A 55,951-nucleotide genomic window follows, 5' to 3' on the forward strand; every position below is an offset into this window, starting at 1 on the left:
CCCGTCCGTGGAGATGACCGGCAAGGACACCCCGGCCCTGGAGCAGGCGGCCTTCGCCCCCGGCACCCGCGTCAACATCACCCACCTGGCGACGGAGACCCTGGACGCGCGCGTCGAGGCCGCGCGGGCGGCGAGGGACCTGGGCCTGGTCCCCGTCCCGCACCTGTCCGCCCGCCGTCTGCGCTCGGCGTCCGAACTCGCCGAGACGCTGGCCGCGTTCGCCTCCGTCGGTGCCGCCGCGCACGTCTTCGTCGTCGCCGGCGACCCCACGACCCCGCACGGGCCCTACCCCGACGCCCTGTCCGTCGTCCGCTCGGGTCTGCTCGGGCAGCACGGTGTGCGGGAGGTCGGGGTCGCCGGGTACCCGGAGGGGCACCCGGTGATCGGCACCCCGGCGCTGTGGTCGGCGCTGGAGGCGAAGACGGCCGCGCTGCGGGAACAGGGCCTGGCCGGCGGCGTGATCACCCAGTTCGGCTTCGCGGTCGACCCGGTGCTGACGTGGCTCGCGGAGGCCCGGCGCCGGGGTGTGGACCTGCCCGTGCGCGTCGGCGTCCCCGGCCCGGCCGGCGTGCGCCGCCTCCTGTCGTACGCCCGCCGCTTCGGCGTCACCACCAGCGCCGGCATAGCCCGCAAGTACGGCTTCTCGCTGACGCACCTGATGGGGACGGCGGGCCCGGACCGCTTCCTGCGGGCGCTCGCGGCGGACCTCTCCCCGCAGGCGCACGGCGAAGTCGCCCTGCACCTCTACACGTTCGGCGGGCTTGCGGCGACGTCGCACTGGCTCACCTCCCTCGGCCTCACCGCAGCAGCAGCTGAAGTCCCCCCAACACCGTCGCCGCGATCACCAGCTGCTCGAACAACCGCTGGTTGATCCGGTCCACCGCCCACCTCCCGAGCAGCGCCCCCGGCACCACGAACACCACCAGCGCCGCGTCCAGCAGCAACGACGCCCCGTCGATGAGCCCGAGCCCGGCACTGAAGGGCACCTTCGTCACGTTGACGATGAGGAAGAAGAACGCCGACGTCCCCAGGAACCCCAGTTTCCGGAACCCCGCGGACAGCAGGTACATCGACATGACCGGCCCCCCGGCGTTCGCGACCATCGTCGTGAACCCCCCGAGCACCCCGTACGAGCGCGCCTTCAGCCGCCCGGACCGGGTGGCGACCGCGTCGGGGTCCTCCGGCGCCTGAGCCTGCCGTCTGCGCCAGACCGTCACCGCCGCCATCAGCAGCAGGATCGCCCCGATGGAGGTCCGCACGGCCTCGTCGCCGGCCCACAGCAGGAACACCGTCCCGACGACCACCCCCGCCGCGACGGCCGGGAACAGCCGCCACAGGGTCGGCCAGTGGGCGTGCCTGCGGTAGGTGACGACCGCCAGGACGTCCCCAGCGATCAGGATCGGCAGCAGCACCCCCGTCGAGGCGCGGGCCGGGAGGACCGCCGCGAAGACTGCGAGGCTGACGGTGTTCGCACCGCTCACGGCCGTCTTGGAGAAGCCGACGAGGAGGGCGGCGAAGGCGAGGGCGGCGAACTCCCAGCCGGTGATGTGCCACAGAGTCATCGTGTTCATTGCGTTGACCGATGCTATGCCCACGCAACCTGGGTAGGTAAGGACCGTCTCGCCGCTCGGATCGACCTTCGGAGGAATCGTGGCCGACATCCGCCACCTGCCCGGCGTCCACGGCCGTATCGCCGTCCACGAGTGGCCGCACCCCGCACCCCGGTACATCGCGCTGCTGGTCCACGGCTACGGCGAGCACCTGGGCCGGTACGCGGAACTCGCCGGGGTGCTGCACGCGCACGGCGCGACCGTCCTCGGCCCCGACCACGCCGGGCACGGCCTCTCGGACGGGGAGCGGGTTCTCGTCGAGGACTTCGAGGACGTCGTCACGGACGTCGAGCAGGTCGCCGCGCTCGCCCGCGCGGCGCATCCGGGGCTGCCGCTGGTCGTCGTCGGCCACTCCATGGGCGGTCTGATCTCCGCCCGCCTCGCCCAGCGCCAGGGCGACCGGCTCGCCGCGCTGGTCCTGTCCGGGCCTGTCATCGGCGACTGGGCGACGCCGGGCCGGCTCCTCGCCTACGACGAGATTCCGGACGTCCCCATCAGCCCGGCCGCGCTCTCCCGGGACCCGGCGGTCGGGGCCGCCTACGCGACCGACCCCCTGGTGTGGCACGGGGCGATGAAGCGGCCCACGCTGGAGGCGTTCACCACGACCCTCAAGACGGTCGCCCAGGGCGGCGACGTGAGCCGCCTGCCCGTGCTGTGGCTGCACGGCGACGGCGACCGCCTCGTCCCCCTCACCGAGAGCCGGCCGGGTGTGGAAGCCCTGAGCGGCGGCGCGCTGACCTCGCACGTCTACGCGGGCGCACGGCACGAGGTGTTCGCGGAGACCAACCGGGAGGAGGTCTTCGGGGACCTGCTGCGGTTCCTGGACGGCGTCACGGGGGCCTGAGCGCGGGAGCCGGCGGGCCGGGAGGACGGGCACGTACGCCGGGGTCGAGGGCGTCGCCGCCCCGCACGCCGCCGCCCCGCACGCCGGGGTCAGGTACGCCGGGGCCGCTTGCCCGGCGCCGTAGGGCACCCCCTCGGGCGCGAGCACCCCGCTCATCCTCCCCTCACCTCCGCCCCGCCGCCCGTCCGCGCCTTCGCCTCCGTCGGGAACTCCGCCCGTACCTCCCAGCCCTCCCCCTGCCTGGGTCCCGCCGTCAGTTCGCCGCCGAGTGCGGTGACGCGTTCCTTGAGGCTGACGAGGCCGAAGCCGCCGCCGTGGGCCTCGGCGGGGAACCAGACACCGCCGTGCCCGTCGTCCTGGACGATGACGACGAGCCGGTCACCGAGGGGGAAGAGGGTCACCAGGATCTCGGTGGCGTCGGCCGCGTGCCGGCGGACGTTGGTGAGGGATTCCTGGACGACGCGGTAGGCGGCGGCCTGCACCTCGTGCGGCAGTCCGGGCGCCAGCTCCGGATCACGGTGGAGGATCGCCCGCTGACCGGGGACGGCGAAGCGGTCGACGAGGTCGAAGATCCCGTCGAGGTCCCCGACGGGCCGCCGTTCGACGGCCTCGGGCCCCACGTCCCGCAGGACGCCGACCGTACGCCGCATGGAGGCGAGGGCTTCGGTCGCGGCCCGTTCGATCCCGGCGAGGACGGAGTCGAGTTCGCGCTGGGGAGCGTCGGCCATCATCCGGGCGACCTGGGTCTGTACGAGGATCCCGGTGACACGGTGCGCCACGAAGTCGTGGAGGTCGGCGGCGATGGCCACCCGCTCGGCCCGCCGCGTCTCCCCGACGGCGACCACCCGCCGGTAGTCCAGCGTCCGCAGATACCCGGCGAGCCCGGCGACGATCCCCGCGAGCAGCAGCCCGGACACGAGCGACGCGAGCACGTCGTCGTCGCGCAGGGAGTAGGACTGGAGGTAGCGCACCGGCAGCCCGAACAGCGCGAGTGTGTCGACCACCGCGCACACCACGGCCCATGGCCCCGGCGCGTGCCGCACCGCGAGGAACAGCAGACAGAGCAGGATCAGCACCTCGCCGGGCCCGAAGATCGCGGACTCGCCGCGCTCCAGCATCACGGCCGTGTACAGAAGGGAGAGCAGCGCCGGAACGGCTGTTCTCACCTGCTCCGTGAGCCAGCGGGGCCGGCGGTCGGCGGGCCGGAGCACGGCGGCGGTACCGACGGCGAGCACGGCTCCCACCGCCCAGAGGTGTTCTCCGTAGGACTTGGCGTTCATGAGGTCGATGACCGAGGCGGCGGGCACGGTGCCGACAGCCAGACCCCGTGCACAGCCCCGGACTCGTCCGGCGACTGATGACATGCCGATCACGGTAGCTCCGCCGACGGCCCCGGCGGATCGGCCGAACGGCCGAGGGCGAGTGGGTGAAAGAGCCCGGGAACCTGGCCGGACGGCCGAGGCGGAGGAGGCCGGAGAAAGGCGAGAGTGGAGACACGGAGCGGATCGGTCGCTCCGCCTCTCCCCTTTTCTTTTACCTGCTCGCGGTTCGGAGGCATGTCATGCAGCGCGGCAAGTTCGTGACCGGTGTGGTGGGCGGCGTCACCGCCCTCGTCGCCGTGGGTTCGGTGGGTACTCACCTGTTGTCGGGCACGGAATCGACGACGGGACTGGACGCCGGGTCCACGGTGAAGGTGAACGGTTACCCGGCCCTGTCCAAGGACATCGCCCAGGGCCGGATCCAGAGCAGGTACCACCCGCTGCCCTGGGTCGGCGACAAGATCGAGGGCGTCAGCTGCCCGACCGGCCTGAAGGCGGTGGCGGGCGCGACGCTCACCTGCCGGGGCCGAAAGAGCGACGGGAAGAGCGTCGACATACCGGTCAGCGTCGTCAAGGCGACGCCCTCCTCCGTCACCTGGAAGTTCGAACGCTGAGCACCCTGCTCGGCCCCGGACACCGATCCACCCCCGTCCATGCCCCACCCCGAAAGGCACTCCCCTTCTCATGAACCCCGTTCTGGCCGGTCTCGGCCTCGTCAAGAAGTACGGCGCGACCGTCGCCCTCGACGGTGTGGACGTCCAGGTCCAGGAGCGCGACTCCCTCGCCATCATGGGCCCGTCCGGCTCCGGCAAGTCGACGCTGTTGCACACCCTGGCCGGCGTCGTCCGCCCCGACTCCGGTTCGGTGCTGCTGCGCGGCGAGAGCATCGAACGCCTCGGGGAGAACAAGCTGAGCGCGCTGCGCCGCAAGCGGTTCGGCTTCGTCTTCCAGTTCGGCCAGCTCCTGCCCGAGCTGCCGGCCGAGGAGAACGTGGCGTTGCCGCTGATGCTGGAGGGTGTGCCGCGCAAGCAGGCGGTGGAGCGGGCCCGCCGCTGGTTCGCGCCGCTCGGCCTCGAAGGTCTTGAGGGCCGCCGCCCCGGTGCCCTCTCCGGCGGTCAGGCCCAGCGGGTGGCGATCGCCCGCGCCCTCGTCATAGAACCGAACGTCGTCTTCGCCGACGAGCCGACCGGCGCTCTCGACCAGCGCACCAGCAACGAGGTCGTCACCCTCCTCACCTCGGTGACCCGCGCCCAGGGAGCCGCCCTGGTCATGGTCACCCACGATCCCGACGTCGCCGCCCACTGCGACCGCATCCTCCAGGTCCGCGACGGCCGCATCACCGGCCACACCCAGTACACGGTGGCCTGATTGCACCGGCCACCGGCACGGCACGGCCCAGCCCCGGACACCACGAGCCGCACCAGCCACACCCCGCGGCCCGGCGGAAACACCCCGCGCGGACCCCACCCCTCAGGCCCGTACGGAGGCAGACCACCACGCGGACCACACGACACGAGACCCTGACCGGCACATCCCGCAGCGCGCACGGGGCGAGGTCACGAGGCGAAGTTCTGCCTCAGCGGCACACCCGGCGGCCCTGGCCTCAAGCCCGCACAAGACCGGACCGCACGGACCGGACCGGACCGCCCGAGCCTGCCACGGCCCACCCGACCATCCCCGCCGACGGCCACCGCCCGACACCGGACACCCCAGCCCCCCGCCTCCCCAAACCACCCCACCGATCCGCCACCCGCCACCCACCAACCGCCCGCCACCGAACACCCCACCGACCGCCGTCCCGCCGACCACCCCACCCCGCCCCGACCCCCACCGTCCCCACCCACCCCGTGAGGCATGATCGGTCCATGACCGCCCCCGCACCGGCCCCGATGCCGGCCCCCGCCACCCCGATCAGGGTGCTGATCGCCGACGACCAGGAGATGGTCCGCACGGGCTTCCGGTTCTTCCTGGACGCGCAGCCGGACATGACGGTGGTCGCGGAGGCGGCGGACGGGGAGGAGGCGGTGACGCTGGCCCGGCAGGTCCGGCCGGACGTCTGCCTGCTGGACATCCGGATGCCGAGGCTGGACGGCCTGGAGGCGACGCGGCTCCTGGCGGGCCCCGGCGTGGAGGACCCGCTGAGGGTCGTCGTGGTGACGACCTTCGACCTCGACGAATACGTGTACGGGGCGCTGCGCGGCGGGGCGTGCGGGTTCCTGCTGAAGGACTCGGGGCCGACGCTGCTCGCGGAGGCCGTGCGGGCGGCCGCGGCGGGCGACTCGCTGGTGTCCCCGTCGGTCACGGTCCGCCTGCTGAAGCACCTCACGGAGAAGGAGGAGACCCACACCAGGAGAACCGCCGCCGCGCCCTCACTGGCCGACCCCCTCACCGACCGTGAACTGGAGGTCGTCCGGCTGGTGGCACTGGGGCGGACCAACGCGGAGATCGCGACGGAGCTGTTCGTGTCGCTGTCCACGGTGAAGACGCACCTGTCGAGCGTGCAGGTGAAGCTGGGGACCCGCAACCGGGTGGAGATCGCGGCGTGGGCATGGCAGCACGGCCAGGTGAACCCCGCCTAGCGGGCCGCCTCGGCGGCGGGGTCCAGGCCGGGGTCCGGGTCCAGGCCGAGGTCGAGGCCCAGGACGCGGGCGACGGTGCGCAGGACGCCGTTGTCGTTGTTGGACGGCGCGAGGTGGCGGGCCCGGCGGATCACCTCGGGGTGCGCGCCCGTCATCGCAAAGGACCACTCCGCCGCGTCCAGCATCTCCAGGTCGTTGAGGTAGTCGCCGAAGACCATGGTCTGGGCCGGGGTGATGCCCAGCTCCCGCTGGAGCCGGCGCAGCGCGGCGCCCTTGTTGGCGGTGGCGTTCATGATGTCGACCCAGTGCTCGCCGGAGACGACGACCTGGTGGGTCGCGGTGAACGCGGCGAGCGCGGGCGCGACGGTCCGCTCGGCGGAGCCGAAGGAGTAGAGGGCGACCTTGATGATGTCGTCGTCGACGGCGGTGACGTCCTCGACGACCTCGTTGAGCAGGTAGTACCCGCGGACCTCGGCGAGGAACGCGTCGTCGGTCTGCTCGACGTACGCGGACCGCTTGCCGCACACGACGACCCCGACGTCGGCCCCGCCCGCGGCGAGCCGCCGCACGGTGTGGACGACCTCGGCGGCGACGTCGGGATCCAGCGGGTCGGAGCTGAGCTCACGGCCGTCGCGGACGACGTACGTGCCGTTCTCGGCGATGAAGACCATGCCGTCGGCGAGGCCGGTGAAGTCCCGGGCCAGGGTGGCGTACTGGCGTCCGCTGGCCGGGCTGAAGAGGATGCCGCGCTCGCGCAGCACGCCCAGCGCGTCCGCGAGGCCCGCCGGTGGCCGTTTCTCGTCGTCGAGGAGCGTGCCGTCCATGTCGGTGACTATCAGCCGGATGTCGGCGGGGGTGCCGGCGGGGGCTGCGGAGTCGGACAGCTCGCCCGGGGCGAGGTGCGGGGCGTGCTGGGGCGCGGCGGAGTAGGGCATGTCCTGCTTTCTGTACGGGTGCGGGCCGATCGTCAGATTACCGGGGCACCTGACGACCGACCGGACCGTCTCACGACACACACGGCCCACACCTCTCACCACCCCGCCCCGACCCCCCGGACGTGAAACCCTGCCCGAACAGCCCGACTTGCCCGAGGAGGACCCGTGACGACCGCCCTCTCCGACCCCGTCCCCGGCGGCAGGCCGGGTGACGTGGAGCGCGCGAAGACCCTCGCCGGCACCCTGTCCGCCCGCAAAGTGCACGGCGTCGTCCTGGCCTACGTGGACACGGCCGGCGTCCACCGCGTCAAGACGGTCCCCACGGCGAAGCTCCCCTCGGCCGCCGCCTGGGGCGTGGGCATGTCCCCGGTGTTCGACACGTTCCTCGCGAACGACCACATCGTCACGACGGACGTCCTCGGCTCCCCGGACGGCGACCTGCGCCTCTACCCGGACCTGGACCGGCTGACCGTGCTGGCCGCGCAGCCGGGCTGGGCGTGGGCGCCGGTCGACCGGATCACGCAGGACGGCGACCCGCACCCCGCCTGCACGCGCACGGCACTGCGCAGGACCGTCGAGCGCGCCGCCCACGACCACGGCCTGACCTTCCGCGCGGCGATCGAGATCGAGTGGATGCTCGGCCTCGACACGGCCCCGCCCAGTCTCGGCACGGCCCCACCCAGTCTCGACACGGCCCCGCCCGGCACCTTCGTGCCGGCGACAAGCGCCCCGGCATACGGGGCAACGCGCCAGGTAGAGCTGAGCGCGTTCCTCGCGGATCTCCTGGCGGCGTGCGCGGCGCAGGAGTTGGACGTCGACCAGGTCCACCCCGAGTACGCGGCGGGCCAGTTCGAGATCTCGGTGGGCGCGGCGGACCCGGTCGCGGCGGCCGACGTCAGCATCCTCACCCGGCAGACGATCCGCGCGATCGCCGGGCAGCACGGCCTGCGCGTCTCGTTCGCCCCGGCGGTGACCGCGACGGGCGTCGGCAACGGCGGCCACGTCCACCTCTCGGCGTGGCGCGACGGCCGCAACCTGCACACCGGCGGCGACCGCAGGCACGGCCTCACCCCGGACGCGGAGTCGTTCACGGCCGGCGTCCTCGCCCACCTGCCCGCGCTGACGGCCGTCACCGCCCCGAGCCCGGCCAGCTATCTGCGTCTGAAGCCCTCGCAGTGGGCCGGGGTGTTCACCGCGTGGGGCCTGGAGACCCGCGAGGCGGCCGTCCGCCTGGTCCCCGGCACCAGGGGCCACCGCGCCGAACAGGCGAACCTGGAGGTCAAGCCGGTCGACCTCGCCGCGAACCCGTACGCGGCCCTGACCTGCCTGATCGCCGCCGGCCTCGACGGGCTGGCCGAGCGGCGAAGCCTCCCGGAGGAGACGAAGGGCGACCCCGCGGCCCTGACCTCCGAGGAGGCCGCGCGCAGAGCGGTGCGCCGCCTGCCGGTCTCCCTCGCCGAAGCGCTCGCCGAGTTCCGCGGGGACCGGACCCTGCGCGCCGCGCTCGGCCCGGTCCTCGCGGACGCGGTGGCCGCGGTGCGCGAGGGCGAACTCGCCGCCGTGGCGGGCCTGGACGACGAGCAGATCGCCGCCGCCTACCGCTGGGTGTACTGAGATGCGGGTCCACGAGGCGCTGGCCGAACTGGAGTTGGTCGACCACCACTGTCACGGCGTGGTCCCCCACGACCTGGACCGCCCCGCCTTCGAGTCGCTGCTCACCGAGGGCGGCGTCACCCCCTTCGACACCCCGACGGGCATCGCCGTGCGCCGCCACTGCGCCCCCGTCCTCGACCTCGCCCCGCACGCCCACCCGGACGAATACCTCGCCCGGCGCGCGGAGTTGGGCGCGCGGGAGGTCAACCGCCGCTTCCTGCACGCCGCGCGGACCGGAACGTTCTGCGTCGACACCGGCCACACCCCGCTCCCCCTCACGACGCCCGCCGAACTCGCGGACGCGGCACGGGCAACGGCGTACGAGGTGGTCCGACTGGAGTCGGTCGCCGAGCGGTTGAAGGCGGGCGGTGTCGAACCGGACGCGTACGCCGAGGAGTTCACGCGTGCGGTGCACGAGGCGGTGCGGGCTCCCGGGGTCGTCGGCGTCAAGTCGGTCGCCGCCTACCGCACCGGCTTCGGCCTCGACCCGGCGCGTCCGGCGCCGGAGGAGGTGACGCGGGCCGCCCGGACGTGGCTCGCGCACGCGGGGCGCCTCGACGACGCCGTCCTCGTCCGCCACCTGCTGTGGACGGCCGTCGATGTCGGGATGCCGCTTCAGCTGCACACCGGTTTCGGGGACCGGGACATCCGGCTGCACCGGGCCGATCCGAGCCTGCTGACCGACTGGCTGGACGCGGTCCCGGACAGGGTGCCGGTGCTGTTGCTGCACTGCTGGCCGTACCAGCGGCAGGCGGCGTATCTGGCGTCGGTGTTCGGTCAGGTGTACCTGGACGTGGGGCTGACGCTGCACCATGTCGGGCCGGCGCGGGCGGGGGCGGTGCTGGCGGAAGCGTTGGAGATCACACCGTTCGGCAAACTTCTGTACAGCTCGGACGCCTATGGTGTGGCGGAGTTCTACACGCTCGGCGCGCTGGCGTTCCGCCGTGGTCTCGGGGACCTTCTCCAGGGCCGGGTGGACGCGGGTGAGCTGAGTCCGCCCGACGCGGTGCGCCTCGCGCGGTGGGCGGGCGCGGAGAACGCACGCCGGATCTACCGGCTGTCCGACCGGTTCTGAAAGTATGATCAAGCAATGTCTGACATGACCGAGACCACACCCGGTTGGCTGAGCCAGGACGAGCTCGAACTGGCCCGCGCCCGGATGCCGATCCTGTACGTCGAGGCCGTGCCCGTCCGCGTGGACGACCGGGGCGAGATCACCAGCATCGGCCTGCTCCTGCGCATCGGACCGGACGGCGATGTCAGCCGGACCCTGGTCTCGGGCCGGGTCCTGCACCACGAGCGCGTGCGCGACGCCTTGCTGCGGCACCTGGAGAAGGACCTCGGGCCGGTGGCGCTGCCCCGGCTGCCGGCCGCGCTCCAGCCGTTCACCGTGGCGGAGTACTTCCCCACGCAGGGGGTCACGCCGTACCACGACCCGCGTCAGCACGCGGTGTCGCTCGCGTACATCGTGCCGGTGACCGGTGACTGCCAGCCGCGCCAGGACGCGCTCGACCTCGTGTGGTTCGAGCCGCAGGAGGCCGCCTCGCCGGCCGTCCAGAGCGAGATGCCCGGCGGGCACGGCTTCCTGCTGCGCCAGGCCCTCGCCCACGTCGGCCTCTCCGCGTCCTGATGCCGCTTCCCTTCCAGCGCGCCGTCCCCTGCACCCTGGTGGTGTGCAGGGGCTGCTGCTGCGGTGACCGCCGCAAGCACCCCGGCTTCGACCACGCCTGGCAGCTCGACCGCATCCAGGCCGCCGCGGCGGCCTCCGGCGGCGCGTTCGCCGTCCGCACCACCGACTGCCTCGGCCCCTGCGACCAGGCCAACGTCATCGTCGTCCAGCCCTCCACCCCCGCCCGTCTCGCCGGTGCCCGCACGGTCTGGATCGGCTTCGCCACGGACGACGACGCGACGGAAGAACTCATCACCTGGGCCGAGGCGGGCGGCCCCGGCGTGGCCGACCCGCCGGCGGCCCTGGAGATGCAGTTCATCAAGACGCCGAAGGGAAGCAGGGCGCGGTCGCGGCGGTGAGGGGTTTCCACCTGCGCCCCTCCCCTACGCGCGCACCTCCGAATCGGCCGTGTCGTCCAGGAACCCTCCCGACTGGTGCTGCCACAGCCGCGCGTACGCCCCCTCCGCCGCGAGGAGCTCGCTGTGGCTCCCCTGTTCGACGATCCGCCCCCGGTCGAGGACGACGAGCCGGTCCATGCCGGCGACGGTGGACAGCCGGTGCGCGACGACGAGCGTCGTGCGCCCCTCCATGAGCCGCCACAGCGCGTCCTGGACCAGGATCTCGCTCTCGGAGTCGAGCGCGCTGGTCGCCTCGTCGAGGAGGAGGATCGGCGCGTCGCGCAGGATCGCGCGGGCGAGGGCGACGCGCTGGCGCTGGCCGCCGGAGAGCTTGATGCCGCGTTCACCGACCATCGTGTCGAAGCCGTCCGGCAGCGCGTCGGCGAACTCCGTGACGTGGGCGGCCTCGGCGGCGCTGCGGATCTCCGCGTCGGTCGCGCCGGGCCGGGCGAAGGCGATGTTGTCGCGCAGGCTGCGGTGGAACATGGCGGGTTCCTGCGGGACGTACGCGATGAGGCTGCGCAGGTCGGCCTGGCGCAGCCGGCTGATGTCCTGTCCGCCGACGAGGATGCGCCCGCCGTCGATGTCGGTCATCCGCAGCAGCAGCCGCGTCAGGGTCGTCTTGCCGCCGCCGGACCGTCCGACCAGCCCGATCTTCGTCCCGCTCGGGACGTCGAGGTCCAGTTTCTCGAACAGCGGGTCGCCGCCGTCGTGCGCGAAGGTGACCTGCTCGAAGCGGACGTCGGCGGCGCGGGGGCCGAGCGGTTCGGGCGTCGCCGGGTCGACGACGGTCGGCGGCGTGTGCAGCAGCTCGGTGAACTGGGCCGCCTCGGTCATGGAACTCTCCATGCGCCGATAGATCTGATTAAATTCGAACATAATACGAGTAGCATTCATAAAGTACGTGAATGCCACGATGATCGCCTCCACGCTGTGCCCGCCTCCGGCCAGCATGACGGCGAGCAGCAGACCGAGTGCGTTGGTGAGGACGGACATCGGCGCGACGAACGTGTCGATGCGCAGGTTCCCGTAGTCCCACGACCGCAGCATCAGCCGCTTCGACTCCGCGACCCGCACCCGGTGTTCGGCGGCCTCCCGCTCCTCGGCGGCGAAGGCGCGCACGGTGTCCATGTTCATGAGGCTGTCGGCGACGTGTCCGGAGACCCGGGCGATGGCCTCCTCCCGTTCGTCGACGAGCCGTTGCCGGCGCCGGATCAGCGGCGTCGCCCCGGCGGCCGTCACCACGATCATCGTCAACAGGCAGACGACGAGCCAGGGTTCGTAACTCCACAGCACCACCGAGCCGAAGACCAGCGGCACCAGACTCCCCACCACCTGGAACGCCAGCGTGTCCGCGAACTCCTCGAACCGCGCGGCGAAGCTCAGCACCCGTTTGGTCAGTGACCCGGCGAAGTTGTCGTGGAAGAACGCCGCGTCCTTGGCGAAGAGTTCGTCCATGCCGACGACATACAGATTCTCGACCCCCTGGGCGTCGACCCGGTTGAGGCAGTGGATCCCGACCCGCCACAACGCCTCCGACCCCAGCATCACCGCCGCGAACGCGGCGACGTACGGCCATGTCGTGCCGATCGTCGCCGTCCCGTCCTCGGCGATCCGCCCCACCAGTTTCGCCACGACCAGCGGTGCGACGTAGCTGATCCCCGCGTTCCCCAGCGCGGGCAGCAGCATCGCCGGCACCGCCAGCCGTTTGAGCCGGGTGAGTTCCCGTCCGTAGTACCGCAGGGCCAGCATCACCGAGCCCTTGCGTGAGTGCGCCGTATCCATCCCGTCCCTAGATCGTTCGGGCCCCGGGCGCGCGAAAGGGCACGCAAGCGGGGACAATTGGAGGAAGAGCGGGCAGTGTCCCGCGCGGGCGGCGGCGCCGTCCAAGCGTTTTTCACGGACCGTCCACGACTCGTCACACACCGGGTCATGCGGTGCGGGACCGGCACTTCGGCGAAATCGGCCGCTCCCGCCGCCTGTTAGCGTGACCGCATGGCTTTGCGGAACGCGGTGATGGCGGCACTTCTCGCAGGTGAGGCGTCCGGCTACGACCTGGCGAAGGGGTTCGACGCGACGGTCGCCAACTTCTGGATGTCGACGCCGCAGCAGCTCTACCGGGAGCTGGACCGCATGGAGGCCGAGGGTCTGGTCACGGCCCGCCTCGTCGAACAGGAACGCCGCCCCAACAAACGGCTGTTCTCCCTCACGGACGCCGGCCGCGCGGCCGTCCGCGCCTACACCGCCGAGCCGCCGGGCAGGCCCGCGGTGATCCGCGACGAACTGATGGTCAAGGTCCAGTCCCTCGACGCCGGCGACATCGGGGCGGTCCGCACGGCCATCGCCGACCACATCAAACAGGCCGAGACCAAACTCGCCCACTACGAAAAACTCCGCCAACGCCTCCTCGCCGGCCGCTCCGAGGACGCCTACTTCACCGAGTCCCCCCGCATCGGCCCCTACCTCACCCTCCTGCGCGGCATGTCCCTCGAACGGGAGAACATCCAGTGGGCGGAGATGGCGGTACGGAGGCTGGAGCAGCGGATGCGGGTGGCTGAACAGCCGGGGGCGTGAGGGCCGGCGTATGCAAAAAGGCCGCCCTTCCCATTGAGGAAGAACGGCCTCCGACCCGCGAGAAAAGCTGGTCGGGACGACAGGATTTGAACCTGCGACCCCTTGACCCCCAGTCAAGTGCGCTACCAAGCTGCGCCACGTCCCGTTGCCCGTCTGACCTGGGGTTTCCCTTGGCCTGGCGTGCACGGAAAATATACCGCACTCGGATCAGTGGTCGCGCATCACTTTCGCGGGCGGGGCGGACGGGCGGGGTGGATTTGACCTCAAGCTTGGTTGAGGTAGCACGATCGGTGACATGACGATCACCGAAGAACTCGGCAGGACGTACGGCTACGACGATCTGGCGTGGCTGATGGGACGGATGACGGGCGACGAGAAGCACGGACCGGCGGCGACGTCGACGCTGGACGTGGTGTGGGTGCTGTACGACCGGGTGCTGAGGGGCGGGCCGGAGCGGATCGGGGATCCGGGGCGGGACCGGTTCCTGTTGTCCAAGGGGCACGGGCCGATGGCCTACTACGCGGTCCTCGCGGCGAAGGGCTTCCTGCCGGTGGAGTGGCTGGACGGCTTCGGGTCCTACGCCTCCCCCCTCGGCCACCACCCCGACCGCACGCTCATCCCCGGCGTGGAGATCGGCAGCGGCTCGCTGGGCCACGGGCTGCCGCTGGCCGTCGGCACCGCGCTGGGTCTGCGGGCGCAGGGCCTCGACGATCCCGCCGTCTGGGTCCTGGTCGGGGACGCCGAGCTGGACGAGGGCAGCAACCACGAGGCCATCGCCTTCGCCGGGCCCGCCGGGCTCGACCGGCTGCACACCGTCGTCGTCGACAACTCCTCCGCGACGCACTCCCGGCCCGGCGGGATCGCCGCACGGTTCGAGGTGGCCGGGTGGTCGACGGCGACGGTCGACGGGCGCGACCACGAGGCGCTGTACGAGGCGTTCACCGCCCCGCACCCCGGCCGCCCGCACGCGGTCGTGGCCCGCGTCGAGCCGAAGAACCCGTGACCGCCGGACGCCCGAACGGACACGCCGGTCCCGGCTGGGCCGGGGAGCGCATCGATCCCGGCCGGCGTGGAGAAGACGCCGACCTTGGACGTCACAGAGAAGACGCCGCCCCCGGACGACGCAAAGAGCGCGTCGGCCCCCGCTCGGCCGGCGAGCGTTCGAGCCCTGCCCGGCCCGACGAGCGTTGGAGCCCTGCCCGGCCAGGCGAGCGCCTGGCCCCCGGCCCATCCGGCATCCCCTCAGCCTCACCCACCCTCACCCCCCGCTTGACAGGAGCCCCCCATGGACACCATGCGTGACCGTTTCGCCCCCACTCTCACCCGCATCCTCGACGAGGACCCCCGCGTCGCCGTCGTCCTCGCCGTCATCGGTGCGGACGCCTTCGGCGAGGCGCGCCGGCGGCACCCCGGGCGGGTGATCGACGTCGGGATCCGTGAGCAGTTGCTGATCGGCGCGGGCGCGGGGCTCGCGCTGACCGGGATGCGCCCCGTGGTGCACACGTTCGCGAGCTTCCTCGTCGAGCGCCCCTTCGAGCAGGTGAAGCTGGACCTCGGGCACCAGGACGCGGGCGCGGTGCTGGTGAGCGCGGCGGCGTCGTACGACTGGCCGGCCGGCGGTTTCACCCACATGGCGCCCGGCGACGTCGCCCTGATGGACACGCTGGACGGCTGGACCGTGCACGTCCCCGGCCATCCCGACGAGGCCGAGACCCTGCTGCGGCACGCGGTGGCCGCCGGGGACGACAAGGTGTACGTCCGCCTGTCGACGCAGTCGAACACGCGGGCCCTGCCGGTCGACGGCCACGGCTTCCTGACCGTCCGTGAGGGCCGGCGCGGGGTCGTCGTCGCCGTCGGGACGACGCTGGACGCGGTGCTCACGGCGACGGAGCACCTGGACGTGACCGTCCTGTACGCGACGACCGTCCGCCCCTTCGACGCGGAGTCCCTGCGCCGGGCCACCGACTCGGCCGGGACGGACGTCGTCCTCGTCGAGCCCTATCTCGCGGGGACCTCCACGCCCGCCGCGAGCGAGGCCCTGTCCGACCGCCCGCACCGTGTCCTCGCCCTCGGTGTCGGCCGACGCGAGCTGCGCCGCTACGGCACGGTGGAGGAGCACACCGCCGCGCACGGTCTGGACCCGGCGTCCCTGAGGGAGCGGATCGGGGCGTTCCTGGGTCGCAGGACGGCGGCGGCCTGACGCCGGCTGCGTGGAAGGGGCCGGAAGGGCGGGCCGGCCCTACACCCCCGTCACCCCCAGCTCCGGGTACGCCTCCAGCAGCCTCCCCGGCGCCGCCTGTCTCCACGAGTCCGCGAGGATCGCCCGCAGTTCGTCCTCGTCGTCCACGGCGGACAGGCGGGCGCGGACCCAGGCGAACTGGGACTCGTGGTCGGCGATCCAGAACTTCCCGGGTTCGGCGAGGACGAGTTCGTCGCGCTCCTCCTTGGGGCAGCGGACGGCGAGGGAGGTCTCGTCCTCGGGGAGGGTGGCGAACATCTTCCCCGCGACGCGGAACGTCGGCATGCTCCAGGCGATCTTCTCCGTGGTGTCGGGCAGGGACAGGGCGATTCGGCGTACGTCTTCGGCGTCCGGCATGCTTCGCACCGTACCGGCCACCACTGACAGTCACCCTCCGGAGCCCGGCGGGCCGATGCGCTTGTAGTACAAAGTCGTCGGCCGCAGCGTCCCGCCCGGATCCGCCGCGTAGTCCGGAATCACCCCGGCCCGCGTCCACCCCGCCCCCTGGTACAGCCGCTCGGCGGGACTGTCCGTCTCCGTGTCGAGGTGCAGCAGCGTCACCCCGTCCGCGACGGCCGCCTCCTCGGCGGCGTCGAGCAGCCGCCGTCCGAGCCCCCGCCCGCGCGCGTCCCGCGCGACCATCAGCTTGACCAGCTCCGCGCGGTGACGGCTGTTGGGCTTGTCCGGGAAGGCGAGGCTGACCGTGCCGACGACGCGCGGGCCCTCGTGGGCGACCCAGACCGTCAGCCGGGGGTCGGCGGCGCGCTCCTTCCACCAGGCGAGGGCGTCCGCGTGGTCGAGGGGTGCGAGGAAGCCGACGGAGGCGCCCGCGTCGACGACCTCGACGAGGAGGTCCGCGAGGCCGTCGAGGGCGGTGGGATCGAGCGCGGTGATCATGTCACCGGACTGTAGTACCGGGACGCGGCGTCCGGGCTACACCCCGCTCACCTCGGCCAGCGCCGCGAGGACGGGCCGGATCAGCGGATGCGTCTCCGCGCCGCGCCTTATCGCCGCGAAGACCCGCCGCGTGGGCGCGACCCCGTCGACGGGCCGCACCGAGACCCCGGCGAGGTCCATGCCGCGCAGCGCCGAACGCGGGACGAGGGCGACGCCCGCGCCGACGGCGACCAGCGCGACGACCGCGCGGAAGTCGTCCGAGGCGTGCTCCACGCGCGGCTGGAACCCGGCGTTCTCGCAGGCCAGGACGGCGACGTCATGACAGGGGTTGCCGGGGTAGGGCCCGACCCAGACGTCCTTGGCCAGCTCGGCGAGCGGCACCTCGGCGGCGTCCGCGAGCCGGTGGTGCGCGGGGACGACCGCGTCGAAGGGCTCGGCGTAGAGGGGGACGTGGGTGAGGCGGGGGTCGTCGGCGGGCGGGGCGCCGCGGTACTCGACGGCGACGGCGACGTCCACCTGCCGGTCGAGGACCATCGGCAGGCTCGCGTCACCCTCCGCGTCCTGGACGCGCAGCCGGATGCCGGGCGCGGTGCGGGCAAGGCGGGTCATCGCGGGGGCGACGACGAGCGCGATGCCGGTGGCGAACGCGGCGACGGTGACCGTGCCGGCCTCGCCGTTGCTGTACGCCGCCAACTCGGCTTCCGCGCGCTCCAGTTGGGCGAGGACGGCGTTGGTGTGGCCGAGCAGGATCTCGCCGGCCGGGGTGAGGCGTACGCCCTTGGCGCCGCGTTCGACGAGGCGGTGGCCGGTCTCCTGTTCCAGCGCGGCGAGCTGCTGGGAGACGGCGGAGGGGGTGAGGTAGAGCGCGGCGGCAGCCGCGGTGACCGTACGGTGGTCGGCCACCGCACGGAGGATGTGGAGCCGCCGGGCTTCGATCATGGGTCCGATTATCGCAAGGTACTCAAAACTGACCTAATCGCTCCTCACGCGTCCAGTTGCTCGCGCGCCGACACGAACGCGTCCACCGCCCGGTTCACGTCCGCCGTCGAGTGCGCCGCCGACAGCTGGACCCTGATACGCGCCTGCCCCTGCGGAACGACCGGGTACGAGAAGCCGATCACGTACACGCCCCGCTCAAGGAGCAGTTCCGCGAGGCGCCCCGCCCTCGCCGCGTCCCCGATCATCACCGGGGCGATGGGGTGCTCGCCAGGGAGGATGTCGAACCCCTCCTCGGTCATCCGGCGCCGGAACAGCGCCGTGTTCTCGGCGAGGCGCGCGCGCAGGTCACCGGCGGACTCCAGCAGGTCGAGGACCTTGAGGGAGGCCGCGGCGATGACCGGCGCGAGGGTGTTGGAGAAGAGGTAGGGGCGGGAGCGCTGGCGCAGCAGGGCGACGATCTCGGCGCGCGCGGCGACGTACCCGCCGGACGCGCCGCCGAGGGCCTTGCCGAGGGTGCCGGTGACGATGTCGACGCGGTCCATGACGCCGTGCAGTTCGGGTGTGCCGCGTCCGCCGGGGCCGGTGAAGCCGACGGCGTGGGAGTCGTCGACCATGACCATCGCGTCGTACCGGTCGGCGAGGTCGCAGATCTCGCGCAGGGGGGCGACGTAGCCGTCCATGGAGAAGACGCCGTCGGTGACGACCAGGCGGCGCCGGGCCGACTGCGCTTCCTTCAACTGGCGTTCCAGGTCGGCGAGATCGCGGTTGGCGTAGCGCAGGCGGCGGGCCTTGGACAGGCGGATGCCGTCGATGATGGAGGCGTGGTTGAGGGCGTCGGAGATCACCGCGTCCTCCTCGCCGAGCAGGGTCTCGAAGACGCCGCCGTTCGCGTCGAAGCAGGACGAGTAGAGGATCGTGTCCTCCTGTCCGAGGAACCGCGACAGCCGCGCCTCCAGTTCCTTGTGCACCTCCTGCGTCCCGCAGATGAAGCGGACGGAGGCCATGCCGTAGCCCCAGCGGTCGAGTGCGTGGTGCGCGGCGTCGATCACCTCGGGGTGGTCGGCGAGGCCGAGGTAGTTGTTCGCACAGAAGTTCAGCACCTCGCCGGGGCGCCCGCCGGAGCTGACGTTGACGGTCGCCGACTGCGGTGTGTCGATGACGCGTTCGGGCTTGTGGAGCCCGGCGGCGCGGATGTCGTCGAGGGTGGCGCGCAGGTCGTCGCGCACGGAGTCGAACATCGTGGATCCTTCAGCTCGTCCAGTCGAGGATGACCTTGCCGCCCCTGCCGCTCGCGGCGTCGGCGAACGCGGCCTCGTGGTCGCGGTGGTCGTAGCGGCCGGTGATGACGGGGGCGAGGTCGAGGCCGCCCTCCAGGAGGACGGACATGGCGTACCAGGTCTCGAACATCTCGCGGCCGTAGATGCCCTTGAGGGTGATCATCGAGGTGACGATCCGGACCCAGTCGACGGGGAACTCCTCGGCCGGCAGCCCCAGCATGGCGATCTTGCCGCCGTGCGTCATGTTGGCGATCATGTCGCGCAGCGCCTCGGGCCGGCCGGACATCTCAAGCCCGACGTCGAAGCCCTCCCGCAGCCCCAACTCCCGCTGCCCGTCGACGATCTGACGCTCCGACACGTTCAGCGCGAGGCTGGCGCCGATCTTGCGTGCGAGGTCGAGGCGTTCCTCGCTGACGTCGGTGACGACGACGTTGCGCGCGCCCGCGTGCCGGGCGACGGCCGCCGCCATGAGGCCGATGGGCCCCGCGCCGGTGACGAGGACGTCCTCGCCGACGAGGGGGAACGACAGCGCCGTGTGGACGGCGTTGCCGAACGGGTCGAAGATCGCGGCGACGTCGAGGTCGACGGGGACCCGGTGCACCCACACGTTGGACGCGGGCAGCGCGACGTACTCCGCGAACGCCCCGTCCCGGCCGACGCCGAGCCCGACCGTCGCCCGGCACAGGTGCCGCCGGCCGGCGAGGCAGTTGCGGCACTTCCCGCACACGAGGTGCCCCTCGCCGCTGACCCGGTCGCCGATCGCGACGTCCGTGACGCCGGCGCCCAGTTCGACGACCTCGCCGACGAACTCGTGCCCCACGACCAGCGGGGCGGTGATCGACCGGCTGGCCCAGCCGTCCCACGCGCGGATGTGCAGGTCGGTGCCGCAGATCCCGGTGCGGGCCACCTTGATCAGCACGTCACCGGCGCCGACCGCCGGCTCCGGTACGTCCCTGAGCCACAGTCCAGGCTCCGCCTTCTCCTTGACCAGCGCCTTCAACGCAGCGGCTCCTGAGGTGAGTTGTCCGGTCGCGGGCACGGCTGGGCGGCCCGGGTCCGGGGAGGGGGAACGGATACGACCAGCAATCTGCCGCACCGGTGGTGCCCCGGTCCATCGAGCTTTTCTTAAGCGCCGCCGCAGTTGCGCTTCACGCCCTCTCCTCCAGCCGCACGACCAGTTCGGCGGCGGTCGCCTTGACGGTCTCAAGGCCCGTCGTCCCCCAGGTGCGCGGCGTCAGGTCGGCGACACAGACCGTGCCGAGGACCATGCCGGTGCTGTCGAGCAGGGGCGCCCCGAGGTAGGAGCGGACGCCGTACTCGTCGACGATCGGATTGCCGGCGAACCGCGGGTAGTCGCCGACGTCCTCCAGGGCCAACGCCCGCCGCCGGACGACGACATGGGGGCAGTAGCCGTGGTCGCGGGGCAGCGTGCGCCCCAACTCCCCCTTGCCGCCCGGCGCGACGTACAGGCCGGCGAAGAACTGCCGTTGCTCGCCGACGAAGTTGACCATCCCGTAGGGCGCGCGGGTGAGTTCCGCGAGGCGCTGCGCGAGCCGGTCCAGCATGGGCTCCGCGCGCTCCCCGAGGCCGAGTCGGCTCAGCCTCCGGGCCCGCGCGGGGGCCTCCCGGTCCTCCGGGGTCACCAGCAGCCGCCCCACCGGCCGCGGCGGTCCGTAGCTCATCTCAGGGCTCCTCTCGTGGAGTTGCGGGATCACGCTCGGGCGTTCTCGGCGGGGGTGTGCGCGATGAGGTGCTTGACGAGGGTCAGCAGGGTCTGGACGCCGGACGCGGAGATCCGGGCGTCGCAGCGGACCACCGGGATCGCCGGGTTGAGGTCCAGAGCGGCCCGGACCTCCTCCGGGTGGTACCGGTGTCCGCCGTCGAACTCGTTGACGGCGACGATGAATCCGAGGCCGCGCTCCTCGAAGAAGTCGACGGCCGCGAAGCAGTCCTGGAGGCGGCGCGTGTCGGCGAGGATCACCGCGCCGAGGGCGCCCTCGCACAACTCGTCCCACATGAACCAGAACCGCTGCTGGCCGGGGGTGCCGAACAGGTACAGGACGTGGTCCTGGTCCAGGGTGATCCGGCCGAAGTCCATCGCGACGGTCGTCTCCACCTTGTTCTCGACGCCGTCGAGACTGTCGGTGCCGGCGCTGACGGTGGTGAGCAGTTCCTCCGTGCACAGCGGCGCGATCTCGCTGACCGCGCCGACGAAGGTGGTCTTGCCGACGCCGAAGCCGCCCGCGATCAGCACCTTCAGCGCGGTCGGGAAGGGAGCCTGGCCGTCGTCCGGGTCGTACGGGTCATCCGGGTCGTCGGGGTCATCGGGGTCGTAGGGGTCGTACGGGGCGCGGACGCCGTACTCGTCGCGCGCGCCGTACTCAGAGCTGTCGTCGTAGTCCATCGAGCACCGCCTCCAGTAGGGCCCGGTCGGTGGGGTTGTGGTGGAACTCCGGGGGTTTGGTGGTGAGTGCCCCGCAGTCCACGAGGTCCGACAGCAGCACCTTGGTGACCGCGGCCGGCAGCTTCAGGTGGGCGGCCACCTCGGCGACCGGGACGGGAGCGCGGCACAGGTCGAGGGCCTGCGCGTGCTCGGGTCCCAGGTAGCCGAGGGGGCTCGTCCCGGTGGCCCGCACCTGCGACATCAGATCCAGGGCGACGGTGGGCCTGGTGCGCCCGTTGCTCACGGTGAAGGGGCGCACCAGCCGGCCGGCCGCGTCGTCGAGCCAGGGCTCGTCGCCGGCCGCCATCACGCTCAAGACCTCATCGCCGGGGGTTCGACGGGGTGCTGCCGGGGCGCGGTCACGAGGTACGGCCGCACGCTCTTGACCAGCATCGCCATCTCGTAACCCAGCACCGCGGCGTCGGCCTCGCGGCCGGCCATCACGGCGAGGCACGTGCCGGAGCCCGCGGTCGTCACGAACAGCAGCGCGGAGTCCAGTTCGACCACCACCTGCCGTACGTCCCCGCCGTCCGCGAACCGCACGCCCGCGCTGCGGCCCAGCGAGTACAGGCCCGAGGCCAGCGCCGCCATGTGGTCCGCGCTGTCGTGGTCCATGCCGTGCACGGACTTCACCAGTCCGTCGCACGACAGCAGCACCGCACTCGTCGTATGCGGCACCCGCTGCACGAGGCCGCTCATCAGCCAGTCGAGATCGGATACCTGGCCGGTCGTCGGCGCATCGCTCGCCATGGTGGATCGACTCCTTGAGGGGGTTGCGGAGGTCAGCGGTGGGGGTGGGAAGGCTTGGGGACATCGACGTCCGCGGCGGCCACCGGGACGGTTCGCCGGGGGCGCCTGCCCGTGGGGCGGGGGCTCGGGGCGGACGCCGGGGTGGAGCGGGGGTGCGTCCGTCCCGGGGTGAGGGCGGACGGCGTCGGCGGGGCGGGGGTGTCCGGTGCCGAGGGCGCCTCGGCGGGCGTCGGGGGCGGGAGGGGGTGCGTGTCGTGTGGGTGCTCGGTCATCCGGCCGGGGCCGTTCCGTCGTGGTGGGTGTGGGTCGCGAGGGTGGGGGTGGGGTCCGGTTCCAGGCCGAGCTGGGTCTCCGCGAGGCCGATGCCTCGCTGGAACGCGGCCATCAGGCCCGGGTCGTGGCCGCCGGGGTCCTCGCCGCCGGGACGGGGCGCCGGGCCGCCGCGCAGTTGCGGCGCCAGGTGTTCCTGCGCGCGCCGCCTTGGCAGCCGGGGCTTCTCCATCGTCCCCCGCACGGCCCCCGCTCTCGGCACGGGCGCCTGCCCCTGCACCTCCTCGACGGCGGCCCGGTCCTCGGCCCGGATCCCGGGCACGGCCTCGGCGGGGGTGGGGCGGTCGGCGCGGGGGGTGCGGACGGGGAGGGGAGCGGGGCGGGTTGCGCCGCCGGGGCGGGCGACGCCGTCGGGGTGAGCGGCGTCGGCGAGGTGAGCGGCGTCGCCGGGGTGAGCGGTGTCGGCGGGGTGGGGTACGCCGCCGGGGTGTGGGGCGTCGGGGTGGACGGCGTCGGCGAGTTGGGTGGCGTCGGCGGCGGGGGTGCCCGCGTACGTGTCTCCCGGCGCGGGACCGTCCGCGGCGACGCCTGGGTACGCGCCGTCGGGAAGCGGCGTCCCCCCGAGGGCGGAACCGCCGGGAGCGGAGTGGCCGAGGGTGGGGTCGCCGAGGGCGGAGTCGCCGGGGTACGTCCCTCCCGTGGCCTGACCGCCGGAGCCGTGCGTCCCCGGACGAGCGTCCCCGGCGAGGTACGCGTCTCCCGGTGCCGCCCCGTCGAGACCGGCACGCGTGCCGGCGTCCACCCGCCGCGCGCCGCCGAGCCGATGCGCGCCGCCGCCCGGACGTCCGCGCCCGGACGCCGGGTCACCGGAGCCGTGGCCTCCCGGACGGGCTCCCCCGACGGGCGCCGCGCCGGAACCGTACGCCTGCTCGGACACCGCCCCGCCGGGACCGTGGGTCCCCTCCGGCACCGGTCCGCGGGGACCGCGTGTGCCCTCGGGAACCGCGCTGCCTGGGCGCGTCCCGTTCAGCCGGTGGGTCCCCCCGGAACCCTGGCCGGTGCCCGGCGTGCCGTTCCGCCCCGCGTGCCGGGGTGTCGGGCGCTGGGGCGGGGGCGGGGTCGCCTGCCCGGCCGGGGACGTGCCGGGGGCGTTCGGGGAGGGCGGGGCCGGCGTGGGCGTGCCGGGTGCGGCGGTGGTCGTCGCGGAGGGTGCCGCCGTCCTCGTCCCCGAAGTCCCGGGCATGCCCGAGGAACCCAGCAGTTCCTGCGGGACGACCAGTACCGCTTGGACCCCGCCGTAGATGTTGCTCTGGAGCCGCACCCGGATGCCGTGGCGGCGGGCGAGCTGGGAGACGACGAAGAGGCCGATGCGGCCGTCGGCGAGGAGGCGGCCGACGTTGACCTGGTCGGGGTCGGCGAGGAGGGCGTTCATGCGGGCCTGTTCGTCGGGCGGCATCCCGAGCCCCCGGTCCTCGACCTCGACGGCGAGCCCGGAGGTGACGAGGTTGGCGCGCAGCAGGACCTGCGTGTGGGGCGCCGAGAAGACCGTCGCGTTCTCGACCAGCTCCGCGAGGAGGTGGATGACGTCGGCGACGGCGTGCCCGCGCAGATCCCCGTCGACCGGCGGCACCAGCTTGACCCGCGAGTACTGCTCGACCTCGGCGATGGCGGAGCGCAGCACCTCGGTCATGGCGACGGGGTGGCTCCACTGCCGACGCGAGACGGCGCCCCCGAGCACGGCCAGGTTCTCGGCGTGCCGGCGCACGCGCGTGGCGAGGTGGTCGACGTGGAAGAGCCCCTTGAGCAGGTCGGGGTCCTCGATCTCGTTCTCCAGCTCGTCGAGCAGCAGGATCTCCCGGTGCACGAGCGACTGGAGCCGCCGCGCGAGGTTGAGGAAGACCTCCAGCTTCTGCTCGCTGCCGGTCCGGCTGGACAGCTGGGTCGCCTGGACGACCGCGGTGACCGCCCCGTCGTGCGTGCGCGCCAGATCCGCCGCGAGCAGTTCGAACTCGTCGGCGTCGGCGGGCGGCAGCCCGCGCGTGCGGCGCTGCGGGGGCGTCTCCCCGCGGCGTAACGCCTCGACGAGCGCCCGCAGGTCGGCCTCGGAGCGCGCGGTGGCCCGGCGCAGCGCGTCGAGCCGGTCGGTGACGGACCGCGCGGTGCGCCCGGCGGCGATCGCGGCGACGGTGATCCCGAGTCCGGTCACGGCGGCGGCCGAGGCGAGGACGGCCCACAGTGTCGGCCCGAGCCGCGCCCCGGTCGCGCGCACGGTGAACAGCACGACCGCGCACGCGCCGAGGGCGACGGCGGTGGGCGGCAGCACCGCGAGCCGTGTCAGGTGCGGCCGTATGTGGGTCTCGGCCGCTGCGGTGCGGGCGACCGGTCGTCCGTGCCGTCCGCCCTCACGGCGGTCTGCGCGTGCGGCGGGTGCGCGGAGGTGCGACATCCGTGTCCTCGTCCTGGTCCGTCGGGCCCCGGTTTCGGCGCGCGCGTGGGTGCGCGCTCAAGGGGTGGGCCTTGCCTGTGCGGCGACTCACAGTAGTTGCCAACGCACCGCCTCCGGCGGGCAGTTGGCGAACTCCTGCGGCAATCGTCCCGCTCTGGTATGAGCCCTCGCACACCTGCCCGATAAGGCTCCGCGCGTGGGTGTCACGAAAGGAAAAGGACTGATCAGAGGCGGTCCGAACCGATCCCGGACGGAAGCCTGGACACCCCTTCGACCGACGGTCACTCAGCGTGCATGCTCTGGCCATACAAAACGCCGGGGCGAGGTCTTTCCGACCTCGCCCCGGCGTCCGCGTTCGCGACGGCCCTCAGCCCTCGCCGACGAGCCCCAGGTCCTCGCGCGACACCTGCGGCACCGGCCACTCCCGCTCCAGCGGCGCCGACACCTCGCGCCACCACGCGCGCGCCGGGATCTCCCCGCCGGGCTCGAAGGGCGCCCCCGCGACGGGGACGGCGACGGCCTGGCCGACGGCCTCCCCGGCGGCCAGCGACCACTCGCCGGGCTCGGCCCACGCGTGCGGGGCGAGGTTGAAGGTGGCCCAGTGGATCGGCAGCATGACGCCGGACGGGGCTCCGCCCTGGAGGTCGAGGTGGGCGCGCATGCCCTCCTCGGGCGTCATGTGGATGTCGGGCCAGAACTCCGAGTACGCGCCGATCTGGATCATCGTCACGTCGAACGGGCCGTGGGCCGCGCCGATGTCCTTGAAGCCCTCGAAGTAGCCGGTGTCGCCGCTGTGGTAGATCCGGTGCTCGCTCCCGGCGACGGCCCAGGACGCCCACAGCGTGTGCTGCGTGTTGCGCAGGCCCCGGCCGCAGAAGTGGCGGGCCGGCGTGGCGGTCAACGTGAGGCCGCCGACCTTCGTCTCCTCGTGCCAGTCCAGTTCCCGCAGACGGTCCGCCGGAACGCCCCAGCGCTCCAGGTGCGCGCCGACGCCGAGCGGGACGGCGAACAGGGTGCCCGTGCCGGTCAGCGCCTTGATCGTGGGCAGGTCGAGGTGGTCGTAGTGGTCGTGCGAGATGACGACGACGTCGACGGGGCCGAGGGCGGCCAGCGGCACGGGGGCGGGGTGCAGGCGCTTGGGGCCGGCGAAGGGGAACGGGGAGCAGCGCTCGCCCCAGACCGGGTCGAACAGCACGCGGTGGCCGTCGATCTCCGCGAGGACGCTGGAGTGGCCCATCCAGGTCACGCGCAGGCCGGTGACCGGGGGTTTCGCGAGGTCCGCGAGGGTCGTCGCGTGGACCGGGATCGTGCCCGAGGGGGCCCTGCGCAGCCTGGTCTCCTTGTCGAAGAACGTCTTCGCGAGGTGCGCCGCCGCGCCTGCGGGACGGGGGCTGCCCGCGCCGCCGGGGTTCTGGAAAACACCGTCCTTGAAGTGAGGGGATCTACGGATCCGCGCCATGCGCTCACCGCTCGGGTCCGCGCCGAACGCCTCGGGCGTCAGCGAACTCAGGGAACGGGAACCGGCCACGGTGCCTCCAGGTGAAACGGCTGAGGATTCCATTATGGTCGGCCCCTGTGACAATCCCGTGACGGGCCCTCGACCTGCGGATATCCGCACCCGAGGCTCCGCGGGCCACCCTCAGGCAGGTACCGGCCGAGCACTCCGCCGGGCCTTCCCCGAGTCCCGGCCGGGCCTCCCGCTGGCCGCCGCCTGTGGGCACCCCGCCGCCCCCTTCCCAGGCCCGCGCAAGCCGCCCACCGGCCTTCCCCGCGTCCCGCGCGGGCTTCCTGCCGACCAGTGCCGGTGGACACCCCGCCGGTCCCTGCCCCGGGCCCGCGCGAGCCGACCTCCGATCGGTGCCAAGCGGGCCGGTAGGCCGGTGAGGCCGGTAGGCCGGTAGGCCGGTGAGGCCGGTAGGCCGTGAGGCGGGTGAGGCGGCAAGTACACCCCGCCGCCCTCTCCAACCCCGCGCGGGTGCCCGTAGGCCCGCGCTGGTCGAAACCCCGCCAGCCCCTCCAGCCCCGCGCGGGTGCCCGTCAGCAGGCGCTGGCCGCACACCCCGCCGCCCCCTCCAGTTCCGCGTGGATACCCGTCGGCCCACGCCGGTCGGGCGGCGGCGTCTTCCTCAGGCCCACGAGGGGCACCCACGCTGTTCCTCGGCGCCATCGCCTTCGGCGTCGCCTTGCTCGGGCCCACGCAGGCGACCCGTCGGGTTTTCCGGTGCCGCTGATGTGAGGTGGGCTGTCATACCGAACCCGCGCGGGCCGACCGGACGGCCCGCGCGCGGGCGCCGGTCAGTCCAGCTCGTACACCGCCGTCACCGACGAGGTCGCCTTGATCTCGCCGGGCGCGAGCGGCACGGAACCGAGGCCGCCGGGCGGCATGTCGGCGGCCATCGGCGGCGCCGGGGTCACGTAGCCCGTGCCGCCCTCGCTGAGGGTCACCAGGCGCCCGAGCGTACGGCCGCTGAGCGCGGCGTACTGCTCGGCCTTGCTGCGCGCGTCCGCGAAGGCGGCCTTGCGGGCGGCGCGCTGGAGGGGTTCGCGGTCGGCGAGGTCGAAGACGACCGAGTTGATGCGCCCCGCGTCGCCGGTCGCGTCGGTGACGGCCTGGAGGACGGCGCCGGTCTTCCCGATCTCGCGGACCTTCACCACGAACGACTGCGCGGCCCGGTACCCGGTCAGCACCGAGGTGCCGTCCTGGTAGTCGTACACCGGGCTCAGGGACACGCTGTCGGTACGGACGTCCTTGTCGGCGATCCCCTGCTGCGCGACGGCCTTCAGCAGCGCGTCCGCCGCCTTGTTCTGCGCGGCCAGCGCCTCCTTCGCGGTCTTGGCGGTCGCTTCCACACCGACGCCCACCACCGCGAGGTCCGGCTCGGCGGTGGCACTGCCGTCGCCGGTCACCGTGACGGTCGTCGGCGCTGGCTCGGCGCGCGCGACCACGGGCGCGGACTCGTACCCGCCGTCCAACGCCGCGGCACCGGGCGCGGCGACCGCCGGCAGCCCCAGCGCGAGAAGACTCACCGCGAACGCGGCGGTGGCACGTGACCTACGGGAGCGGTTCATCCGCCGACCCTCCACAAGTTCGGGAACAGTACGCGCCGCCCAGACACCCCCAGCCGACGCCCGGCCATCCCAACACCCACCCCCGTTCCCCCACCCACACCACACCCGTACGATCACCTCACTGGCGGAGCGCACACACGGGCCACCGCCACAGCCCGATCCTCCCCACCGCGCCGACGCGACACGTCGGGACGGTGCAGCGGGACGCCGGAACGCCATCCACCGAGGCAACGCCCCGCGTGGGCGCTGAGCTCCAGCTGCCACCGGCGACTCACCGCACCGCGCCCCACCGCTCCGGGCCACGGAGAGGTAGGCCGTCGGGCGGTGCAGCCATGCGGGCCCGTCCGGCCTCCGCCCGGAGCCGAAGCGACGGCTGCCGCCCTGCCGGGCCACCGGCTCCGCGCCGCCGCACCACCCACCGGGACGTGACCGTCCGCCCCCGGAGTGGCATCACGGGCCAGACCCGCACGCCGACGGCCCAGCAACCGGCCGGACGCCGCACCGCAATGCCCCGCGCGCGGGGCTACGTGGGTGTTCGGGTGGCATCCCGCCCAGTGGTGCAGGGCCCTCCGGACCGCGCTCGTCCGAGTGCCCTGCGATCGCCGGCTCGGCCGAAGCCCATCCTGCTGCGTGAGCCGGTCAGAGCGGCGGGGGGCGGCAGCCCTGGGCCGACGGGCGGAACCCGGCCACGACCTGCGAAGCCGTGACAGCCGAGCGGCTACACCACTTGGCGGCACGCCACCGGTGTCCGCTCACAGCGGCCTCCCCGGGGCACTACGCGAGCCCCAAGCCACGCGCCCGCGTACGGCACCCCGGTTGCAGGCGACCGCGTCAGCCGCCCCGTCCAGGAACACCCGCGTGAAACGGCACCCCGCTCCGGCCCGCCGCCTCACGCCACGCGCGCGGCATCGCCCACCACCCCGGCCCACCCCGCCACGCGCGCGGGCACGCCCCGAACCGGCCCAGAAGGCTCGGCCCCTCGCGCGTGCCCGTGCGCGGGCGTGCAGAAAGCTCAGCCACTCGCGCGTGCGCGTGCGTGCGGAGGTCACCCGCGCCGGTCACCCCGCGCGAGCCCCCTGCACCGGCCCCGCGGCCCTCGACCCCGGGCCCCCGCCCCCGCCTCACGCCACCGCAGAGATCCGCATCTTGATGTCATCCGGAGACAGCGCCCCCTTGGGGGTGATGTGGTCGCCGGAGGATTCGCCGCGCAGGCGGCGGCCGATCCAGGGGACGAGGTATTCGCGGGCCCAGTGGACATCGTCGCGGCGGACTTCGAGCGCGGCGCGGGGCGGCAGCTCGGGCCAAGGCTGTTCGGGGTCGGCGGGGACGTCGAGGCCGAGGGCCTGGCCGGCGCGGAGCGCGACGCGGGTGTGGCCCTCGGGCGAGAGGTGGAGGCGGTCGTCGTCCCAGGCCCGCCGGTCCTGGACGGAGCGCAGGGACCAGAGGTCGAGGACGGGACACCCGTACCGGTCGGCGATGGCGCGGACATGCCCGTTGTACGTCGCGATCTTGCCGCGGAGGTGTTTGAGGACCGGCATCTGCCGGGTGTCGAACCCGGTCGTCACCATCACCGTGCCCGCCACCGACGCGAGCTGCGCGACGGCGAGCTCGAACCGTTCCGCGACCTCGTCGGGGTCGGTGCCGGGCCGCAGGATGTCGTTGCCGCCCGCGCACAGCGACACCAGGTCGGGCGCGAGTGCCACGGCCTGCGGAAGCTGGTCGGCCACCACTTGGTCGAGCAGCTTCCCCCGCACCGCGAGGTTCGTGTACGAGAAGTCGCCCTCGGGCCGCCGGTCCGCGAGGAGTACCGCGAACCGGTCGGCCCAGCCGACGAACGCCCCGTCGGGGCCGGGGTCGCCGACGCCTTCGGTGAAGCTGTCCCCCACCGCCACGTACGACCCGATCATCACTGTCTTGCTGTCACTCTTCGAATCGTCTGCCACAGCAGCCCATGATTCACCTTCGAATGTGACCTACGCGACCGTAAGAAAGGGTTGACGGACGGTGAGATAAGCCACCTTTAAAGACTTGACCAATCCGGGAATAAGCCCGTGCCTCAACGGCGTCCGTGGTGTAGCGACCACACCCGGAACCCCTCGATCCGGAAGTGGCTCCAGGTCGTGCGGAACGCGAAGTGCCCGGCGGTGTACGGCGCGGGGTCGGCGTAGTCGAAGACGAGCCGCCCGTTGTCCCACCACCGCACCGTCGACCCGTCGGAGACGATCCGCACCCGGTTCGGCTCGTTCGCGACGAGCAGCGGCTCGGTGTAGTCGTAGATCAGCGGCCGCACCCCCGCCTCGCCGACGTACCGGCGCAGCCGGGTCGTGGTGTTGTAGTTCGCGCCGTACCCGGAGTAGTAGGTCTTCAGGTAGTCGTACTCCGCGAGTGCTCCCCCGCGCGCGGTCGCGAAGAGGTCGTCCGGGGAGCGCACGTCGACGGCGTTCCAGAAGTTGTTGAGGTCGGAGACCCGGTCGTTGACCCCGCCCGCCCGCACCGGCGTCGCCGTGTACTCGATGACGTACGGCCCCTGGAGCGACTGCCGGAACCAGACCGTCGCCCCGGCGGGCACATCGACCTCCAGGACACCCCGGGAGGCGCTGACGGTCCCGCCCTTCTCCAGCTCGACGGCCCACTTGCCGAGCCCATGGCAGAAGTCGTCATGGGCGAGAAGCCGGCCCCTCCGCGGGGCGGCAGTCGCTTGGGCAGTGGGGGCGAGGGCCGCCAGTGCGGCGCCCGCGGCAAGGGCTCCGAACGCTCTACGCGTGGTCGTCACGGCAAGATGCTCCTTCGATGTTCGGCACGCGGTGATCAACTGTCCCCGCGAGGATCCACTCACACCACTCACCGATCAAGCCCTCCCGGACATCAGGCCGATCAGCCGCTGGGCCACCTTGCGATGCCCCCGCACATTGGGATGGACGGCGTCATTGAGGTCCCCGGCCTCGGCAGACACCCACCCCGTCGTGTCCACGAACTCGATACGCGGATCGGCGAGTTCGGCGACCACCGCCGAAACGTCCGCCGCATGGGCCCCGTTGAGCGGACGCATCGCCAACACGCGGGCATGCGGGGCGGCTTGCCGCAGCCGGATCAGGTAGGCGCGATAGGCGGCCCGGAACTCCTCGCCCCCGTACGCCACGTCGTTCGCCCCTTGGTTGACGACGACGACATCGGCCCGCCGGTCCGAACTCGCCGGTGAGCCCGCGTAGTTCCACCCGTACGCGGCCCCGGCGTCGGGCACTCCCCCGTTCCCGGTCTGGATCACCCCCTGCCGCCCGAACCCGACCTGCGTGAGCCGCGCGTGCAGCGCGTCGGCGACCAGCGTCGGATAGGCGGCCGTGGCGTCGGCGCAGTCGGAGGTGGAGTTGTCGCCGCACAGGGCGTTGACGCCTTGGGTGATGGAGTCGCCGTAGAAGACGAACCGCCGCTCGGGCAACGGCCGTTGAGGGACGATCCGCCCCTTGAGCCCCGTCAGCGTCACCCCCGTCGCCAGCGGCGGCACCCAGCGGTTCGCCCGCGAGAACACGTCCTTCACCGACAGCTCGACGGTGTGCGGACCGTGCCCGCGCGCGGTGATCGCAAGGTCCGTCCGGTCGATCGCGTGCCGCTGCCGGGGCCCGCCGTCGACGGAGACGTACACCTGCGCGGGAACGGTGACCGAGCCGACGTCGAAGAGGGCGTGCACGGTGGTCCCGGTGAAGCGGAACCGCAGCCGGGAACCGGAGTTGACGGTCACGGCGGCCTCGCCGTCACGGCTCCAGTGCCCCTCGAAGGCGAGGCGCCGGTCGTCGGGGCGGACCGTTCCGGCGGCGGAGGTCCCGTACCCGAGAGCCGGGGTGGGCGCGAGGATCAGCAGGCTGCCACAGGCCGCGAGCAGAAGCCGTCTCACACCGGAATTCATGCCGGAGTTCTTGCCTGATTTCACGTCGGTATCCGATCGCCGAGGAGTTGGTGGAGATCCAGGGGATCTCCCTTACCGTGCGCAGGACTTGGGGCGGGGAAACCGTGACTCGGGAGCAGTCGCCGGAGGGGAAGTAGGTGTCGTTGCCGGTGAAGAAATCCTTCGCGGTGATGCGACACGTTGACGGCGGTGCTCGACGTGACCGCGAACTTCCCGGTGTCCGCGTCGAGCAGACCGGTTCCGGTGAAGAAGCCGTGAGGCTGGGCGGCGATCGTCCGCAGGGAGTTGACCAGTTTCGCGCGCGCCTGTTCCGCCTTGGGGGCGTGCCGGTCACCGGGGAGGTAGCCGTCGGTGCGGACCTTGCGCTGCGGGTCGACGGCGAGGAACGTCCGTTCCACGTCGGCGAGTTCGCGCAGCAGGTCACCGGTGCGCTCGTCGCCGGTGAGGTAGTGGAAGAAGCGCCGGTTGGCGGTGGCCGAGATGCGGACCTGTTTGGCGCTGTCCGCGTAGTGCCGGGTACCGAGCAGGTAGCGGTCGGCCTTCGGGGCGTCCGGGGCGATCGCGTGGGCCGTCCGCTTCACCGAGCCGTCGGGCCGGTAGGCGGTGGGCCAGGTCCGGACGGGGACGTCGGTGCCGTCGACGGTGGTCAGTCCGAGCGGCTGCTCCGGGTGGCGGGTGCCGCGCGCCCACGGCACGCCCCAGGTGGCGCCCGCGTGGGCGTCGGGGGCGCCTTCCAGCCAGCGCAGTTCGGTGCGGGCGCCGGAGGTCGCGGCGGCCGGGCGGGACCGGGCCCAGGAGACCGAGGTGGCGGCGGCCGCGACGGCGGCGCCCTTGATGACGGTGCGTCGGTGGGCGCCGGACACGGGACCTCCAGGGAAGGAGCTTGCGGGAGGGGGCGGAGATCACTGTCTCCCCGCCCTCTTCCGGCTGTCGACGCTTCCGGCCCTCCTGCCACACGACCGCAATGAAACGATCATGAACGCGCAGAATCCGACATCCGCGCGCCCCCTGAAGGCACCCGGAACGCCCCGAAGGCCGGACCCGGGGATCGGGGTCCGGCCTTCGGAGGCGTGTCAGATGAGGCGGAGTCTCAGGTGAGGCGAGGTGTCAGACGGAGACGCCGTGCGAGCGGAGGAACGCCAGCGGGTCGATGTCCGAGCCGTAGTTCGCGGTGGTCCGCATCTCGAAGTGCAGGTGCGGCCCGGTCACGTTGCCCGTGGAGCCCGAGTAGCCGATCACCTCGCCCGCGCTGACGGTCTCGCCGACCGAGACGGTGATCGACGACATGTGCGCGTACTGCGCGTAGTAGCCGTCCGCGAGCCGGATGACGACCTGGTTGCCGTACGCCCCGGCCCAGCCGGCCGAGACGACCGTCCCGGCGCCGACGGCCCGCAGGGCGGTGCCGGTCGGCACGACGAAGTCGACGCCCGTGTGATAGCCGCTGGACCACATGCTGCCCGAGACGCGGTACCCGGTCCCGACGACCGCGCCCTTGACCGGCAGCGCGAACCCGGAGGACGACACACTCCCACCGGACCCCTTCGAGGAGCCGCCCGAGGAGGAGCTGCCGGACGAAGAGCCGCGGGAAGAGGACCGCGTCGACGCCTGCGAGTCCCGCGAGCTGTCCGACTTCTGGGACGACCGCTGCGAGGACTGCGACCCCGAAGAGCCCGACGACCCGGATGAGCCGGACGAGGACTGCGAACCGCTCTCCGTGCTCCCGGAGCCGCCACGCGCCGCCTTCGCGCCGAGCGACAGCCGCAGCCCGGGATGGATCAGCGACGGGTCGGAGCCGACGGCCTCCCGGTTGTCCTCGTAGAGCCGCTGCCAGCCCCCTCGGACGTTCTGCTCCTGGGCGATCTTCGACAGGTAGTCGCCGGACCGGACGGTGTAGACGGACGTCTTGCGGGTGCCCGACGGAGTCGACGTCGCGGACGCCGCACTGGCCGGCGTAGCGGTCCGCGCGGCCGGCACGCTCCGGGCGGCCTGGTCGCCGACGGACGCGACCGACGCGGCGGCCGCGGAGGTGTTCGCGGAGGACGCCGTCTGCGCGTGCGCCCCGGTGGCCCCGATGAGCGGTATCGCGAGCGCCGCGCCACCGGTTCCGGCGGCGGCCAGCGAACGGGAGAAACGGGGCGGCTTAGGGCGGCGGTGCTTACCCCTGGCGGACATGGAATTCCTCTCCTGCGCCTGCGAGGTGAGCTGTCGGGTGCGAGCAGGAGATGCCCGGCCGCAGCGAGGTGCGGCTTTACCCCTAGCCTCTTCCGGAGACCGGAACAGGCGGTGATTCCTGTGGGTCCCCCGCTCCTGCCGTTTCCTGTGGTCGGGTGCGGCCCCGGGCGGTGGCAGGATTCGGCGTCCGCCCGGATTGCTGGTGAACGTAGGCGACGCGGACACGCGATCACAAGCAGAATCCGCCTGTGAATTCTCCGCGCGTTGACGCGCCGTGGGCTTTCCCGGTCACCCCGCGTGCGGACACAACCGGCCCGCATGCCCAATCTCCCTTGAAAAGCGCCCCTATTACGTGAACATGACGCGTGACCCAGGGCCAGGAATATGACCCTGGTCACACGTCCGATGTAGGGCTTTCCTTATCCCGGAGCGAGCCGGAATGAAATCTGCGAATACGGACAGAAAGCTCAGATGCGGCGCAGTCGGAATACTCCCGCGTCCAGGTCACCACTCAGTCCGGTCCGCAATCCGTGATGCAGCAGCACCGCACCCCGATGAATTTCGCCCGTTTCGAGGCATTCGTACGACGCCGTCGCGTCGAGCCCCCGCAGCCGCACCGCCGGCACCGGCTCCCCGTAGTGCTGCGCCTGGAGCCAGGCGAGGACGACCGTCTCGTCCCCGCGCACGTACTGCACGGCGCTCAGCCCGCCCTGCGGCGCCCTGAGCCGGTACAGGTCGCCCTGCTGGACGACGGGCCGGATCTCCTTGTAGAGCTCCACCCACTCGCGCGCCTCGGCGAGTTCCGCGTCGGTCCACTCGGAGAGGTCGCCGCCGACGCCGAGCACCCCGGCGAAGGAGCTGACGAACCGGAACTTCAGCGAGCTGACCCGGTTGTTCAGCTGGGTGTTGGGGCTGTCGGTGACCCAGGCGGCCATCACGCGCGCGGGATGGATCTGGCTGAAGCCGTGCTGGATGGCGAGCCGGTCCAGCGGGTCGGTGTTGTCGGAGGTCCACACCTGGTCCGTGCGGCTGAGGATGCCGAGGTCGATCCGGCCGCCGCCGCCCGAGCAGGACTCGAAGGCGACGCCGGGGTGCGCCGCGCGCAGCCGGTCGAGCAGGGCGTACAGCGCGCGCACGTGGTCGACCCACAGGCGCTGCGGGTAGGGGTCGCCGGGCCAGCCCGCGTCGGTGAAGCAGCGGTTGAAGTCCCACTTCACGTAGTCGATCGGGGCGCTGGACAGCAGGCCGTCCAACTGCTCCCACAGGTACTCCTGGACGTCCTCGCGCGCGAGGTTGAGCATCAGCTGGTTGCGGGACTCCGTGCGCGTGCGGCCCTCCTGGAACTGCACCCAGTCGGGGTGGGCGCGGTAGAGGTCGCTGTCCGGGTTGACCATCTCGGGCTCGACCCAGATGCCGAACTGCATGCCGAGGCCGTGCACCTGGTCCGCGAGGGGCTTGAGGCCCTGCGGGAAGCGGTCGGGGTTGGGCGCCCAGTCACCGAGGCCCGCACGGTCGCTGGTGCGCGCGCCGAACCAGCCGTCGTCGACGACGAACAGCTCGACGCCGATGTCGGCCGCCTTGCGCGCGAGGACGAGCTGCTGCTCCTCGGAGATGTCGAAGTTGGTCGCCTCCCAGGAGTTGAACAGCACCGGGCGGTCCTGCCCGGCGTCCGGGATCACGTGCTCGCGCTGGTAGGCGTGCCAGGCGCGGCTGGCGCCGCCGAAGCCGCCGGCGGACCACAGGGCCGCGAAGACGGGCGTCGTGAAGGAGTCGCCGTCGGCGAGGAGCAGGAGGCCCGACTCGTCGTGTCCGGCGCCGCCGGTGATCTGCACGCGCGCGTCGGGAAGCTGGGCGACGGCGATCCGCCAGGAGCCGGACCAGCCGAGGGCGGCGGTGAAGACCTCGCCGGTCTCCTCGGTCGCGTCGGTGTCGAGGGCGACCCAGGGCAGGTGCGGGTGCCCGGTGTGGCCGCGCCGGCTGCCGATGACCTTCTCGCCGTAGGTCAGGCGCGTCTGCGTGAGGCGGGACTCCGCCGCCCAGCGGCCGTGCAGCTGGGACAGGCGCCAGCCCTCGCGGTGCGGGAGCGTCCAGGTCGCGGAGTCGGCGCGCAGCAGCTCCAGAGGCTCGGCGCCGTCGTTGCCGAGGACCGCCCAGCGCTCGACGACGTCCCCGCGCATGCGGTAGTGCAGGGCGACGGTCAGTCCGCCGTCGCGGAACGTGATCCGCAGTTCGTCACCCTGCGCGTCGTACGACTCGAAAGCCCACTCGGTGCCCCGGCGCGCGGGCGTGCGCACGGAGAGCGCGGGGCGCGTGAAGCGGGGGCCGCCCTCGACCGGGTACTCCTCGCGCCCGTCCAGCGGGGACTCGAACGACGAGCAGTGCGGGAGCGGGATCGCGGCCAGGGCCTCGGCGTCGGCCAGGGCGATCACCGGTCCCCAGTGCAGGTGCAGCAGTTCGCCGCGCTCGGTGAGGTGGAGGGCGTAACTGCTCGTGGGGCCCGACAGGACCCACGTACGCCCGTTCTCAGCGGTTTCCAGCATCAGACCCTCACACGATCGAAAAGCAGATTAAACACATACGAACAGGTACGACCAGACAGGAACATCATCGGGGGTGGCGGGCCCAACCGGCAACGCCTGTGGACAAGCCATTGGCTGTCACACCCATGTCGTATCGTCGACAACGTGTCCCACCGGCCATTTCTGAGCCGCGCCGGGCGGGACCGACTGGGAGGGAGACCCCGTGACGCAGCAGATCCCCTCGACCGAACCCGAGCTGGCAGGCGTACGCAACTTCCGTGACGTGGGCGGCCTGCCGACGACTGACGGGCGCCGGGTGCGCCACGGCCTGCTGTACCGCAGCGGCCACCTGGCGCACGCGACCGAGGAGGACGCCGCGTTCCTGGCCTCCCTGGGGCTGCACACGGTCTTCGACTTCCGCAACGCGGCCGACCAGAAGCTGGAGGGCCCCGACGTCGAGCTGCCGGGCACGCGCAACGTGAACCTGCCGCTGTCGGACCCGGCGGACGGCGCGGAGTTCTGGAAGATGGTCCGCGACGGCCGGATCGAGGAGCTGCGCGAGATCCTGGGCGACGGCAGGGCGGCGGGCCGGATGACGGCCTCGTACCGGACGATCATCCGCACCCGCACCGGCGAGCACACCCAGGTGCTGGCCGCCCTCGCCGACGACAGCGTCCCCGCGCTCATGCACTGCGCGGCCGGCAAGGACCGCGCGGGCCTGTCCATAGCCGTGACGCTCCTCGCCCTGGGCGTCGAGCGCGAGGCGATCGTCGCGGACTACCTGGAGTCCAACGCGACGCACCGCCGCTACCGGCTGCGCGGCGCCGACGGCTCCGCCCCGCCCGAGCGCTCCCCCGAGATCACCGCACTGCTCAGCCCTCTCTTCGAGGCTCGCGTGGAATACCTCCAGGCGGCGTTCGACACGATCGACGAGAACTGGGGATCGGTGGACGCCTACCTGGAGCACGGCCTCGGCGCCGGCCCGCAACTACGCGCGCGCCTGCGGGACCGCTTCCTGGAGTGAGCCCCCGCCCCCTGCCGCTACTGCTTGGCCCCCAGCTCGAACAGCAGCCACAGGAACCCGGCGAACAGATGCCCGCCGACGACGTAGATGAGCAGCCGCACCCACAGCCCGCGCGGGAACCGCTCCTCGCGTTGTTCGGTCATCGCGTCTCTCCAGGGGTCGGGCCCAGGCACAGGGCGGCCGTGGGGCTCTGCAGCAGGGTGTGGACGAAGAGCAGGTCGACGCCGGGCTCGTCGCGCGCGGCGATGCGGTGCGGGGTCAGCGAGTCGAAGTGCGCGCTGTCCCCGGGGTCGAGGAGGTGCGTGGAGTCGCCGAGGGTCAGCCGCAACCGCCCCTTGAGGACGTACAGCCACTCCTCCCCGGGGTGCACGCGCACGATGTCGCCCTGGGCCCCGTGCGGGACGCGCACCCTCAGCGCCTGCATCCCGCGCCCGGCGGCCCCGGCCTGGACGTACGTCCACCCGCCCGCCTCGGTGGGCTCCATGTCCCCGGCGCGCACGACGGCGTCCCGGGTCGGTGCCCCCTCTCCCAGCAGCTCCGAGACCGTCGTACCGTAGACCCTGGCGAGCGCCAGCAGCATCGGCAGCGACGGCTGCCGCTGCCCGGTCTCCAGCCGCGACAGGTGCGCGGGCGACAGCCCGGCGGACCGCGCGGCGGCCTCCAGCGTGAGGGAGGCGCGCCGCCTGAGGGCGCGCAGCTGAGGTGCCATCGCCGGAACCCCGGCGACCGGCTCGACGTCCGGAGTGCTCATGCCTCCATTCAGCCCCGAGCTTGCCTCTGGGGCAACTTTCTTGCCTCAGAGGCAAAACCCGGGATCACCGGTTGGCCACCGCCTGCTTGATCAGCGTCTTCCCGAAGTCCCACATCAACCCGCCCCCGCTGTGCGCGTCGTCCATGACCTCGGTGAACGCGGTCACGAACCGGTCGACGTCCGCCTCGTCGACGACCAGCGGCGGGATCAGCTTGATGACCTCCAGATGGTCCCCGGAGACCTGCGTGAGGATCCGGTGCCGCTGGAGGAGGGGGACGACGACCATCTGCGCGAAGAGCCCCTTGCGGGCGGCCTGGAGCATCGCCCAGCGGCTGCGCAGCTTCAGCGAGGACGGCTTCCCGAACTCGATCCCGATCATCAGCCCGCGCCCGCGCACGTCGGCCAGCAGCTCGTACGTGTCGATCAGCGCGGTGAGCCGGGACTTCAGCAGCTCGCCGACGCGGCGGACGTGGGCGACGGTCTGCTCGTTCTCCATCACGGTCAGTACCGCGAGCCCGACGGCCATGGCCTGCGCGTTGGACCCGAAGCTCGCGGAGTGGACGAGGACGCGGTCCATGGACGAGTAGACCTTCTTGAAGATCCAGTCCCGGCCCAGCGTCGCCCCGACGGGCACGTACCCCCCGGAGAGCGCCTTCGCGACGCACACCAGGTCCGGCTCGACCCCGTCCTCGTGCTGGTGGGCGTAGAAGTCCCCGGTCCGCCCGAGCCCCGTCTGCACCTCGTCGGCGATGAGCAGCGCCTTGTGCCGGCGCAACAGCTCCTGCGCGCCCCGCAGATACCCCGGCGGCGCCTCGTGGACCCCCTTGCCCTGGATCGGCTCGACGATGAGCGCGGCGACGTCGCCCTTCCTCAACTCCCGCGCCAGGGCGTCGAGATCGCCGAGCGGGACGGCCGTGTCGGGCAGCAGGGGCGCGAACCCGTCCCGGAAGCCGTCCTCGCCGTTGACGGAGAGGGCGCCGGTGGTGAGGCCGTGGAAGGCGTGCTCGCAGTACAGGACGCGCGGCCTGCCGGTCGCGTACCGGGCGAACTTCAGGGCCGTCTCGACCGCTTCGGTGCCGCTGTTGCCGAAGAAGACGCGGTCCAGGTGCGGGCTGTGCGCGAGGAGCCGTTCGGCGAGCAGGCCCGGCAGGGGCTGGCAGTCGAAGCGGGTGAGGTCGGCGAGGCCGAGGTCGAGGACGTCGTGCAGCGCCTTGCGGATGACGGGGTGGTGGCGGCCGAGGGCCATCACCCCGAACCCGGCGAGCATGTCGAGGTGGTCGTTGCCGTCGGCGTCCCAGAAGTGGGCGCCCTCGGCCCGCTCGTACACCTTGTCGAAGCCGATCGTCCGCAGCATGCGCGGCAGTTGGGGGTTGAGGTACCTGTCGTGCAGCCCGTACCGCTCGGCGCCGCGCGCGGCGAGGAGGGCGCCGAGGTCGAACTCCGTGCTCATTCCGTCTCCTTGACTACGAGATCCCGGGCTGCGGCGTCCTGAGCCGAGACGTCCTCGGCCGCCACGTCCTTGACGGCCAGGCTCGCCCCGATCCGCCCCGCGATCTCCACCGGCGTCAGCCCGAGGTCCGCCAGCACCTCCCCCCGCTTCGCGTGCGCGAGGAACTGCTCGGGAATCCCGAACCTCCGTACGGGCACGTCGACTTCGGCGTCCCCGAGCGCCAGCTCCACCGCCGATCCCACCCCGCCCGCACGGGAGTTGTCCTCGACGACGGCCACGAGCCGGTGCCGCGCGGCGAGGCCGGGCAGCTCGGGGTCGACGGGCTTGACCCAACGCGGGTCCACGACCGTGCAGTCGATCCCCCGCGCCGCCAGCAGCTCGGCGGCCTGCAGACACACCGGCGCCATGACCCCGACGGCCACGAGCAGGACGTCCGTCCCCTCGCGCAGGACGTCCATGTTCCCGAGCCGTCCGACCGCCGGAACCACCGGCCCGACCGACTCCTTGGGGAACCGGATCAGTGTGGGCGCGTCGTCCACGGCGACCGACTCCCGTAGCTGGAGCCGGAGTTGGTCGGCGTCGCGGGGCGCGGCGATGCGCAGTCCGGGCACGACCTGGAGGATCGACAGGTCCCACATCCCGTTGTGCGAGGCCCCGTCGACCCCGGTGACGCCGGCCCGGTCGAGGACGAAGGTGACGCCGCAACGGTGCAGGGCGACGTCCATGAGGAGCTGGTCGAAGGCCCGGTTGAGGAAGGTGGCGTAGACGGCGACGACCGGGTGCAGTCCGCCGGTCGCGAGGCCGGCCGCGCTGACGGCCGCGTGCTGCTCGGCGATGCCGACGTCCCAGACCCGGTCCGGGAAGCGCGCGGCGAACGCGCCGAGGCCGACGGGGTGGAGCATCGCGGCGGTGAGGGCCACGACGTCGTCGCGCTCCTCGCCGATGCGGACCATCTCCTCGCCGAACACCGACGTCCAGGAGGGCCCGCCGGACGGCGCGAGCGGTGCGCAGGTCGCCGGGTCCATGACGCCGACGGTGTGGAAGTGGTCCTCCTCGTGCGCGAGGGCGGGCTCGTAGCCGCGCCCCTTCTCGGTGAGGCAGTGCACCAGCACAGGACCGTGGAAGCGTTTCGCGCGGCGCAGCGCGGACTCGACGGCCCTGGTGTCGTGGCCGTCGATCGGGCCGACGTACTTCAGACCCAGGTCCTCGAAGAGGCCCTGCGGCGCGAACGCGTCCTTGAAGCCCTTCTTCGCGCCGTGCAGCGCCTCGTACACGGTCTTCCCGACGACGGGCGTGCGCTTGAGGACGTCCTTGCCCCAGGCGAGGACGCGCTCGTAGGAGTCGGTGGTGCGCAGGGTCGCGAGATGGTTGGCGAGGCCGCCGATGGTGGGCGCGTAGGAGCGCTCGTTGTCGTTGACGACGATGATCAGCGGCCGGTTCTTGGCGGCGGCGATGTTGTTCAGCGCCTCCCAGGCCATGCCGCCGGTCAGCGCCCCGTCCCCGACGACGGCGACGACGTGGCCCTTCTCGCCCTGCACGTCCCGCGCCTTGGCGAGGCCGTCGGCCCAGCCGAGGGCGGTGGAGGCGTGGCTGTTCTCGATGACGTCGTGCTCGGACTCCTCGCGGGAGGGGTAGCCGGACAGGCCCCCCTTGCCGCGCAGCTTGGAGAAGTCCTGACGTCCCGTCAGAAGCTTGTGTACGTACGCCTGGTGGCCGGTGTCCCACAGGATGCGGTCGGCCGGTGACTCGAACACCCGGTGCAGGGCGATCGTCAGCTCGACCACGCCCAGGTTGGGTCCGAGGTGGCCGCCGGTCCTGGCGACCGCGTGCACCAGGAACTCCCTGATCTCCTCGGCCAGTCGGCGCAGTTGCGGCTCGGTCAGCGCCTTCAGGTCGCGCGGCTGCCGGACGCTCTCCAGAATCGTCACGCTCGGGCCCCCTTCGGTCCGTGCTGTTCAGCTCACGGTGACGGCCGGCTCCCCCGCCTCGACGCCGTCCTTCTCCATCTGCGCGGCGATCTTCATCGCCTCCTCGATGAGGGTTTCGACGATCTTCGACTCCGGGACGGTCTTGACGACCTCCCCCTTGACGAAGATCTGCCCCTTGCCGTTGCCGGAGGCCACCCCGAGGTCCGCCTCACGCGCCTCCCCGGGCCCGTTGACGACGCACCCCATCACGGCCACCCGCAACGGCACCTCCATGCCGTCGAGACCCGCCGTGACCTCGTCGGCGAGCTTGTAGACGTCGACCTGCGCGCGCCCGCAGGACGGACAGGACACGATCTCCAGGCGCCGTTGCCTCAGGTTCAGCGCCTGAAGGATCTGGATGCCGACCTTGACCTCCTCGGCGGGCGGCGCCGACAGCGAGACCCGGATCGTGTCGCCGATGCCCTGCGCGAGCAACGCCCCGAACGCGACGGCCGACTTGACGGTCCCCTGGAACACCGGCCCCGCCTCGGTCACCCCCAGATGCAGCGGGTACTCACACTGCGCGGCGAGCTGCCGGTACGCCTCGACCATGACGACCGGGTCGTTGTGCTTCACGGAGATCTTGAGGTCTCGGAAGCCGTGCTCCTCGAACAGCGACGCCTCCCACAGCGCGGACTCGACCAGCGCCTCCGGCGTAGCCTTCCCGTACTTCTGGAGCAGACGACGGTCCAGGGACCCGGCGTTGACCCCGATCCGGATCGGCGTCCCGTGATCGTTCGCGGCCTGCGCGATGTCGCGCACCTTGTCGTCGAACTGCTTGATGTTCCCGGGGTTGACGCGGACCGCCGCGCACCCGGCCTCGATCGCGGCGAACACGTACTTGGGCTGGAAATGAATGTCCGCGATCACCGGGATCTGCGACTTCCGGGCGATCGTCGCCAGCGCGTCCGCGTCGTCCTGCGTGGGACAGGCCACGCGGACGATCTGGCAGCCGGACGCGGTGAGTTCGGCGATCTGCTGGAGGGTCGCGCCGATGTCCGACGTCCGCGTCGTCGTCATCGACTGCACCGAGACGGGGGCCCCGCCCCCGACCGGTACCGGCCCGACGTCGATCCGCCGCGAGACGCGTCGCGCGGCGATCGGGCGGGCCGGTACCTCGGGGACGCCCAGGGGGACGGTGGTCACTCGCGGTTTCCGGCGACGGTCTCGCGCATGGCCCGCAGCGACTCCTTCAGCGAGCCCATGGTGGCGAGGACGGCGGTGGGTTCGTAGCCGCAGTGGGCCATGCAGTTGTCGCAGCGGGGGTCCTTGCCGCGGCCGTACTTGTCCCAGTCGGTCTTCTCGATGAGTTCGCGGTACGTCGGGACGTAGCCGTCGCTCATCAGGTAGCAGGGGCGCTGCCAGCCGAACAGGGAGTAGTTGGGGATCGCCCACGCCGTGCAGGGGAAGTCGACCTTGCCCTCCAGGAAGTCCAGGAAGAGCGGGGAGTGGTTGAGCCGCCAGCGGCGCCTGCTGCCGCCGGAGAACGCCTTGCGGAACAGTTCGTGGGTCTGTGCGACGCCGAGGAAGTGGTCCTGGTCGGGGGCCTTCTCGTAGGCGTAGGCGGGCGAGATCATCATCTCGTCGACCTTGAGGTCGTCGTTGAGGTAGTTCAGGACCTCGATGATGGTCTGCGGGGTGTCGGTGTTGAAGAACGTCGAGTTGGTGGTGACCCTGAAGCCGCGCCGCTTGGCCTCCTTGATCGCCTCCACCGCCTCGTCGAAGACGCCCTCCTTCGCCACCGACTCGTCGTGCCGCTCACGCAGGCCGTCGATGTGCACGGTGAACGCGAAGTACGGGGACGGGGTGAACTTGTCGATCTTCTTGCGCAGCAGGACGGCGTTGGTGCACAGGAAGACGTACTTCCTGCGGGCCACCAACTGGCGCACGATCTCGTCGATCTGAGGGTGCATCAGGGGCTCGCCGCCCGCGATCGACACCATCGGGGCACCGGACTCCAGGACCGCGCCGACGGCCTGGGCGACGGGCATGCGCTGCTTGAGCACACCGGCCGGATGCTGGATCTTTCCGCAGCCCTCGCACTTCAGGTTGCAGGCGAAAAGGGGCTCAAGCTCCACGATCAGGGGGAACTTGTCCCGCTTGCGGAGCTTCTGTTCGGCCAGGTATGTGGCGACTTTGATGGACTGACGCAGCGGCATGGCCATCTGGCTCACCTCCGGGGGAGCAGCACATTACGGTGCCATTCGAAGAAAGAAGGCAGGACGGAACGAAGGACGCGGAAAGCCGATATTCCACCGCGCAGCGTGCCGATCCGGACGAGTTCATGTTCCGGAGCGTCCACGACCACCCGGACGGCCGCAACGGGGCGCGTGCCCGCGCGCACGGCGCTCAGAAGCGTCGCGGCGGACTCCATGTCCACCGCGATCGCGCCGGTCGCCCTGAGCGCGGACCGCTCCGGGCCCCGCACGACATGGTCGGACCCCACCAGGGGCCCGGTGTGGACGGTGCGCCCCGGCAGGGTGCGCGCGAGTTCCTTGACGAGCAGGTCGGTGTCCCAGCAGGGCACGCTCCCGCGCGGATCCCGGGTCTCCTCGGCGACCACCAGGTCACCGGGGTGCATCCCGGGAGCGAGCCCCGCGCAGAACCCGGTGGCGAGCACGGCGGCCCCTTCGAGCGGCGGATCTGCCAGCACCCGCCCGACCGACCGCTCGGCGGCCCGCGGCCCCATCCCGGTGCGCAGCACGGTCACGGGCCCGGCGGCCCCGCCCCTGTCCCCCAGGCGCAGGGCGACGTGCTCGATGCCCAGCGCGCAGGCGATCAGCAGCGGGGCCGGGCCGGACGGGGCTCCCATCAGCTCGCCTTGACGCCGGACGGCCCGGCGGAGGGCGCCTGCCCCGGACTCCGGCCGCCGGGGGCGGAGACGCCCCGCCCGGAGGCGGTGCCGGCGGAGGACCGCCCGCCCGGACCAGCACCCTTCTGCGCCGCCCCCGGCGCTGGACCGGCACCCTTCTGCGCCGCCTCCGGCGTCCGCACGAACACCGGCTCCCCGTTCACGTACCGTCCGAGCGCGGTCAGCGGGAACACCTGCCGGTACAGGTGGTAGTTGATCGAGAAGTCCCACGGGAACCCCGTACCGGTGAAGTACGGCTCGTCCCACGAGCCGTCCTCCCGCTGGGTCCGCGCGAGCCACGCGATGCCCCGCTCGACGGCCCGCGAGTCGCGTTCACCCGCCGCGAGCAGCGCCATCAGGGCCCAGCCGGTCTGGGAGGGCGTGGAGGCGCCGCTGCCGGCCCACTTCGTGGAGTCCTGGTAGGAGCGCAGGTCCTCGCCCCAGCCGCCGTCGTCGTTCTGGACCCGCTCCAGCCAGGCGACCGCGCGGCGGATCGCGGGGTGCCGGCCGGGCAGCCCGGCGGCGACGAGGGCGGGGACGACCGAGCCGGTGCCGTAGACGTAGTTGACGCCCCAGCGCCCGAACCACGAGCCGTCCGGCTCCTGTTCGGCGAGCAGCCAGGCGATGCCGCGCCGGGTGCGCGGGTCGTGGGACAGCCCCTCGACCGCCAGCATCTCGACGACGTGCGCGGTGACGTCGGCGGACGGCGGGTCGATGACCTCGCCGAAGTCGCAGAACGGCAGCCGGTTGGGGAAGGGGCTCGTGTTGTCGACGTCGAACGCGCCCCACGCCCCGTTCCTGGACTGCATCCCGAGGTTCCAGCGCACCCCGCGCCCGATCGCCCGCTCCACCCGCTCGGGGTCGTGGTGGCGCACCCGGCGCAGCGCGAGGACGACCTCGGCGGTGTCGTCGATGTCGGGGTAGTTGTCGTTGTGGAACTCGAACGCCCAGCCCCCGGGCGGCAGTCCGGGCCGGCGCACGGACCAGTCGCCGGGCCGCACGATCTGCTCGCCGAGCATCCAGTCGGCGGCCTTCACCAACTGCGGGTGGTCGGCGGGCACTCCGGCGTCCGCGAGCGCGATGGTCGCCAGGCACGTGTCCCACACCGGCGACTGGCACGCCTCGATCATCCGCGCGCCGTCCTCACGCCACACCGCGTACCGGTCAAGGGACTCCAAGCCGGCCCGCATGACGGGGTGTTCGAGGTCGTAGCCGAGCAGGTGCAGGGCGATCACCGAGTACACGGCGGGCGGCTGGATCCCGCCCCAGCAGCCGTCGTTCTCCTGCCGCTCGACGATCCAGCGGGCGGCGGAGTTCAGCGCGGCCCGCCGAAGCCGGCGCACGGCGAACGGCCGGTAGCCGCGCACGACCTTGTCGAGCCGCTGGAAGAGCCCGTCCCAACTCCCCAGCGGGGCAAGCGGCTTGGGCGGGTTCGGCACGGCGGGGTCGGTGTGCAGCTCGTCCAGCGGGAAGGGCGCCGGGCGCACCGGGCGCTTCGCGGAGACGACGGTCAACGGCACGATCGTCTGCCGGGCCCAGCAGCCGAAGTTGTAGATGGACAGCGGGAACCACTTGGGGAAGTAGATGAGCTCCGGCGGGAGTTCGGGCAGGTCCTCCCACTTCCACCAGCCGAACAGGGCCAGCCAGATCCGGGTGAAGACCCGGGTGGCGGCGATGCCGCCCCGGTCGCGGATCCACTCGGCGGCCCGCGCCATGTGCGGCGCGTCGGGCTCGTCCCCGGCGAGGCGGAGGGCGACGTACGCCTCGACGGTGGCGGAGAGGTCGGCGGGGCCGCCGAAGAAGGTGGCCCAGGTGCCGTCCTCGCGCTGCTCGCCCCGGACGAACAGGGCGGACGCGCGGGTCGTGGCCTCGTCGCGGATGCCGAGGAACTGGCGGAGCAGCAGGTCCTCGGCGTCCATGGTGACGTTGGTCTCCAGGTCGCCCTTCCACCAGCCCTGCGCGTCCTGGTGGGCGAGCAGGTGGTCGGTGGCGCGGCGCATGGCGCGTTCGGCGGCTTCTTGTACCCCGGCCGCCACGGGGATGGTGATGTCGGTGTCGCTGGCCGAGGCAGCGCGGGGCGGCAGGGCCCCGGTGCTTCCGTCGGTCGTCGCTGTCATGGCTTCCCCTTCAGTGCAGTCGTGCGAAGTCGTGCTGCTGTGGGTCCGCCGTCGGCCGGTGCCCGCCTCTCTCCTCGTGGCACCGGCCGGCGACTACGCGAGGGCTATTCGACCGATAGTGATCATCTCTTTCGTACGACGACGAAGTCCGCGAGCGCCGTGAACTTCTCCCGCACCTGCTCCGGCATGTCCACGTCGCCGAGGGCTTCGATGGCGATGGTGTGCTGGCGGCGGGCCTCCGCCGCGGTCCACTCCCGGCCGCCCGCCTCCTCGATGAGGGCGGCGCGGGCCGCGAACTCCTCCTCGGAGAAGTTCGCGAAGTCGGTGCTCTTCGCGTCGGCGGCGAGCAGTTCGCCCAGCCGCTCGGAGGCGCTGCCGCCGGCCGCGAGCGCGGCGACGACGGGCAGCGACTTCTTGCGCTGGCGCAGGTCGGACCAGGTCTGCTTGCCGGTGGCGACGGGGTCGCCCCAGATGCCGAGGAGGTCGTCCACGGCCTGGAAGGCGAGGCCCAGGTGGTAGCCGTACCTCTCCAGGGTGTCGGCGTCCTTCTCGCCCGCCCCGCCGAGGACGGCCCCGACGGAGGAGGCGCAGGCGAGCAGCGCGCCGGTCTTGTTGCCCTCCATCTCCAGGCACTCCTCGACGCTGACGCGGTCGCGGTGCTCGTAGGAGATGTCCTGGGCCTGCCCGTCGATGAGGGCGCGGGTGGCGGCGGTGAGGCGGCGGGCGGCGCGGCCGGCGCCCGCGGTGCCGGACTCCAGCAGGACCTCGTAGGCGAGCGCGAACAGGGCGTCGCCGACGAGGATCGCCTGCGCGGGGCCGTGCACCTTCCAGACGGTGTCGCGGTGGCGGCGCTGCTCGTCGCCGTCCATCAGGTCGTCGTGCAGGAGGGAGAAGTTGTGGACGAGTTCCACGGCGACGGCGCCGGGCACGCCGGTCTTCGGGTCCGCGCCGGCGACCTCGGCGGACAGCACGGCGAGCGCGGGCCGTACGGCCTTGCCGCCGTCGCCCTCGGTGGGGTTGCCGTGGGCGTCGATCCAGCCGAAGTGGTAGGCCGCGACCGTGTCCATGGGCGGCGCGAGGCGGCCGGCGGCCTCCCGCAGCACCGGGGTGGCCAGGGTGCGGCCGCGCTCCAGGAGCGCGGCCACGTCGACCGCGGTCCTTCGAGCGTCGGCCGGCGAGGCCGGGGGCACAGTGGGCACAGTTTCTCCTCTTGTCGCGGTGGGCGCGGTGTCCGCGGTACCGGAGATGCGGGAACCTGCCGAGCTGTGCTGGTGGAGCTTCACCTGGCCTCACCTCGCAGGGGCACACCGGTCGCCTGCTGCTGTCGGCCGGGGGCCTGGGGGGCGTCCCCGGGGAAGGCGCGGTGGGCGGCTTCCCCGGCGGCGAAGAGCCGGGCGGGGCGGGGGCGGCCCAGCGTGCCGAGCGCGGCCTCGGCCGCGTTCGCGCCGCTGCGGACCGCGCTCTCCATGGTCGCGGGCCACCCGGTGGCGGTCCACGCACCGGCCAGGTAGAGGCCGGGGGCTTTCGTACGCGCGCCGGGGCGCAGCCGGCCGGTGCCGGGCGCGGGCGCGAAGGTCGCGGTCTTCTCACGGGTGACGAAGAAGTCCCGGACGGCGGCGCCGCGCGCCTTGGGCAGCAGCCGCTCCAGCTCGGGCAGGTAGCGCTCGCGCAGCTCGGCCACGGGCGCGTCGATCTCGTCCTGCGCGGCCGACTGGGACAGGGCCAGGTACTGGCCGTCCTTCAGCCCGGAGGCGTCGGTGCGGTCGAAGACCCACTGCACGGGCGTGCCGAGAGCCGCGAGGAAGGGCACGTTCATGACCGGGCGGTCGTAGATCACGTGCACGTTCAGGATGGGCGCCGTGCCGATCTCCAGCAGGCGTTCCGGTTCGTCGAGCGCGCCGGCCGGCAGGAGGTCGTACGCCTCGCGCTGGGGGACGGCGAGGACGACCGCGTCGGAATCGATGGCGCGGCCGGGAACTTCCACGGTCCAACGGCCGTTGTCCTGGCGGGAGATGGAGGTGACGCGTGTACGGACCTCGATGCTCACGCCCGCGGAGTCGAGCGCCTTGCGGGCCAGCCGGTCGTGCAGTTCGCCGAGCGGTACGTGCGCCCAGCCGATGTCGGCGGCGCCCGGGTCGGACAGCAGACCGGTCTTGAACACCATCGCGGCGAGCCCCAGCGAGGCATCGCCCGCGACCGCGTTGAGGGTGGCGACCCCGACCAGGTCCCACAGGGCCTCGACGGCGCGCGCGGACTGACCGTGCGCGGCGAGCCAGGAGCCGAAGTCCTGGTCGTCCAGCGCCGGATCGGCGAGGTCGAGCCCCTTCAGCGCGAGCGCGGCCCGGCCCACCTTGGCGCGCTCGGCGAGCGAGAGATGCGGGTACGCGGCGAGGCTGCGCCCGAGGTGCAGCGGCACCGGCAGCGCGTCCCGCCGGAGCCTGCCCAGGCGCCGTCCCTCGGGTTTCGCGACGTCCACGACCGGGACGTCCAGCCGGGCCTGGAGCGGCGCGAGTGCGGCGGCGCCGACGCGGTCCAGGAACCACCGGTAGGCCGTGCAGCAGCGCAGGTAGACGTGCTGGCCGTTGTCGACGCTCAACTCGCCGCGCCGGAAGGAGAAGGCGAGGCCGCCCAGGCGCGGGCGGCCTTCGAGGAGGGTGACGCGCAGTCCGGCGTCGGCGAGGCCGAGCGCCGCGGTGACCCCGGCGAGCCCGCCCCCGACGACCACGGCATGGCGTCCGGTGCTCTCGTCGGTCATCGCGCGTCCTCCTGTGTGTGCCCGCGGTGGTGGATGAACTGTGCACCGGGGGCCGTCGCAGTCAGGGACGCCGCGCCGGGCCGGAGGGTTGCCTGTGCGACGCCGGAGGAGTGAGGGGTTGTCAAGAGGGCCATCAGGGGTGCCTCCTGACGGTCTGGCGGGAGACGCGGGAGACGGTGCGGGCGTCGAGTCCGGACAGGCCGCGCGCGGCGACGTACGCCTTCTCGCGGCCGGGCAGGGAGACCCGGCCGCGCAGGACGGCCTCGGGGTCGCGTTCGATGCGGTCGAGCAGGCGCCGGTAGATCCCGGCCATCGCGGCGACGCAGGCCCCGCTGCGGCGGTCCAGCATCGGCAGCAGCCGGTACCCCTCGGCGAACAGCGCGCGGGCGCGCCGCACCTCGAAGTGGACGAGGCCCGCGAAGTCGGAGCCGGGCGGGGGCGTCGGGGAGGCGAAGCCGGCGGAGCAGCCGAACTTGGCGAGGTCGTCGGCGGGCAGGTAGGTGCGGCCGTTCTCGGCGTCCTCGCGGACGTCGCGCAGGATGTTCGTGAGCTGGAGGGCGAGGCCGAGGGTGTCGGCGTACTCGGCGGCCCGCTCCACGCCGCGCGCGCCGGGGCGGGTGCCGAAGACGCCGACGGAGAGCCGGCCGATGGCGCCGGCGACGCAGCGGCAGTAGGTCCTGAGGTCGTCCCAGGTCTCGTAGGTCTCGCCGCGCAGGTCCATCTCGACGCCGTCGATCAGCTCGTCGAGGCCGGTCAGCGGGACCGGGAAGGCGCGCGAGGCGTGGGTGAGGGCGACGGCCACGGGGTCGGTGTCGTCCTCGGCGACCTCGCCCTCGCGGACCCGGGCGAGCAGGGCGCGCGTCTCGGCGAGGCGGGTGCTCTTCGTCGCGGGTTCGAGGTCGCCGTCGCCGATGTCGTCGACGCGCCGGGAGAACGCGTACAGCGCGGACATCGCGCGTCTCTTGGGTGTGGGCAGCAGCCGGATGCCGTAAGCGAAGTTGCGGGCCTGTGTGCCGGTGACGGCCTCGCAGTAGCTGTAGGCGGCGAGTACCGGCGCGGACACGTGCGGTGACGGTTCCACGGTCCGGATCACCCCTCTCCTCGCAGGGTCACGCCCACCTCGCGCAGCAGTCTGAGCCTGCCGGGCTTGGGCGGGCCGGGAAGTACGTCGTACCGGGCGGCGGAGAGCGCGTGGGCCGCCGCCCGTCCTCCCGCCACGAACCCGGCGAGCAACAGCCTGAGCCTGCCGGTGACGCTACCCACAAGGGGGGCGCCTTCATTCAGGAGTTGACAGGCGCGTTGCGCTTCGAACGCGACCAGCGCGCGCACGGACGCGCCCGCGTGCGCCTCGGCGAGGTCCGCCTCGGTGACGTGGAAGCGCTTCATGTCCTCGGCGGGCAGGTAGACGCGGTCGCGGGCCAGGTCCTCGGCCACGTCCTGGAGGTGTTCGACGATCTGCAGGGCGGTGCAGATCGCGTCGGAGCGGCGGATCCGCTCGGGGGTCGCGGTGCCGGTGACGGCGAGGACGAGCCGGCCGACGGGGTTCGCGGACAGCTCGCAGTAGGCGAGGAGGTCGTCGTAGGTCTCGTAGCGGCTGACGAGCTGGTCCTGGCGGTTGGCGGCGATCAGGCCGAGGAACGGCTCGGGGGTCAGGGCGCGGCGGCGGACCGTGGGCCGGAGGTTCAGCAGCAGGGGGTGGCGCGGGGTGCCGTCGAAGACGCGGCGCAGGTCGGCCTCGAAGGCGTCGAGCATCAGGAGCCGGTCGTCCGCGTCGGTGTCGGGGACGCCCAGGTGGCGGGCGTCGGCGCCGCCGGGGGCGAGGTCGCCGTCGCCGATGTCGTCGACGAGACGGGCGAAGCCGTAGATCGCCATGAGGTCGTCGCGCCAGGCGCGGGGGAGGAAGAAGGGGGCGACGGGGAAGTTCTCGTCGGCCGCTTTGTCGAGGGTGCCACGGTCGGTCCTGGGAGTTTCCGTAGCCATTGCCGTCACATCTCCCGTTCTACACTGCCGACCCAATACACACTATTTCGGACACGCCGCCCGGACCCCCGCGCGGCGGTGTCCCAGCTGAGGTCGTCCGCGCACGTTATCGCCCCACTTGCCGCGATTCGAGACCGGTACAGCTTACGTTCTACAGCGCACGCTCGTTCGTCGGGGTCTCCCGCAGATCACAACAACACACCGATTGGTGTCAAGATTCCTGCGCCCCGGGCGAGTTGACATTTCTTTTGCATACGGAGGGCCCCACCGGAAGGTTCCGGCGGGGCCCTTCGGCGCACGGGCTATTTGCCCGTGAACTTCTCGTACTCCTTGATGACCGCGTCGGTCGGACCGTCCATCCGCAGCTCACCGCGCTCCAGCCACAGGACCCGGTCGCAGGTGTCGCGGATCGACTTGTTGCTGTGGCTGACGAGGAACACCGTGCCCGCCTGCTTGCGCAGTTCGCGGATGCGTTCCTCGGAGCGGACCTGGAACTTGCGGTCGCCGGTCGCCAGCGCCTCGTCGATCATCAGGACGTCGTGGTCCTTCGCGGCGGCGATGGAGAAGCGCAGGCGCGCCGCCATACCGGAGGAATAGGTGCGCATCGGCAGGGAGATGAAGTCGCCCTTCTCGTTGATCCCCGAGAAGTCGACGATCTCCTGGTAGCGCTCCTTGATCTGCTCCCGGGACATCCCCATCGCGAGCCCGCCGAGGACGACGTTGCGCTCCCCGGTGAGGTCGTTCATCAGGGCCGCGTTGACGCCCAGCAGCGAGGGCTGGCCGTCGGTGTAGACCTTGCCGCTCTCCGGCGGCAGCAGCCCGGCGATCGCCCGCAGCAGCGTCGACTTGCCCGAGCCGTTGGTGCCGATCAGCCCGATCGCCTCGCCCCGGTAGGCGGTGAACGACACCCCGCGCACGGCGTGCACCTTGCGCACCGCGCGCTCCTCACCGCCCTTGCGGCGCTTGACGATCCGGCTCAGCGCGGCCGTCGCGCTGCCCTTGCCGCCCTTGGCCCCGTTGACGCGGTAGACGATGTGGACGTCCTGCGCGATGACGGTCGGCACCCTCGCACCCTGCTCAGCCACGGCCGTACCTCTCCTCCGCCTGCCAGAAGTACACGAAACCGCCGACGGCGAACAGGACGGCCCAGCCGCCCGCGACCATCCAGACGTGGTCGGGCAGGTTGGCCGACCCGTAGTCCTCGATCAGGGCGAAGCGCATGAGGTCCATGTAGACGGCCGTCGGGTTCCACTGGAGCACCGTGGAGACCCAGCCCGGCTTCTCCGCGAGGTACACCGGGATGGAGAACATCACGCCGGACGCGTACATCCACGTCCGCAGCACGAACGGCATGAGCTGCGCGAGGTCGGGGGTCTTGGCGCCCGCGCGCGCGAAGATCAGGGCGAGGCCGGTGTTGAAGAGGAACTGGAGCGCCAGCACCGGCACGATCAGCGCCCACGACAGGTCGGGGTAGCTGCCGAACGCCATCACGACGAGGAACAGCACCAGCATCGACCACAGCAGCTGCTGGAGCTGCTGGAGCGCGAAGGAGACCGGCAGGGACGCGCGCGGGAAGTGCAGCGCGCGCACCAGGCCCAGGTTGCCGGAGATCGCCCGCACGCCCGACATGACCGAGCTCTGCGTGAAGGTGAAGACGAAGATGCCCGTGACGAGGAACGGGATGTAGACGTCCTTGGGCATGCCCTTCCCGGCGTTCAGGATCAGCCCGAAGATCAGGAAGTACACGACCGCGTTCAGCAGCGGGGTGGCCACCTGCCAGAGCTGGCCGAGCTTCGCCTGGCTGTACTGGGCGGCCAGCTTGGCCGAGGAGAAGGCCAGGATGAAGTGGCGCCGGCCCCACAGCTGGCGGACGTACGCGCGCAGCGACGGGCGGGCCCCGCTGACGGCCAGCCCGTACTTCGCGGCGAGCTGTTCGGGCGTGAGCCCGTCGTCCGGTGACGGGGGCTCACTCGTCATGACGCCGCCTTCATGGGTTCTCTCACTCACAAGCGGAAACTTTCGTCTCGGGATGCGGGGCCTCGGCGGGCCGGGCACGAGCCGGGGGCCGCGGGGCGGCCCGGGGTGACCTCGGGGACGAGCTTTTCAGATGATCGGCGGACGGCCCAGCCGGGTCAGCCGCCACACCGTACGCCACCGCATCGGCCTGCGCGGGCCGCAGTCGGTTCTCCAGCCCTCCCCGAACCCGCCGAACCACGCCTTCAGCGCGGGTATGGAGGGCCGGCGCAGCAGGGTCAGCGCCAGCCACACCCCGAGGTAGACGGGGACCAGCGGGGCGGGCAGGTTGCGGCGGGCGAGCCAGACGCGGTTGCGGGCCACCATGCGGTGGTAGACCGCGTGCCGCGAGGGCGCGGTCGTCGGGTGGAACAGCACCAGGTCGGACCGGTAGTCGATCAGCCAGCCCGCGTCCAGGGCCCGCCACGCCAGGTCGGTCTCCTCGTGCGCGTAGAAGAACGCGTCCGGCAGGGTGCCGACCTCCGCGAAGACCCGGGTGCGGACGGCGTTGGCGCCGCCGAGGAACGTGGTGACCCGCGAGGAGCGCATCGGGTCGGCGGCCCGCAGCCTCGGCACGTGCCGGCGCTGGGTGACACCGGTGTCCGGGTCGGCGATGCGGAAGCTGACGATGCCCAGGCGCGCGTCGTCCGCGAACGCTCTGCGGCACAGCTCGGCGGTGTCGTGCTCGGGCAGCAGGCCGTCGTCGTCGAGGAACAGCAGTATGTCGACGTCCCGGCCGCTCGGCCCGAACGCCTCGATGCCGACGTTGCGCCCGCCCGGGATGCCCAGGTTCTCCGGCAGTTCGACCGTGCGCACGCCCACGGGGACGTCCGGGACGGGCGCGCCGTTGCCGACCACGACGACCTCGACCGGGTCGCCGTCCTGCTTGGCGACCGAGTCGAGCAGCGCGCGCAGTTCCTCGGGGCGGTTGCCCATCGTGATGACGACGGCGCCGACTTTCAGCGCGTTCACTTCAGCCTGCTGGAGACCAGCACCGACACCAGGTGCAGCAGCGTCTGCAGCAGCGCGATCCCGGCCAGCACGGCGGTGCCGAGGCGGGTCCAGAACAGGTCGCCGTGGTAGTGGTCGGCGACCGCGAGGACCAGGATCAGCAGCGACGCCTCGATGCCGAGGATCAGCCGGTGGAACTTGAGCGCGGCGGCGGCCCGGCGCGCGAGCGCCATCCCGGAGGAGCGCGGCTCGGACGCCGCCTCCTTGACCGGCGCCATCCCGTTCTGGTGCCGGGCCACACCGACCAGGTCCGTCTCCGCCTTGATCAGGATCGCGCCGAGCGCGGCGAGCGTCCCGAGGAACGCCCACAGCCAGTCGATCCGCCCGGTGCCGAACACGTCGGCGGCGCGCAGACCCAGCCCGACGAGGACGGCCGCGTCGGTCAGGTAGGCGCCGACCCGGTCCAGGTAGACCCCGGCCAGCGAGTACTGCTTGCGCCAGCGTGCGATCTCCCCGTCGACGCAGTCCAGCAGCAGGTAGAGCTGGACGGCGACGACGCCGAGGACGGCGCCCCAGATGCCGGGCACCAGCAGCGCGGGCGCGGCCAGGACGCCGCAGACGGTCATCAGGTACGTCAACTGGTTCGGCGTGACGCGCGTGTTGACCAGGTACCGGTCGACCCTGAGGGACACCTCGCGCATGTAGAGGCGGCCCATCCAGTGCTCGCCGCTGCGCCGGTCCTTGACCCCGGCGGGGTGCACGACGGGCCGGAGTTCAGCTACCGATGGCCTTGACATAGTCGGCGTAGACGTCCTTGATCTGGTCGGTCTTGAGGTCGAGGTGTTCGAGGATCGTGTAGCGGCCGGGGCGGGTCTGCGGGGCGAACTCGACGGCCTGGACGAACTCGTCCACGCTGAAGCCGATCTCCTCCGGCAGCACCGGCAGCCCGTGCCGGCGCAGGACCTCCGCCATGTACGCGGACTCCTCGTGGGCGCCCCGCAGGTACATGGCGAACGCGGCACCGAGTCCGCACTGTTCGCCGTGGGCGGCGGCGCGCTTGGGGAACAGCAGGTCGAACGCGTGGTTGATCTCGTGGCAGGCGCCGGAGGAGGGCCGGGAGTCGCCGGAGACGGACATCGCGATCCCGGTGAGGACCAACGCCTCGGCGAGGACCTGGAGGAACCCGTCGTCGCCGACGCCGCCGGGGTGGCGCAGCACCGCCTCGCCCGCCTGGCGGGCCATGGCGGCGGCGAGGCCGTCGATCTTCTCGCCGTTGACCCGGTTCGACAGCTCCCAGTCGGCGACCGCCGAGATGTTGGAGATGGCGTCGCCGATGCCGGACCGCACGAAGCGGACGGGGGCCTCGCGGACCAGTTCCAGGTCGATCACGACGGCGATCGGGTTCGGCACGCCGTAGGAGCCGCGGCCCGCGTCGTTGTCGAGGGTCGCGACCGGTGAACACAGGCCGTCGTGCGCGAGGTTGGTGGCGACGGCCACCAGCGGCAGCCCGACCCGCGCGGCGGCGAACTTCGCGCAGTCGATGATCTTCCCGCCGCCGAGCCCGACGACGGCGTCGTAGTGGCCGGCCT

General features: G+C 72.5%; 53 protein-coding genes, 1 tRNA gene and 1 riboswitch (2 of these 55 cut by a window edge). Of the genes, 13 read left to right on the forward strand and 41 right to left on the reverse strand.

What is annotated here, in order from left to right; genetic code table 11:
• Positions 1-871: the 3' portion of a methylenetetrahydrofolate reductase gene (locus tag IAG44_RS05985; RefSeq protein ID WP_187746075.1), read on the forward strand. The gene continues 32 nt to the left of window position 1, outside the view; only the last 871 of its 903 coding nucleotides appear in the window; the start codon falls outside the window, past its left edge; its stop codon occupies positions 869-871.
• Here IAG44_RS05985 and IAG44_RS05990 read toward each other — a convergent pair.
• Entirely contained in the window at positions 798-1,571 is a 774-nt protein-coding gene (locus IAG44_RS05990) for a sulfite exporter TauE/SafE family protein (RefSeq protein ID WP_187746076.1), read from the reverse strand. The genes IAG44_RS05985 and IAG44_RS05990 overlap by 74 nt on opposite strands.
• Before the next feature lie 79 nt (positions 1,572-1,650).
• On the opposite strand from IAG44_RS05990, the gene IAG44_RS05995 reads away from it, so the two are divergent.
• Positions 1,651-2,454, forward strand: coding sequence for an alpha/beta fold hydrolase (locus IAG44_RS05995; protein ID WP_187746077.1), 804 nt, complete (start codon positions 1,651-1,653; stop codon positions 2,452-2,454).
• Positions 2,455-2,606: 152 nt separating this feature from the next.
• Here the strand turns inward: IAG44_RS05995 and IAG44_RS06000 are convergent, their stop codons facing one another.
• Positions 2,607-3,818, reverse strand: a complete 1,212-nt coding sequence (locus IAG44_RS06000; protein WP_187746078.1) for a sensor histidine kinase — start codon at positions 3,816-3,818, stop codon at positions 2,607-2,609.
• 197 nt (positions 3,819-4,015) lie between these two features.
• Between IAG44_RS06000 and IAG44_RS06005 the strand changes: the two genes are divergently transcribed.
• From IAG44_RS06005 to IAG44_RS06015, 3 genes are all read left to right on the forward strand, one after another.
• Positions 4,016-4,387: a DUF4333 domain-containing protein gene (locus IAG44_RS06005; protein WP_187746079.1), complete on the forward strand. Its 372-nt coding sequence runs from the start codon at positions 4,016-4,018 to the stop codon at positions 4,385-4,387.
• Between the two features lie 70 nt (positions 4,388-4,457).
• Complete coding sequence (locus IAG44_RS06010) at positions 4,458-5,141, forward strand: ABC transporter ATP-binding protein (protein WP_187746080.1); 684 nt, start codon at positions 4,458-4,460, stop codon at positions 5,139-5,141.
• A gap of 497 nt (positions 5,142-5,638) precedes the next feature.
• Positions 5,639-6,352 carry a response regulator gene (locus IAG44_RS06015; RefSeq protein ID WP_187746081.1) on the forward strand — a complete coding sequence of 238 codons (714 nt, stop codon included), beginning with the start codon at positions 5,639-5,641 and terminating at the stop codon, positions 6,350-6,352.
• On the opposite strand, the gene IAG44_RS06020 is transcribed toward IAG44_RS06015, so the two are convergent.
• Complete coding sequence (locus IAG44_RS06020; RefSeq protein WP_187746082.1) at positions 6,349-7,287, reverse strand: Cof-type HAD-IIB family hydrolase; 939 nt, start codon at positions 7,285-7,287, stop codon at positions 6,349-6,351. The two genes, IAG44_RS06015 and IAG44_RS06020, sit on opposite strands and share 4 nt — an antisense overlap.
• 165 nt (positions 7,288-7,452) lie before the next feature.
• On the opposite strand from IAG44_RS06020, the gene IAG44_RS06025 reads away from it, so the two are divergent.
• Genes IAG44_RS06025 through IAG44_RS06040 form a run of 4 tightly spaced genes read left to right on the forward strand, consistent with a single transcriptional unit; the run spans position 7,453 to position 10,968 of the window.
• Positions 7,453-8,901: a type I glutamate--ammonia ligase gene (locus IAG44_RS06025; RefSeq protein WP_187746083.1), complete on the forward strand. Its 1,449-nt coding sequence runs from the start codon at positions 7,453-7,455 to the stop codon at positions 8,899-8,901.
• Position 8,902: 1 nt separating this feature from the next.
• Positions 8,903-10,015 carry an amidohydrolase family protein gene (locus IAG44_RS06030; RefSeq protein WP_187746084.1) on the forward strand — a complete coding sequence of 371 codons (1,113 nt, stop codon included), beginning with the start codon at positions 8,903-8,905 and terminating at the stop codon, positions 10,013-10,015.
• 15 nt (positions 10,016-10,030) lie between these two features.
• A complete protein-coding gene (locus tag IAG44_RS06035; RefSeq protein ID WP_187746085.1) occupies positions 10,031-10,570 on the forward strand; it encodes an NUDIX hydrolase family protein in 540 nt (179 codons plus the stop codon).
• Positions 10,570-10,968, forward strand: a complete 399-nt coding sequence (locus tag IAG44_RS06040) for a (2Fe-2S) ferredoxin domain-containing protein (RefSeq protein WP_187746086.1) — start codon at positions 10,570-10,572, stop codon at positions 10,966-10,968. Before IAG44_RS06035 ends, IAG44_RS06040 begins: the two co-directional genes overlap by 1 nt.
• 24 nt (positions 10,969-10,992) lie before the next feature.
• Here IAG44_RS06040 and IAG44_RS06045 read toward each other — a convergent pair whose 3' ends face one another.
• Positions 10,993-12,792 (reverse strand): ABC transporter ATP-binding protein, encoded by a 1,800-nt coding sequence (locus tag IAG44_RS06045; RefSeq protein WP_246561542.1) that lies wholly within the window; start codon positions 12,790-12,792, stop codon positions 10,993-10,995.
• A gap of 210 nt (positions 12,793-13,002) precedes the next feature.
• Here IAG44_RS06045 and IAG44_RS06050 point away from each other — a divergent pair, with 210 nt between their 5' ends.
• On the forward strand, positions 13,003-13,581 hold the full coding sequence (locus tag IAG44_RS06050) for a PadR family transcriptional regulator (protein WP_187746087.1): 579 nt from the start codon (positions 13,003-13,005) through the stop codon (positions 13,579-13,581).
• A 68-nt stretch (positions 13,582-13,649) separates the two neighbouring features.
• On the opposite strand, the gene IAG44_RS06055 is transcribed toward IAG44_RS06050, so the two are convergent.
• A tRNA-Pro gene (locus tag IAG44_RS06055) sits at positions 13,650-13,726 on the reverse strand.
• A 150-nt stretch (positions 13,727-13,876) separates the two neighbouring features.
• Here IAG44_RS06055 and IAG44_RS06060 point away from each other — a divergent pair.
• Together IAG44_RS06060 and IAG44_RS06065 are read left to right on the forward strand one after the other, a co-directional pair.
• Positions 13,877-14,584 carry a thiamine pyrophosphate-dependent enzyme gene (locus IAG44_RS06060; protein WP_187746088.1) on the forward strand — a complete coding sequence of 236 codons (708 nt, stop codon included), beginning with the start codon at positions 13,877-13,879 and terminating at the stop codon, positions 14,582-14,584.
• Positions 14,585-14,866: 282 nt separating this feature from the next.
• Entirely contained in the window at positions 14,867-15,781 is a 915-nt protein-coding gene (locus IAG44_RS06065; RefSeq protein ID WP_187746089.1) for a transketolase family protein, read from the forward strand.
• Between the two features lie 39 nt (positions 15,782-15,820).
• Here the strand turns inward: IAG44_RS06065 and IAG44_RS06070 are convergent, their stop codons facing one another.
• The 18 genes from IAG44_RS06070 to IAG44_RS06155 form a co-directional block, all read right to left on the reverse strand.
• A complete protein-coding gene (locus tag IAG44_RS06070; protein WP_187746090.1) occupies positions 15,821-16,177 on the reverse strand; it encodes an MmcQ/YjbR family DNA-binding protein in 357 nt (118 codons plus the stop codon).
• 30 nt (positions 16,178-16,207) lie between these two features.
• Positions 16,208-16,717, reverse strand: a complete 510-nt coding sequence (locus tag IAG44_RS06075) for a GNAT family N-acetyltransferase (protein WP_187746091.1) — start codon at positions 16,715-16,717, stop codon at positions 16,208-16,210.
• 36 nt (positions 16,718-16,753) lie between these two features.
• Positions 16,754-17,656: a LysR family transcriptional regulator gene (locus tag IAG44_RS06080; protein WP_187746092.1), complete on the reverse strand. Its 903-nt coding sequence runs from the start codon at positions 17,654-17,656 to the stop codon at positions 16,754-16,756.
• A gap of 44 nt (positions 17,657-17,700) precedes the next feature.
• Complete coding sequence (locus IAG44_RS06085; RefSeq protein WP_187746093.1) at positions 17,701-18,894, reverse strand: glycine C-acetyltransferase; 1,194 nt, start codon at positions 18,892-18,894, stop codon at positions 17,701-17,703.
• A gap of 10 nt (positions 18,895-18,904) precedes the next feature.
• Positions 18,905-19,933: an L-threonine 3-dehydrogenase gene (gene tdh / locus IAG44_RS06090; RefSeq protein ID WP_187746094.1), complete on the reverse strand. Its 1,029-nt coding sequence runs from the start codon at positions 19,931-19,933 to the stop codon at positions 18,905-18,907.
• Between the two features lie 148 nt (positions 19,934-20,081).
• The gene (locus tag IAG44_RS06095; RefSeq protein ID WP_187746095.1) at positions 20,082-20,615 is read right to left on the reverse strand and encodes a GAF domain-containing protein; all 534 of its coding nucleotides are present in this window, start codon (positions 20,613-20,615) and stop codon (positions 20,082-20,084) included.
• A gap of 29 nt (positions 20,616-20,644) precedes the next feature.
• Positions 20,645-21,337, reverse strand: a complete 693-nt coding sequence (locus IAG44_RS06100; RefSeq protein ID WP_246561544.1) for a GTP-binding protein — start codon at positions 21,335-21,337, stop codon at positions 20,645-20,647.
• A complete protein-coding gene (locus tag IAG44_RS06105) occupies positions 21,315-21,686 on the reverse strand; it encodes a DUF742 domain-containing protein (protein WP_187752531.1) in 372 nt (123 codons plus the stop codon). Before IAG44_RS06105 ends, IAG44_RS06100 begins: the two co-directional genes overlap by 23 nt.
• Before the next feature lie 2 nt (positions 21,687-21,688).
• Positions 21,689-22,126 (reverse strand): roadblock/LC7 domain-containing protein, encoded by a 438-nt coding sequence (locus IAG44_RS06110; RefSeq protein WP_187746096.1) that lies wholly within the window; start codon positions 22,124-22,126, stop codon positions 21,689-21,691.
• A gap of 268 nt (positions 22,127-22,394) precedes the next feature.
• A complete protein-coding gene (locus IAG44_RS06115; RefSeq protein WP_187746097.1) occupies positions 22,395-24,842 on the reverse strand; it encodes an ATP-binding protein in 2,448 nt (815 codons plus the stop codon).
• A 367-nt stretch (positions 24,843-25,209) separates the two neighbouring features.
• The gene (locus IAG44_RS06120; protein WP_187746098.1) at positions 25,210-26,403 is read right to left on the reverse strand and encodes an MBL fold metallo-hydrolase; all 1,194 of its coding nucleotides are present in this window, start codon (positions 26,401-26,403) and stop codon (positions 25,210-25,212) included.
• Positions 26,404-27,137: 734 nt separating this feature from the next.
• The gene (locus IAG44_RS06125; protein ID WP_187746099.1) at positions 27,138-27,911 is read right to left on the reverse strand and encodes an SIMPL domain-containing protein; all 774 of its coding nucleotides are present in this window, start codon (positions 27,909-27,911) and stop codon (positions 27,138-27,140) included.
• 1,121 nt (positions 27,912-29,032) lie between these two features.
• A complete protein-coding gene (locus tag IAG44_RS06130; protein ID WP_187752533.1) occupies positions 29,033-29,818 on the reverse strand; it encodes an SGNH/GDSL hydrolase family protein in 786 nt (261 codons plus the stop codon).
• Positions 29,819-29,967: 149 nt separating this feature from the next.
• Complete coding sequence (locus IAG44_RS06135; RefSeq protein ID WP_187746100.1) at positions 29,968-30,684, reverse strand: DUF6250 domain-containing protein; 717 nt, start codon at positions 30,682-30,684, stop codon at positions 29,968-29,970.
• A gap of 75 nt (positions 30,685-30,759) precedes the next feature.
• Positions 30,760-31,800, reverse strand: a complete 1,041-nt coding sequence (locus IAG44_RS06140; protein WP_187746101.1) for a GDSL-type esterase/lipase family protein — start codon at positions 31,798-31,800, stop codon at positions 30,760-30,762.
• A 32-nt stretch (positions 31,801-31,832) separates the two neighbouring features.
• Complete coding sequence (locus IAG44_RS06145; protein ID WP_187746102.1) at positions 31,833-32,675, reverse strand: exo-rhamnogalacturonan lyase family protein; 843 nt, start codon at positions 32,673-32,675, stop codon at positions 31,833-31,835.
• 244 nt (positions 32,676-32,919) lie between these two features.
• Positions 32,920-33,984 carry a LysM peptidoglycan-binding domain-containing M23 family metallopeptidase gene (locus IAG44_RS06150; protein ID WP_187746103.1) on the reverse strand — a complete coding sequence of 355 codons (1,065 nt, stop codon included), beginning with the start codon at positions 33,982-33,984 and terminating at the stop codon, positions 32,920-32,922.
• A gap of 2 nt (positions 33,985-33,986) precedes the next feature.
• A riboswitch (cyclic di-AMP (ydaO/yuaA leader) is annotated at positions 33,987-34,157 on the reverse strand.
• Positions 34,158-34,451: 294 nt separating this feature from the next.
• A complete protein-coding gene (locus tag IAG44_RS06155) occupies positions 34,452-36,524 on the reverse strand; it encodes an alpha-galactosidase (RefSeq protein WP_187746104.1) in 2,073 nt (690 codons plus the stop codon).
• 202 nt (positions 36,525-36,726) lie between these two features.
• Between IAG44_RS06155 and IAG44_RS06160 the strand changes: the two genes are divergently transcribed.
• Entirely contained in the window at positions 36,727-37,527 is an 801-nt protein-coding gene (locus IAG44_RS06160; protein ID WP_187746105.1) for a tyrosine-protein phosphatase, read from the forward strand.
• 17 nt (positions 37,528-37,544) lie between these two features.
• Here the strand turns inward: IAG44_RS06160 and IAG44_RS06165 are convergent, their stop codons facing one another.
• The 18 genes from IAG44_RS06165 to IAG44_RS06245 form a co-directional block, all read right to left on the reverse strand.
• Positions 37,545-37,670 carry a DUF6126 family protein gene (locus IAG44_RS06165; RefSeq protein WP_187746106.1) on the reverse strand — a complete coding sequence of 42 codons (126 nt, stop codon included), beginning with the start codon at positions 37,668-37,670 and terminating at the stop codon, positions 37,545-37,547.
• Positions 37,667-38,278 (reverse strand): helix-turn-helix domain-containing protein, encoded by a 612-nt coding sequence (locus IAG44_RS06170; RefSeq protein ID WP_187746107.1) that lies wholly within the window; start codon positions 38,276-38,278, stop codon positions 37,667-37,669. The genes IAG44_RS06165 and IAG44_RS06170 overlap by 4 nt, the downstream gene beginning before the upstream one ends.
• 64 nt (positions 38,279-38,342) lie before the next feature.
• Complete coding sequence (locus tag IAG44_RS06175; RefSeq protein ID WP_187746108.1) at positions 38,343-39,728, reverse strand: aspartate aminotransferase family protein; 1,386 nt, start codon at positions 39,726-39,728, stop codon at positions 38,343-38,345.
• Positions 39,725-41,656 (reverse strand): 1-deoxy-D-xylulose-5-phosphate synthase, encoded by a 1,932-nt coding sequence (dxs, locus tag IAG44_RS06180; RefSeq protein WP_187746109.1) that lies wholly within the window; start codon positions 41,654-41,656, stop codon positions 39,725-39,727. The genes IAG44_RS06175 and dxs overlap by 4 nt, the downstream gene beginning before the upstream one ends.
• 27 nt (positions 41,657-41,683) lie before the next feature.
• On the reverse strand, positions 41,684-42,841 hold the full coding sequence (ispG, locus tag IAG44_RS06185) for a flavodoxin-dependent (E)-4-hydroxy-3-methylbut-2-enyl-diphosphate synthase (RefSeq protein WP_187746110.1): 1,158 nt from the start codon (positions 42,839-42,841) through the stop codon (positions 41,684-41,686).
• Entirely contained in the window at positions 42,838-43,860 is a 1,023-nt protein-coding gene (hpnH, locus tag IAG44_RS06190) for an adenosyl-hopene transferase HpnH (protein ID WP_187746111.1), read from the reverse strand. Before hpnH ends, ispG begins: the two co-directional genes overlap by 4 nt.
• A 5-nt stretch (positions 43,861-43,865) precedes the next feature.
• Positions 43,866-44,507 (reverse strand): phosphorylase family protein, encoded by a 642-nt coding sequence (locus IAG44_RS06195; protein WP_187746112.1) that lies wholly within the window; start codon positions 44,505-44,507, stop codon positions 43,866-43,868.
• The gene (gene shc / locus IAG44_RS06200; protein ID WP_246561548.1) at positions 44,507-46,663 is read right to left on the reverse strand and encodes a squalene--hopene cyclase; all 2,157 of its coding nucleotides are present in this window, start codon (positions 46,661-46,663) and stop codon (positions 44,507-44,509) included. The genes IAG44_RS06195 and shc overlap by 1 nt, the downstream gene beginning before the upstream one ends.
• Before the next feature lie 122 nt (positions 46,664-46,785).
• A complete protein-coding gene (locus IAG44_RS06205; protein ID WP_187752534.1) occupies positions 46,786-47,853 on the reverse strand; it encodes a polyprenyl synthetase family protein in 1,068 nt (355 codons plus the stop codon).
• Between the two features lie 89 nt (positions 47,854-47,942).
• The gene (hpnE, locus tag IAG44_RS06210; RefSeq protein ID WP_187746113.1) at positions 47,943-49,418 is read right to left on the reverse strand and encodes a hydroxysqualene dehydroxylase HpnE; all 1,476 of its coding nucleotides are present in this window, start codon (positions 49,416-49,418) and stop codon (positions 47,943-47,945) included.
• Positions 49,415-49,552, reverse strand: coding sequence for a DUF6380 family protein (locus IAG44_RS44725; protein WP_425508423.1), 138 nt, complete (start codon positions 49,550-49,552; stop codon positions 49,415-49,417). Before IAG44_RS44725 ends, hpnE begins: the two co-directional genes overlap by 4 nt.
• Positions 49,552-50,511: a presqualene diphosphate synthase HpnD gene (gene hpnD / locus IAG44_RS06215; protein WP_187746114.1), complete on the reverse strand. Its 960-nt coding sequence runs from the start codon at positions 50,509-50,511 to the stop codon at positions 49,552-49,554. Before hpnD ends, IAG44_RS44725 begins: the two co-directional genes overlap by 1 nt.
• A complete protein-coding gene (gene hpnC / locus IAG44_RS06220; protein WP_187746115.1) occupies positions 50,508-51,398 on the reverse strand; it encodes a squalene synthase HpnC in 891 nt (296 codons plus the stop codon). The genes hpnD and hpnC overlap by 4 nt, the downstream gene beginning before the upstream one ends.
• A gap of 302 nt (positions 51,399-51,700) precedes the next feature.
• Entirely contained in the window at positions 51,701-52,483 is a 783-nt protein-coding gene (locus IAG44_RS06225) for an ABC transporter ATP-binding protein (protein ID WP_187746116.1), read from the reverse strand.
• A complete protein-coding gene (locus tag IAG44_RS06230; RefSeq protein ID WP_187746117.1) occupies positions 52,476-53,405 on the reverse strand; it encodes an ABC transporter permease in 930 nt (309 codons plus the stop codon). Before IAG44_RS06230 ends, IAG44_RS06225 begins: the two co-directional genes overlap by 8 nt.
• Before the next feature lie 96 nt (positions 53,406-53,501).
• Positions 53,502-54,347: a glycosyltransferase family 2 protein gene (locus tag IAG44_RS06235; RefSeq protein ID WP_187752535.1), complete on the reverse strand. Its 846-nt coding sequence runs from the start codon at positions 54,345-54,347 to the stop codon at positions 53,502-53,504.
• 32 nt (positions 54,348-54,379) lie between these two features.
• Positions 54,380-55,159 (reverse strand): CDP-alcohol phosphatidyltransferase family protein, encoded by a 780-nt coding sequence (locus tag IAG44_RS06240; protein WP_187746118.1) that lies wholly within the window; start codon positions 55,157-55,159, stop codon positions 54,380-54,382.
• Positions 55,137-55,951, reverse strand: partial view of an iron-containing alcohol dehydrogenase family protein gene (locus IAG44_RS06245; protein ID WP_187746119.1) — the 3' portion only. Its footprint extends 247 nt past the window's final position; only the last 815 of its 1,062 coding nucleotides appear in the window; its start codon lies off the right edge, out of view; its stop codon occupies positions 55,137-55,139. Before IAG44_RS06245 ends, IAG44_RS06240 begins: the two co-directional genes overlap by 23 nt.

The sequence above is a fragment of the Streptomyces roseirectus genome (assembly GCF_014489635.1).
Taxonomy (GTDB): domain Bacteria; phylum Actinomycetota; class Actinomycetes; order Streptomycetales; family Streptomycetaceae; genus Streptomyces; species Streptomyces roseirectus.

What these genes read in the sequence shown, in the direction of transcription:
- IAG44_RS06040 (WP_187746086.1), top strand. Translation starts at nt 10,570, where the DNA reads ATGCCGCTTCCCTTCCAGCGCGCCGTCCCCTGCACCCTGGTGGTGTGC.
- hpnC (WP_187746115.1), bottom strand. Translation starts at nt 51,398, where the DNA reads ATGGCTACGGAAACTCCCAGGACCGACCGTGGCACCCTCGACAAAGCG.
- IAG44_RS06175 (WP_187746108.1), bottom strand. Translation starts at nt 39,728, where the DNA reads ATGAGCACGGAGTTCGACCTCGGCGCCCTCCTCGCCGCGCGCGGCGCC.
- IAG44_RS06050 (WP_187746087.1), top strand. Translation starts at nt 13,003, where the DNA reads ATGGCTTTGCGGAACGCGGTGATGGCGGCACTTCTCGCAGGTGAGGCG.
- IAG44_RS06005 (WP_187746079.1), top strand. Translation starts at nt 4,016, where the DNA reads ATGCAGCGCGGCAAGTTCGTGACCGGTGTGGTGGGCGGCGTCACCGCC.
- hpnH (WP_187746111.1), bottom strand. Translation starts at nt 43,860, where the DNA reads ATGGCCATGCCGCTGCGTCAGTCCATCAAAGTCGCCACATACCTGGCC.
- IAG44_RS06045 (WP_246561542.1), bottom strand. Translation starts at nt 12,792, where the DNA reads ATGGATACGGCGCACTCACGCAAGGGCTCGGTGATGCTGGCCCTGCGG.
- IAG44_RS06080 (WP_187746092.1), bottom strand. Translation starts at nt 17,656, where the DNA reads ATGATCGAAGCCCGGCGGCTCCACATCCTCCGTGCGGTGGCCGACCAC.
- IAG44_RS06030 (WP_187746084.1), top strand. Translation starts at nt 8,903, where the DNA reads ATGCGGGTCCACGAGGCGCTGGCCGAACTGGAGTTGGTCGACCACCAC.
- IAG44_RS06070 (WP_187746090.1), bottom strand. Translation starts at nt 16,177, where the DNA reads ATGCCGGACGCCGAAGACGTACGCCGAATCGCCCTGTCCCTGCCCGAC.
- IAG44_RS06015 (WP_187746081.1), top strand. Translation starts at nt 5,639, where the DNA reads ATGACCGCCCCCGCACCGGCCCCGATGCCGGCCCCCGCCACCCCGATC.
- IAG44_RS06150 (WP_187746103.1), bottom strand. Translation starts at nt 33,984, where the DNA reads ATGTCCGCCAGGGGTAAGCACCGCCGCCCTAAGCCGCCCCGTTTCTCC.
- IAG44_RS06170 (WP_187746107.1), bottom strand. Translation starts at nt 38,278, where the DNA reads ATGAGCACTCCGGACGTCGAGCCGGTCGCCGGGGTTCCGGCGATGGCA.
- IAG44_RS06125 (WP_187746099.1), bottom strand. Translation starts at nt 27,911, where the DNA reads ATGAACCGCTCCCGTAGGTCACGTGCCACCGCCGCGTTCGCGGTGAGT.
- IAG44_RS06195 (WP_187746112.1), bottom strand. Translation starts at nt 44,507, where the DNA reads ATGGGAGCCCCGTCCGGCCCGGCCCCGCTGCTGATCGCCTGCGCGCTG.
- IAG44_RS06000 (WP_187746078.1), bottom strand. Translation starts at nt 3,818, where the DNA reads ATGTCATCAGTCGCCGGACGAGTCCGGGGCTGTGCACGGGGTCTGGCT.
- IAG44_RS44725 (WP_425508423.1), bottom strand. Translation starts at nt 49,552, where the DNA reads ATGGCCCTCTTGACAACCCCTCACTCCTCCGGCGTCGCACAGGCAACC.
- IAG44_RS06085 (WP_187746093.1), bottom strand. Translation starts at nt 18,894, where the DNA reads ATGTTCGACTCCGTGCGCGACGACCTGCGCGCCACCCTCGACGACATC.
- IAG44_RS06115 (WP_187746097.1), bottom strand. Translation starts at nt 24,842, where the DNA reads ATGTCGCACCTCCGCGCACCCGCCGCACGCGCAGACCGCCGTGAGGGC.
- IAG44_RS06035 (WP_187746085.1), top strand. Translation starts at nt 10,031, where the DNA reads ATGTCTGACATGACCGAGACCACACCCGGTTGGCTGAGCCAGGACGAG.
- IAG44_RS05990 (WP_187746076.1), bottom strand. Translation starts at nt 1,571, where the DNA reads ATGAACACGATGACTCTGTGGCACATCACCGGCTGGGAGTTCGCCGCC.
- IAG44_RS06235 (WP_187752535.1), bottom strand. Translation starts at nt 54,347, where the DNA reads ATGGGCAACCGCCCCGAGGAACTGCGCGCGCTGCTCGACTCGGTCGCC.
- IAG44_RS06120 (WP_187746098.1), bottom strand. Translation starts at nt 26,403, where the DNA reads ATGGAATCCTCAGCCGTTTCACCTGGAGGCACCGTGGCCGGTTCCCGT.
- hpnE (WP_187746113.1), bottom strand. Translation starts at nt 49,418, where the DNA reads ATGACCGACGAGAGCACCGGACGCCATGCCGTGGTCGTCGGGGGCGGG.
- IAG44_RS06240 (WP_187746118.1), bottom strand. Translation starts at nt 55,159, where the DNA reads ATGTCAAGGCCATCGGTAGCTGAACTCCGGCCCGTCGTGCACCCCGCC.
- IAG44_RS06075 (WP_187746091.1), bottom strand. Translation starts at nt 16,717, where the DNA reads ATGATCACCGCGCTCGATCCCACCGCCCTCGACGGCCTCGCGGACCTC.
- IAG44_RS06020 (WP_187746082.1), bottom strand. Translation starts at nt 7,287, where the DNA reads ATGCCCTACTCCGCCGCGCCCCAGCACGCCCCGCACCTCGCCCCGGGC.
- IAG44_RS06100 (WP_246561544.1), bottom strand. Translation starts at nt 21,337, where the DNA reads ATGGACTACGACGACAGCTCTGAGTACGGCGCGCGCGACGAGTACGGC.
- shc (WP_246561548.1), bottom strand. Translation starts at nt 46,663, where the DNA reads ATGACAGCGACGACCGACGGAAGCACCGGGGCCCTGCCGCCCCGCGCT.
- IAG44_RS06095 (WP_187746095.1), bottom strand. Translation starts at nt 20,615, where the DNA reads ATGAGCTACGGACCGCCGCGGCCGGTGGGGCGGCTGCTGGTGACCCCG.
- IAG44_RS06010 (WP_187746080.1), top strand. Translation starts at nt 4,458, where the DNA reads ATGAACCCCGTTCTGGCCGGTCTCGGCCTCGTCAAGAAGTACGGCGCG.
- IAG44_RS06130 (WP_187752533.1), bottom strand. Translation starts at nt 29,818, where the DNA reads ATGATCGGGTCGTACGTGGCGGTGGGGGACAGCTTCACCGAAGGCGTC.
- IAG44_RS06165 (WP_187746106.1), bottom strand. Translation starts at nt 37,670, where the DNA reads ATGACCGAACAACGCGAGGAGCGGTTCCCGCGCGGGCTGTGGGTGCGG.
- IAG44_RS06155 (WP_187746104.1), bottom strand. Translation starts at nt 36,524, where the DNA reads ATGCTGGAAACCGCTGAGAACGGGCGTACGTGGGTCCTGTCGGGCCCC.
- IAG44_RS06060 (WP_187746088.1), top strand. Translation starts at nt 13,877, where the DNA reads ATGACGATCACCGAAGAACTCGGCAGGACGTACGGCTACGACGATCTG.
- IAG44_RS06065 (WP_187746089.1), top strand. Translation starts at nt 14,867, where the DNA reads ATGGACACCATGCGTGACCGTTTCGCCCCCACTCTCACCCGCATCCTC.
- IAG44_RS06110 (WP_187746096.1), bottom strand. Translation starts at nt 22,126, where the DNA reads ATGGCGAGCGATGCGCCGACGACCGGCCAGGTATCCGATCTCGACTGG.